Below are 54,633 nucleotides of genomic sequence, written 5' to 3' on the forward strand. Positions count from 1 at the left end.
GGCCCAGACCACTCGGGCCCCCAGAAAAACCCCGAGGCCCATGCCGACGATGCCCCACACCACCGTCATAATGGCGAATTGGCGGACCACCTTGTAGTTGTAGGCGGTACTGATAGAAGTGTTCATGGTTCCCCATCCACGGTTCAGCCGAAGAGCGCGCGCGTGCAGAAAAGCCGCGCGCCCTTCGCCTGGAGTTATAGGCAGACTAAAAGCGAGGCAAGCATGGACAAACAGCACAAGGCCAGTATTGACGGGGATCAATGGGCGCAGTGCGTGCGGGATCATGGATGGCTGTGGGACGCCGCCGCGGGCGAGGCTCACGCGATGTTGATCCTCGCTCATGGCGCCGGCGCGCCGATGGACAGCGACTGGATGACCGACATGGCCCGGCGCCTTGCCGCGCAAGGCGTGAACGTGCTGCGTTTTGAATTCCCCTACATGGCCCAGCGCCGCGTCGACGGCGGCAAACGCCCGCCGAACCCGACGGCGAAACTGCTGGAATGCTGGCGCGGGGTGTACGCCGACGTGCGGCGACATGTCGCCGGCCCGCTGGCCATCGGCGGCAAATCCATGGGCGGGCGCATGGCCAGCCTGCTGGCCGATGAGCTGGGCGCGGATGCGCTGGTGTGCCTGGGGTATCCGTTCTATGCGGCGGGCAAGCCGGAGAAACCGCGGGTCGAGCATCTGGCGGCTTTGAAGGTGCGGACGTTGATTGTGCAGGGTGAGCGGGATGCCCTGGGCAACCGCGAGACGGTCGAGGGGTATGCGTTATCGCCGAGTGTCGAGGTGTGTTGGCTGGCGGCGGGGGATCATGACCTGAAGCCGCTGAAGGTTTCCGGGTTTACGCATGAGCAGCATTTGGCCAGTACTGCGCAGAAGGTAGCTGACTATCTCAAGGATTCACGAAAACCCTGAACCGTATGGAGATTCGCTTTCCTCTCGATCCTTTGGGGAAGAGGGCATCGAGCAACATCGGCACAGTGCCTTAAAGTATCGTTTTTCAACGGAATTCATACACTTGGCGGTAGCATAAATTTAACAGGGAGTGGGTGTCCGGTTTTGTAGGGGGGCAGTAGAGGCAACACCGTACTGAAAGGGTAAGGTGTTGCACTCAGTTTTCACGGTCGCCCTCTTTTTTATCAAATGGTTAGCGTGAAATGTCAACAGGCTCCTTGGCATTAATCATTGCCCTGTCGTACACGTGATACTAAAAAAAGTGTGTCCGGAGTAGCCTTGCAAAGTGCTCGAGCTCGCAAAGACTCTAATTGTCTGAGTGGCGCTATTGTAAGTCACGGAGGATTCGAATCCCGAAGTAAGTCCATTCAAGGTGCACGTTGGGTCGCTGGTAAATGTTTTTTTGAGAGTGAGAATATAGCCGCCAGTAGAGGAATTTCCGTAGACGAAATTTACTGACCCTATCCAATCCGAGCCCGATTTTATTTCACCGTTTGGTGAGACAGAGCCGGTAAAGATTTCCGCGCCTTGGGCGTATGGCAGACTTGGTATGGCTATAGGAAGGGCTGCAACAATCATAAGAGCTGTGAGAAGTTTGTTTTTCATTGCAAAGTCTCCAGTTTGTTAAGGATAGCATCCACTTCGAATAGTGGATGTTACGAGAGAAATACAAGTGCGGCCGTGTTAGTCCGAACTCAGCTCGAGGTTATGAGTATAATTGTTTAGATAGCTAGGAAGGCCTGTAAGAAATGACAGGTTTTAAGGCTGTTTGGTTATATGAATGTCAGGTGTGGTGCAAAGCTCTTTGAAATTTCCTTTCTCGCGTAATCCGGTAAAAGGTAATCGCAATTGAAGTCGGAGTCGCCGTTTGCGATAAAGATAAGTGGTGGTAAGGGGCGTTGGTATTGGGAGTTTTTCTGAGGTAATAAGCAGTGGCATAAATTTTGGAATTTGCCAGGAGGCCCGCTTATTGTCCATTGCAGGGATTAAAGTTGCGTGCTGTATAAATGTTATGGGTATTGGGCTTGACTCGATCAAGGTTAAACTTTTAAGGTGATCTGCCGAAGGTCGAAAGGTGGCAGACTTATTATTTGTCTCAGTGGTCGCTGGTCATCACGAATAATGCCAAATCAAAAAATAAAAAGCCGAAGAGCGTTCGCTGTCTGGTTTTTTGTTTTTACTCACTTAATCAACGTTAATCCGCACCGTCAGCGAGCAATAAGCCTGGATAACTCAATAATGCTGAATTCTGCTGCTCCGTAACAGGCAACTTGCCGGACATCACAAACTCATCGAACGCTTTCTGCCCATCACTCGCGGCTTGCCGGACATCGAGAAAACTCAACTGATCGCAAACCGTCTTTTCGTCGTTCTTTCTGATGGTGGTCATTGGCGCCGCCCGATTTTGAGTTCTCGATGAGTGCGAACGATGGCGCCTGCTCCTTCGGCACGCAAGTCAGTCGATTCTGGTTTGGCTGTCGGGCGGGGAGGGCATAAACGCAACTTTGCGAGCGCGTTGAAAGTACACGAACCGTTACGCCATAAGGGCCACAACGCCTTGCGTCGTTGCCTACGCCTACGCCAGAATCCGCCGGCTTACGCGGCTTGGAGAGGGCTCTATCGTGTCCCTGTCACTGAGAAACAGTGATCGGGTTTGGTAGCCCGTCTGTAATAGCTGTGTGGCAACACTGTAGGCAGTCCCTTTTTGTATGGGGCTCGTTTTTATGGTGGTCATGCGTGGGGCTCATTCGTGAGCGCCGGGTTCCTATTGCAGCCGGTCTACCAACCCGCGTATGGCCGCCACCCATCGTTTGGTAGCGTGGGTGATGGCTCCTTGAAATCTGCGATAGGAGTTACATCCATGTTCAAAGCCACACCCAACCCTCCAGCTACAGATCCAACCTCCCACGACCCCAAGCTTGAGTCCCAAAAGACAAAAGAAGCCGTCGACCGCGCACTCGACTATTACCTGGGCCCTGAAATCCCCGAGTACTTCCCTCCGAAGGCCCGTCCCATCTACCTCGTCGACCCCACGCTGGATGACGAAACGCTGCTGGTCGAAGCCTGCGAATCGCTGTCGTCGGCCAACGCCATGGCCGGGAATATCGCCAACTCAGCGAGAGGCCCGGAGCGTAAGCCTCTGCTGGCGCTGCAACAGCTGATCATGTTGAACGAGCTGCTGGTGAATCGGCTGCTGGACAGGCTCCGTGTGCCGCGGTAGTCACCGATCACTGCGGACCCTGCCAAACAAGAAATAAAAAACCCCGGAAGCGTTCGCTGTCCGGGGTTTTCTTGTTGCCAGAACAATCAGCGGTTGAACCGCTCCACCAACGAGTATTGCGTGTTGGCCGTCTTGGTCAGCTCTTCGCTCAGCAGCGCCGAGTTGTGCGCCTGTTCCGAGGTCTGGTCCGCCAGTTCCGAGATGTTGCTGATGTTGCGGCTGATCTCTTCGGCCACCGCGCTCTGCTCTTCGGTCGCAGCGGCGATCTGGGTGGTCATGTCGGTGATGTTGGCCACCGCTTCGCTGATGCCCACCAAGGCCTGGTCCGCTTCAAGCACCCGCGCCACGCCTTCTTCGGCCTGGCGGTGCCCGGCTTCCATGGTCTGTACGGCGCTGGTGGCGGTCTGTTGCAGCTTGGCGATCAGGGCGTGGATCTGCCCGGTGGATTCGCTGGTGCGCTGCGCCAGTTGGCGGACCTCGTCGGCCACCACGGCGAAGCCGCGGCCCATCTCGCCGGCGCGGGCCGCTTCGATGGCGGCGTTGAGCGCCAGCAGGTTGGTCTGGTCGGCGATGCCTTTGATCACGTCCACCACGCCGCCGATCTCGTCGCTGTCCCGGGCCAGTTGGGTCACGGTCAGGCCGGTTTCGCCCACCACCACCGACAGGCGCTGGATGGCTTCGCGGGTTTCGCCGGCGATGTCGCGGCCGCGGCCGGTCAGGCGGTTGGCTTCCTGGGTGGCGTCGGCGGTGCGCTGCACGTGGCTGGCCACTTCCTGGGTGGTGGCGGCCATCTGGTTGACGGCGGTGGCGACCTGTTCGGTCTCCACGCGCTGGCGTTCCAGGCCGCTGGAGCTGTTGTGCGCCAGGGCATCGGACTGCTTGGCCTGATCGGTCAGGTGCTCGGCGGTGTCCTGCAGGCGGGTCAGGCAGGTCTTCAGGCGCGCTTCCTGGCTGAGGATCGACATCTCCAGGCGCGCCTGGGCGCCGCGGCTGTCGGTGTACATCTGCGCGATCAACGGGTCGGAGGTGGTCTGCTCGGCCAGGCGCAGCAGGCGCTTGAGGCCGCGTTGCTGCCATTGCAGGCCCATCAGGCCCAGCGGCACCGAGAGGCCGGCGGCGAGGGCGAAGCCCCACTGGGAGTTGAGCGTGGCGCCGATCATGAAGCTCAGCTGGCTGACCAGGATGAACGGCAGCCAGTCCTGGAGCACCGGCAGCCATTTGTCCGCTTTGGGAATCGCCGACTTGCCCTGGTTGATGCGTTGGTAGAGCGCTTCGGCACGGCGGATCTGCTCGGCGGTGGGCTTGACCCGCACCGACTCGTAGCCGACCACCTGACTGCCTTCGAACACCGGTGTCACATAGGCGTTGACCCAATAGTGGTCACCGGTCTTGCAGCGGTTCTTTACAATGCCCATCCATGGCAAGCCTTGTTTCAGTGTGCCCCACATGTGCGAAAACACCGCGGCCGGGACGTCGGGGTGACGGACCAGGTTGTGCGGCGCACGGATCAGTTCCTCGCGCGAGAACCCGCTGATTTCGACGAAAGCGTCGTTGCAGTAGGTGATCACGCCCTTGGCGTCGGTTGTGGAGATCAACCGTTGCTGAGCCGGGAAAGTCCGTTCGCGCTGTGTAATGGGCTGGTTATTACGCATGGTTTTTCAATCCGCAAGGCTTTGAAAGGTTGTCGGCGGGCTTGGCCGTTTATTGAAGTTTTTTTTCATTAATAAGTACGGCGTCGCAAAACGGGGCTTGCCTCACCCGGCGAGCATCGGGTAGGTGAACAGCCCGAAGTGCAGCAGGTTCAGCGCAAAGTGCGTGGAGATCGCCGCGCCAAGCCCGCCGAAACGGTAGGCCAGACCATAGCCGACGCCTGCCAGGCTCGCCAGCAGCACCCACGTCCAGCCGGCGCCGAGGTGCGCCAGGCCGAACAGCAGCGACGCCAGCAGCAGCGCCAGGTTGTCGCCGTAGGGCAGGGACTTGAAGCGCTGGCTCAGGCCGCCCTGTATATAGCCGCGAAACAGCGCTTCCTCCACCAGTGTCACCAGCAGCAGGTTGTTCAGCACCCACAGCCAGGCCTGATCCGGCCACTTCGGCGCCCAGGCGATGATGCCGAGCGCCAGCGCGCCGCCCAGGGCCAGCACCGCCGTCAGCACCAGGGCCAGCGTGGTGGCGTACACCTTGAGGCGCAACGGCCGGCGCGCGACGATCCACGGGCAAGCCAGCAACAGCCAGAAGCCGATCAGGGGTTTGTCCAGGTTCAGGTACATCGAGAACGGTACGGCGTCGTCGGTGAAGCGTTGCGGCTCGATGGCCCGGCCGTTGTGAAAGCCCGGCAGCCAGTGCAGGGCCAACGCCAGCGCCAGCACGACAAACAGCCCATGGCCGAGATAGCGGGCCACCGGCAGGCTCTGCTGGCGGACGGCGACACCGGCGGCCAGCAGCAGGCCCACGGAAATCAGCGCGAGCCAACCGAGGCTGCCGACGCTCAGCGCCCATCCGTAACCGAGGCCGAGAAGGCCGAGATAGAGCCATGGCAAGGCAGGCATGGAAAGTCCTTGTGCGCAGAATGTGGGGTTGCTTTCTACACGGCAAGGCGCGGGGGGACAAGTGAAGGTGCAGCGAAAGTCCGGGACACACGCAGTACCTGTGGGAGAGGGATTGCCTGCGATGGCGTCATGTCAGCCACCTGCGTTGGAGTCTGACAGACCGCATCGCGGGCAAGCCCGCTCCCACAGGGTTTTGCGGTGCCTCCTCACTTTGCATTCAACCGAGAACTCTGTGGGAGCTGGCTTGCCAGCGATGGCGGTGGGTCAGGCAGCAGAGATGTCGGCAGTGCCGGCCTCATCGCTTGCAGGCAAGCTCCCACAGGGTTTTGCGGTGACCGCAGATTTGTCGGCCAACCAGGATTCCTGTGGGAGCCAGCCTGCTGGCGATGGCGTCCGCCAAGGCGCCGCAGGAACCCGGCAAGACAGTTGCTCTGGGTTCAGCGCAAGCCGAGCTTCGCCGCAGCGCGTTCGGTGATCTGCCGGCGCTTGCTCAGAGACGGCACGGCGAGCCGCACGGCTTCTTCGACGATGTGGCCCGGCGCTCGCTCCGGGCTGCCCGAATCGAACGGCGGCGCCGGCGCGTACTCCAGTTGCAGTTGCACCAATTGCGCCGTGCCGGCACCCACCAGTTCCGCCGCCAGCACCAGCGCAAAGTCGATCCCGGCGGTGATGCCGCCTCCGGTGAACAGGTCGCCGTCGCGCACCACCCGGTCCTTCACCGGGATCGCCCCCAGGGTTTCCAGCAGGTCGTGATAGGCCCAGTGGGTGGTCGCCCGTTTGCCCTTGAGCAGCCCCGCCGCACCGAGCACCAGGGAGCCGGTGCACACCGAGGTCACGTACCGGGCCTGATCGGCCTGCCGCCTGAGGAAGTCCAGGGTCTGATCGTCCTCCATCAGCGGCCCGACGCCTGCGCCGCCGGGCACGCACAGCACATCGAGCGCCGGGCAGTCGTCGAAGGTCACGGTCGGCTTGAGCACCAGGCCCGTGCTGGCGGTGACCGGAATCAGATCCTTCCAGACCAGGTGCACCTGCACGCCCGGCAGCGAGGCCAGCACATCGTAGGGGCCGGTCAGGTCCAGTTGCTGCACCTGGGGAAACAACAGAAAGCCGATCTGCACAGTCATGCTTTTTACTCCTGTAGAGGGGGTGGACGGCTTCACTGTAGGCGCGTAGCGTTTGGCGCATACGCCAATCAACCCACGAATCTCGCCAAATGCCCAAATCCATCCATGTCCTCGCATTCGCCGATGTCCAGGTGCTCGATGTCACCGGCCCCTTGCAGGTGTTTGCCTCGGCCAACGACGTCGCCCGCCACCGCGGCCTGCCGGTGCCCTACGCGCCGTCGGTGGTCGCCAGCGGCGGCGGTGCGGTGCGGTCGTCGGCCGGCCTGGCGCTGCTGGCCGAACCGTTGCCGCAGGCCCCCAGCGACACGTTGATCATCGCCGGCGGCTGGGGCATCTATCCCGCCGCCGAGGACCTGCCGCTGGTCGAGTGGGTGCGCACGCATGCCGCCACGTGCCGGCGCGTGGCCTCGGTGTGCACCGGCGCATTTCTGTTGGCCGCCAGCGGCTGGCTGGACGGGCGCCGGGTGGTCACCCACTGGACGCGCTGCGAGCAACTGGCCCGCCAGCACCCCAAGCTTCGGGTCGAGGCCAATCCGATCTTCATCAACGACGGCCCGGTCTGGACTTCGGCGGGCGTCACCGCCGGCATCGACCTGGCGCTGGCCATGGTGGAGGAGGATCTGGGCCGCGACATCGCCCTGGAGGTCGCCCGCCATCTGGTGGTGTTCCTCAAGCGGCCGGGCGGGCAGTCGCAGTTCAGCGTGATGCTGTCGCTGCAGAACCAGTCGCTGCACCGGCAAGGCAACCGGTTCGACGACCTGCATGCGTGGATCACCGAAAACCTCACCTGCGACCTGGGCATCGCGGCCCTGGCCGAACAGGCCGGCATGAGCGAGCGCAGCTTCGTGCGCCACTACCGCGCCGACACCGGCCAGACCCCGGCCCGTGCCATCGAGCAGATCCGCGTCGAAACCGCCCGCCGGCTGCTGAGCGACACCGGACTGCCGGTCAAGCGGATCGCCGCCAACTGCGGCTTCGGCAGCGAAGAGACCCTGCGCCGCAGTTTCCTGCGGGCCATGGGGGTGACGCCGCAGGCGTACCGGGAGCGGTTTTCGGTGGGGTTGGCGGACGCGTGATGATCGGGGGCTGACCCTCAGGCGCGCAACAGATCCCGCAACGCCCTCAGCGTCTCCTGCGGCGCCTCTTCGGGAATGTTGTGCCCGACACCGGCCAGCACCCGGCGCTCGTAGGGGCCGGTGAAGCGGTCGGCGTCTTCGTCTTCTTCCTGTGCGGGGCCGACGCCGTCGTCGGCGCCGCACAGGGAAACGGTCGGCACGCTGATCGCCGGCTGTTGCTCCAGGGCTTTCTCCATCCATTCCAGCGCGGGGTCACCCGGTGCGTACATGAAGCGGTGACGGTAGGAGTGGATCACCACCTCGACGAAGTCCGGGTTGTCGAAGGCCGGGGCGGTCAGGGGATAGCGCTCGGCATTGCGGGCCCAGGTGGGCGACCACAGGCGCCAGAGCAGTTCGCACAGCGCCCGCCGGTTCTGCGTCAGGCCCTCGACGCCGCGGGGCGTGTGGAAATAGTACTGATACCAGTACAGGTGCTCGGTGGCGGGATCCAGCGGCCGGACGGAGGCCGGGATGTTCTGCAGGTTGTAGCCGTCGCCGGTGACCAGCCCGCGCACCCGCTCGGGAAACAGCGCCGCCACGACGCACGCGGCCCGGCCGCCCCAGTCGTAGCCGCACAGCGTGGCCCGGTCGATGCCCAGCGCATCCATCAGGTCCAGCAGGTCCTGGGCCAGCGCCGCCTGCTGACCGGAGCGCAACGTGTCCGCACGGTTGAACCGGGTCGGACCGTAACCGCGCAGGTACGGAACGATCACCCGGCAGCCCTCGGCGGCGAGGGCCGGGGCGATTTCGTCGTAGGCGCGGGGGGAGTAGGGGAAACCGTGGAGGAGGATGACCGCAGCGCCGTCGCCCGGGCCGTGCTGCTCATAGGCGATGGTCAGGCTGACGGTCTTGCAACGTTGCATCACGGCTTGGGTCATTTCACTCTCCCGTTATCCGAATAACACCTTCTGCCAATGGTCTTCGCTGATGATGGCAATCGGCACACCGCTGTCCCGAAGCTCGACGGCTTTCTTGATCTTGGTGCCATAGGTGCTGTGAAGCCATTGATCATTACCGATGCTGCCCACCACCAGAAAATGAATTTTTTTGCTAACTGAGCCGCCGATCACGCCACCTCGCTCCACAACCAGAGCTTCACATTCCTTGCGCGGGCCGTAGGCCATGACACCCGTGAACAGAAAGACACGATCCGCCCAGCTCAACGCCGGGGCGGGGTTGTCGAGAGGAAGAGAGGTCGAGGCAACGAAGGGCTGCTTGGCGGTGACAGGAAGACCTGCGAATTGGTGCAGCATTTCCAGCAGTTCGACTGACTCATCTGCGTCAAGAATGCCGTCACTCAGCATGTCGTCGAGACGCCTGTAAAGGATGTTGACGACCGGATCACTCAGATGGGTCAAGTGAGTTTCAATCCAGGTCTTGAGAAATTCTGCTTCCTGTTGATTGATCTTGCCGTCTGCGGCAAGCCCGGCAGCGATTCCTACCAGCGCGTCAACAGAGCGACGGTCGATTCGGGCCTGATGAAAGAACCTGCTGTTTTGAAACTCTTGATGCAGATCGACCATTGCGCTTCTCCTTAAGCTTCAGCTTCCGCCACCTGATTGAAATACTTGCTCCGATCCGGCGTGAACGTCACCACCATGCGGGTGCGTGAGCAGGTCAGCGCGCGTTCCTCATCCAGATCGATGTCCAGATGCTCGCCGCGCAGGCCCTGCCATTCGGCCAGGTATTTGAGGGAACCGTACTTTTCGTTCTTTTTCAGGCTGCGGCTGACTCCGCCTTTCCAGCCCAGCACCGGCAGTTCGTCGGCCAGACAGCGCTTGGCCAGATCGGGAAAGCGCACGGCGCGCTGGCGGCCGATCTCCCAGCATTTGATCAGGCCTTTGTCGTGGGCTTCCCACAACTGGCTGCGGGTCAGGCCCGTGCGAAGGGGAACGTCGATCTGACGGTGGATGCGCTGGCTCATTCTGGTTCCTTGAAATCGGGTTTTATTGGACAGCTCCGCTGTGCCCGTTGCGGTGGATGGTAGGGGCGGGCGACACGGCTGGCAACAAGGTATTTCAGGGTGTAAGTGCAAGTTACGGGGGGAGGCATTGCGCGGCATTTGTTGAACATTTGTAGGCCTTCCGGACGCCCTCTGCGGCGAGGGCGATTGCTCCCGCTCGGCGGCATATCAGCCGCAAATCCGGGGCTTGAGCTGTTTCAGTCAAAGTTCGGTGGCACAAAGGAGGGAGCCGTTTCGCTCCCGATGGAAGCAAGTTCCCTCGTCACCGAAGGATGCGAAACGTTTAATTGTTGTAGGAATTATTTCCGCGAATGGGGATTGATGCGGGATATGTCTGACAGCCTCTGGCGAAAAATGATGACGTCCCATGGCTGCCAACAGTGCTGCGCTCCCGTTCGGCCTCAGACCCGGTAGCGGCCGCTGTGGCGATGCCACTCCAGGCTGCCCGCCACCCAGCTCTTCACACCTTTCAGGTAGCGGGCGAGCAACGGGTCGGCGTCGGCCAGCAACGTCCGTTCGGCGTCTTCATACAGACGCATCACCTGATCGTGGATGGCCGCGCTGCGGGTCATGGCTTCCTGCGGGGAGCAGTTCAGGTCCCGGATCAGCAACCCCGGCAGATTGAAGTCGCCGATGGCCGCCAGGCTTTCCTTGGGCGCCGAGAACAGGTCGTTGGCGATGATCGTGGCGCTGGCGGCCAGGGTCGTGACCCGCCGCACCGCCGGATGGCTGTAGACGTTGGCCGGCAGCTCATAGCCGCCGATCACGTCGATCAACGACATGCACGGCAGGAAGCTATTGGTCTGGCGCTGCGCCAGGTACTCCCACAGCGCCGGGTCGATGCCTTCGGTGCGCCACGCCGCTTCGGCCGTCATGGTGACGAACATGGCGATGATTTCATGGCGCACCCGGGCGGTCTGGGCCGGGGTGGCGAACGCTTCGACCCGGGTCATGTAGGCCTGCAGCGCCAGCAGCACCGGGTCGCGCTCCAGGGCGTGGACGAGGTCGGCGTGGAACGGCGCGGTCAGGTGCACCGGCTCCAGCGCGGCGAGGGCCACCGACAGGCGCGGGCCGACCCGCCGGGGCTGCGAGCCGGTGCGCTCGTCGTCGCAGTAGTGATCGTCCACGGCGAACAGGGCGGCGATGCATTGCGCCGAGAGCAGCAGGCGGTCGGGGTCGTCGGTGTCGGTGTGGCACAGCGTGGCGAAGCGGCCGAAGCCCGATGCGCGGATCTTGTCGAGTTGGCCGTCGAAGATGCCGATCTGGGCGACCCACGGCAGCAGCAGGTCATCGACGGTGTCCGCCAGCGCGTCGTCGAGGCGAAACGGGGCAGGGCAATGCAGGGGCGGCACGTGCCAGGCCGAGGAAGGCGCAGGCGTTGCACCGGCAAAGCGCTGGCGGGCGGTCTCGGCCCAGCGCCCGACGGTGTCGGCGCCGAACGTCTCGAAGATGCGCCGCAGCCACACGGTGAACCGCTCCGGGCTCGTGAGCAGTTGCTGCGTCAGCGCCTCCAGCGTCAGCCATTGCCAGTCCTGGGCCTCTTCGGGATTGGCCTGCGGGTCGGCCGCGCTGAACCCGGTCAGGATGTGGTCGTATTCATGCTCGATGAGCTGGTCGGTCACCTGTTCGCGGTAGAGCATCGCGGTGACTTCGAGCAGTTCGCAGTCGAGGCCCATCTCTTCCCGGAGGCGACGTCGGGCGGCCGCCGGGGTGCGCTCGCCCGGCCGGGGATGCCCGCAGCAGGTGTTGGTCCACAGGCCGGCGGAATGGTACTTGCCGGCGGCGCGCCGCTGCAGCAGCAAGCGCCCGTGCAGGTCGAAGATGAAGATGGAAAAGGCGCGGTGGCGCAGGCCCTGGCGGTGCACCTGCATCTTGGGCGCGCAGCCCGTGGGGCGGTCTTGGGGGGAGACCAGGATCAGCATCTCTTCCATGGCTTTGGCTCGTTTGAAGGCCTTCGCGGCTGGGCGTGACGGCTGACCCGACTGGCTGGTGAACAACAGGCGTGGGTGATCGGTAACGTTGAAAAAATAGTCCGGCGCGGCAGGTTTCGCCAAACGGCCCGACGGACGCGGGCTTCACACTCCACCAACAATTCGGCGCTTTTGCGCCCACCGGCCTTTGTGGCAAGTTGCAGGCCCCTGACGAGACCGCAACCGATGGCCAACCCTTACCGCGAACTGTTCAACGCCCCCGGCGCCCGCAACTTTGTGATCGCCGGGATGATCGCGCGCATGCCGATTTCCATGACCGGCATCGGCGTGATCACCATGCTGTCCCAACTCAAGGGCGGCTACAGCCTGGCCGGCGGGGTGGCGGCGACGTTCGCGCTGGCCACGGCGTTCTGCGCGCCGCAGGTGTCGCGGCTGGTGGACCGGTTCGGCCAGGGCCGGGTGCTGCCGGTGTCGGCGCTGATCGGCGGCGGGGCGCTGCTGATGTTGCTGCTGTGCACCCGCTTGCAGGCGCCGTACTGGACGCTGTTCGTCTTCGCCGCATTGGCCGGCTGCATGCCGAGCATGTCGGCGATGGTGCGGGCGCGCTGGACCGAGATCTACCGCGGCCAGCCGCAGTTGCAGACCGCCTACGCGCTGGAGTCGGTGCTCGACGAAGTCTGCTTCATCGTCGGCCCGCCGCTGTCGGTGGGCCTGTGCGTGGCGGTGTTCCCCGAGGCCGGTCCGCTGGCGGCGCTGCTGATGCTGGCGGTGGGCGTCACCGCGTTCGTGGCCCAGCGCAGCACCGAGCCGCCGGTGCATCCTCACGAAGAACACCATCAGGGTTCGATCATCCGCTCGCCGGACATCCGCCTGCTGTTACTGCTGATGGTCGCCATGGGTGTCATCGTCGGCGTGGTGGACGTGGTCAGCGTGGCCTTCGCCCAGCAGCAGGGGCAGCCGGCGGCGGCGAGCATCGTGCTGTCGGTGTACGCCATCGGTTCGTGCCTGGCCGGCATCGCGTTCGGGGCGATGCGTTCGCGGCTGCCGCTGCCGCAGCTGTTCATGTACGGCGGGACGGCGACGGCGGTGACCACGCTGCCGCTGTTGCTGGCGGGCAACATCTTCGGGCTGTCGGTGGCGGTGTTCATCGCCGGGCTGTTTTTCTCGCCGACCCTGATCGTCGCGATGGCGCTGGTCGAGCGCATCGTGCCGCCGGCCAAGCTCACCGAAGGGCTGACCTGGCTGGTCACTGGCCTGAGCATCGGCGTGGCGGTGGGCGCGGCCGGTTCCGGCGCGCTGGTGGATGCCTTCGGCGCCCGCAGCGGTTTCTGGCTGGCGATCGCGGCGGGGGCGGTGGTGCTGGGTTCTGCGATCCAGAGCTACCGCCACCTCAAATAGCGGTGGGAGCCCCTGTGGCGAGGGAGCTTGCTCCCGCTGGGGCGCGAAGCGGCCCTTTTGTCCAACCATGTGAAGGGGCCTGCTGCGCAGGCCAGCGGGAGCAAGCTCCCTCGCCACAGGTCACAGGCCACAGGCCACAGGCCACAGGTCACAGGTCACAGACCATAGGCCACCAGCCCCCTCATCACACGTCACCAGCCCCGGCCGGAGTTCACCCAGAAGTTCACCGACAGCGAAGTCGAGACCGACTCCACCTGATGGAACCAGCCCTCAGGCAGGAACAGCAGGTCCCCGGCCTCCAGCACCACCCGCATGAACGTCACGTCGCGGGCGGTGGGGAAACGTTCGTAGTCCGGCGCGTCCGGGTTGAAGTCGCAGCCGTCCAGGCCGCCTTCCGGCGCGGTGGACCAGGTGCCCAGCGCTTCGCGGTGATGGGGCGCGGCGAGGGTGAACCGCTTCTGGCCCCAGACCTGGGCGAACAGGTTGTCGGTGTCGTCGCGGTGCAGCGGGGTGAGGGTGCCTTTGGGGCCGATCCAGATCCTGGGCGGGATGAACAGGGCGGCGTCGAAGTAGGCCGGCAGGCGGATCTGCTCCATCAGCTTGGCCGGCAGGATGTTGTTGCCCATGTAGGCCGGCGGCTCGCCGTTTTCGCCCTTGACCGCCGGGCTGTCGAGGGAGGCGATGAAGTCGGCCATGGACGTGGAGCGAAAGTCCCGCTCCGTGGAGAAGGTCTTCTTCACGTAATCGCCGTGGCGGGTGATGCCTTGCAGCTCGGCGAAATGCTCAAGCGATTCTTCGCGGCTTAGGTTGAACAGCGGCCAGTCGTGCAGCGCATTGCTGATCACCACGGGGATGCCCTGGGGCAGGTAGCGGCGCCTGAATTCGTCCACCGGCAATTCGCTGCGCGGGCGCCGTTCGACCTGGGTCTGCACCGGAAGCCCGGCGGTGAGCCGCTCGCTGACGCGCGCCGGCGTCGGGTAGCGCTTGTTCATGTCGACCTTTTCGGTCGGGGCGCCGCCGTGCATGGCCTGGTCGATGATCTGCGGGAGCAGCGTGGCCAGGCCCATGTTGCCGCCGATCTTCAGGCGACCGCTGGCGAACAGTTCTTCGACGTTGGCCGTGCCGCCCATGATCCCGAGGAAATCCTGCTCCGCCACCTCGATGGTCACATCGGGGCTGGCGTGGCGCCCGGGCCCGGTGCGGCTGGCGGTTCCGACCTCGGCCCAGTACGCCGCCTGCGGGCCGAACACGAATTGGAACACGCCTTCGATGCCGACGGCGCCGGCATTGGCGAACAGTTTGCCCAGAATGCTGTGCAGATCCACGGTGATTCCCCGCTGTGACGTTGTTGTTTTGGTCTGAACGGTTAACGAGCGCCCCATGGCGGAATTTACCGGGCGCCGACTAATTTGCCGGGCGGGTCATCCGTACCCCCTCTATAGAGACGTTCATGAGAGGGATGCGTGGTGACCAAGTTGACCCTGCTGTGCCTGCCGTATTCCGGCGCCAGTGCCATGGTCTACAGCCGCTGGCGGCCCAAGCTGCCGCAATGGCTGCAATTGCAGCCGGTGGAACTGCCGGGGCGCGGCGCCCGGTTCGACGAGCCGCTGCACACCGACATGCGGGTGCTGGCGATGCAGCTGGCCAAAGAACTGCGCCCGGCGCTGAAGACCCCTTACGCACTGTTCGGCCACAGCCTCGGTGCGCTGCTGGCCTGCGAGCTGGCCCATGCCCTGCGCGCGCTGGGCTGCCCGGAGCCGGTAGCGCTGTTCGCCTCGGGCACGGCGGCGCCGACCCTGCGGGCCGACTACGACCGCGGCTTCGCCGACCCCAAGACCGATGCCGAACTGATCGAGCAGTTGCGCACGCTCAACGGCACCAGCGAAGAGGTGCTGGCCAATAAAGAGTTGATGGGGCTGACCCTGCCGATCCTGCGCGCCGACTTCCTGCTCTGCGGCACGTTCGAGCCGTTGCAGCGGCCCTTGCTCAACTGCCCGGTGCACGTGCTCGGCGGCAAGGCCGACCGCGCCACCACCGAACAGCTGATCGGCTGGAGCAAGGAAACCCGCGGCAGCTTCTCGGTGGACATGCTGGCCGGCGGGCATTTCTTCATCCATGAGCACGAGGCCAAGGTGCTGAAGGTGATCAAGGACCAACTGGAGATCCATCACCGGCGGCATGCGCTGGCCGTGAGCGCCTGACTTCCCCCTCCAGTCCTGCAGGCGGTGCCCTCACTGACGCCATCGCCAGCAGGCTGGCTCCCACAGAGTGCCGGGTGAATGCAAAATCTGCGGCCACCGCAAACCCGGTGGGCGCCAGCCCAGGCAGCGCAGGGCAAGGGCAAGACAGCCGCTCCCACCTCGAAGAATTCACTCCTGCGCCCCCGCTTTGCCTCCCCTCTGATAGTTGTTCTCAATCGCTAATTTTTCAGGTCTGGATTCGTTTTATAGGGACGACGTGCCTTTGTGCTTCTTGCCTACTGAATCCGGATGCTAAGAAATGAATGCTGATGACTCCTTGAAACTCGCTCGCCGGTTTATCGGGTTGCCCCTGGAAAAGCGCCAGATGTTCCTCGCCGCCCTGCAACGCGAAGGCGTGGACTTTTCCAGGTTCCCGATTCCGGCCGGGGTCGAGGCCGAGGATCGCCAGGCGCTGTCCTACGCCCAGCAGCGCATGTGGTTTCTCTGGCATCTGGATCCGCAGAGCGGCGCCTACAACCTGCCGGCGGCGGTGCGCCTGAGCGGCCGCTTGAACCGGCAGGCGCTGGAGCAGGCCTTCGCCAGCCTCATCGAACGTCACGAGACCCTGCGCACGGTGTTCCGCCAGCAGGCCGACGACAGCCTGCTGCAAGTGCCTTTGCAGCAGCCCCTGGACATCCGGCGCATCGACCTGTCGGCCTTGCCGGCCGACGAGCGCGAGGCGCGGGTTGCCGCTGCCGCCCAGGCGCAATCGCTGGAGCCGTTCGACCTGGCCAATGGCCCGCTGCTGCGGGTGGTGCTGCTGCAACTGGGCGAGCAGGAACACGTGCTGCTGCTGACCCTGCACCACATCGTGTCCGACGGTTGGTCGATGAACGTGCTGATCGACGAGTTCTGCCGCTTCTACGACGCCCACGACCAGGGCATCGCCGCCGAACTGCCGCCGTTGCCGGTGCAGTACAGCGACTACGCGCTGTGGCAGCGACGCTGGCTGGAGGCCGGCGAACAGCAGCGCCAGCTCGACTACTGGCTGGCGCAGATGGGCGACGAGCACCCGGTGCTGGAGCTGCCGCTGGACCGTCCGCGCCCGGTGCTGCCGAGCAACCTGGGCCGGCGCCTGGAGCACGTCGTCGAGGCCGGGCTGGTCGAGCGGTTGCGCGGCGTGGCCCGCCAGCACGGCGTCACCCTGTTCATGCTGTTGCTGGGCACCTTCAATGTGCTGCTGCACCGCTACACCGGCCAGACCGACCTGCGCGTCGGCGTGCCCATCGCCAACCGCAACCGCCGCGAGATCGAGGGGCTGATCGGCTTCTTCGTCAACACCCAGGTGCTGCGTGCGCAACTGGACGGCCAGACCCGTTTCGCCGACCTGCTGCGCGACCTCAAGGAAACCGCCCTCGGCGCCCAGGCCCATCAGGACCTGCCGTTCGAGCGCCTGGTCGAGGCGCTGAAGCTGGAGCGCAGCCTGAGCTACAACCCGCTGTTCCAGGTGATGTACAACCACCAGCCGGAAGTCGCCGACGTCACCGCGCTCAAGGTCGGCAGCGGCCTGGAGCTGGGCGTCATCGAGTGGGAAAGCCGCAGCACCCAATTCGACCTGAGCCTGGACACCTACGAAAAGGGCGGCCAGCTGCACGCGGCGTTCACCTACGCCAGCGACCTGTTCGATGCGCAAACCATCGAGCGCATGGCGCGGCACTGGAACGAGCTGCTGCACAGCGTGGCCGCCGATCCGCAGCAGCGGGTCGGCGACATCGGCCTGATGCAGGCGCAGGAACACGAGCAGTTGATCCGCCAGTGGGGCCGCCATGACGCCGCATGGCCGAGCGAGCGCCCGGTGCATGAGCTGTTCGAGGCCGAAGCGGCGAAGACGCCGGACGCGGTTGCCTTGATCTTCGACGGCGAGCAACTGACCTATGCCCAGCTCAACGCCCGGGCCAACCGCCTGGCCCGCACGCTGCTGGCCCAAGGCGTCGGCCCGGAGGTGCTGGTGGGCATCGCGGTCGACCGGGGGCTGGAGCTGATCGTCGCCATCCTCGCCGTGCTCAAGGCCGGCGGCGCCTATGTGCCGCTGGACCCGCAATACCCGCGCGACCGCCTGCTGTGCATGATCGAAGACAGCGGCAGCCGCCTGCTGCTGACCCAAAGCCATCTGCTCGACCGTCTGCCGGTGCCCGAGAACGTCCAGAGCCTGTGCCTGGACCGGGCCGACGCTTGGGCGCACGACGATGACAGCAACCCGCAACGCGCCGTGTGGGCCGACAACCTGGCCTACGTGATGTTCACCTCCGGCTCCACCGGTCGCCCGAAAGGCGTCGGCATCAGCCATGGCGCCCTGAGCAAGCACGCCTTCGCTTCGCAGCACTACTACGGCTTGAGCGCCGCCGATTGCGCGCTGCAATTCGCCACGTTCAACTTCGATGCGTTCGGCGAGCAACTGTTCGGCCCGCTGACCTGCGGCGCCCGCGTGGTGCTGCGCGGCAACGAGGTGTGGGACAGCGAAACCCTGTACCGCCAGATCGTCGGGCAGGGCATCACGGTGATGGACCTGACCACCGCCTACTGGAACATGATCGCCAAGGAGTTCGCCGCTGCCGGTCCGCGCGACTACGCCGCGCTGCGCCAGGTGCACAGCGGCGGCGAGGCGATGCCGCCGGAAGGCGTGCAGGCCTGGCGCGAGGCGGGCCTGGGGCACGTGAGGCTGCTCAACACCTACGGCCCGACCGAGGCCACCGTCACCGCGACCACCCTCGATTGCAGCGACTACGTCAGCGGGCAGCGGGCGCTGCCGCTGACGATGCCCATCGGCCAACCGCTGCCGGGCCGCCATGCCTACCTGCTGGACGCCGAGGGCCAGCCGACCCCGGTCGGCGTGGTCGGCGAACTGATGCTCGGCGGCGAGCTGCTGGCGCGGGGTTACTTCCGGCGCGCCGACCTGACCGCCGAACGCTTCATCCCCGATCCGTTCTCCGCCGACGGCGCGCGCCTGTACCGCACCGGCGACCTGGCGCGCTACAACGCCCTCGGCCAGATCGAATACGTTGGCCGGGTCGACCATCAAGTGAAGATCCGCGGCTTCCGGATCGAGCTGGGCGAGGTGGAAGCGCGCCTGCTGGCGCTGGACGCGGTCAGCGAGACCGTGGTGCTGGCGGTGCAGGGCGGCAGCAGCCTGCAGCTGGTCGCCTATGTGGTGCCGGCGGACGCCGCCGTGGTCGATGCTTCGGCGGACGACCAGGGCGCAGCCCGCGAAGCGATCAAGGCGCAGCTCAAGGACAGCCTGCCGGACTACATGGTGCCGACCCAGATGGTGTTCCTGGCGGCGCTGCCCCTGAGCCCCAACGGCAAGCTCGACCGCAAGGCGCTGCCGGCGCCGGACGCCAGCCAGATGCAGCAGGCGTTCGTCGCGCCGCGCAGCGAGCTGGAACAGAAGATCGCGGCGATCTGGCAGGACGTGCTCAAGCTCGACCAGGTCGGCCTGACCGACAACTTCTTCGAACTGGGCGGCGACTCGATCATTTCCATTCAGGTGGTCAGCCGTTCGCGTCAGGCCGGCATCCACTTCAGCCCGCGCGACCTGTTCCAGCACCAGACCGTGCAGGCGCTGGCGAGCGTGGCGCAGCAGGGCAGCGGCGGGGTGAGCATCGATCAGGGACCGGTGACCGGCGAACTGCCGTTGCTGCCGATCCAGCAGACCTTCTTCGAAGACGCCATTCCCCAGCGTCACCACTGGAACCAGGCGGTGCTGCTGCGCAGCCATCAGGCCCTGGATGCCGACGCACTGCTGCAAGCGCTCAACGGGCTGGCGGCGCACCACGACGGCCTGCGCTCGCGTTTCGTCGAGGGCGCCGACGGCTGGCGCGCCGACGTGGCGCCGGTGGCGGCCGACCCTGAACTGCTGTGGACGGCGGCCGGCCTGGCCGATGCCGACCTGCAAGCGCTGTACGGCAAGGCCCAGCAGAGCCTGAGCCTGCAAGGGGGGCCGTTGCTGCGCGCCGTGCTGGCCACCGTCGCCGACGGCAGCCAGCGCCTGTTGCTGGCGGTGCATCACCTGGCGGTGGACGGCGTGTCGTGGCGGATCCTGCTGGAAGACCTGCAACAGGCCTATCAGCAAGCATCGCAAGGCACGGGCATCCAGCTGCCGGCCAAGACCAGCCCGTACAAGGCCTGGGGCGAACGCCTGCAAGCCTACGCCGCGACCGAAGCGGTGCAGGCCGAACTGGGCTTCTGGCAACGTCAGCTCGACGGCGCCGAGCTGGCGCTGCCGTGCGACAACCCGCAGGGCAGCCGCCAGAGCCGCCACGCCGAGGTCGTGCACAGCCGTCTCGACAAGAGCCTCACCCAACAGCTGCTGCAACAGGCCCCGGCGGCCTACCGCACCCAGGTCAACGACCTGCTGCTGACCGCCCTGGCGCGGGTGATCTGCCGCTGGACCGGCCACGCCGACACCCTGATCCAACTGGAAGGCCACGGCCGCGAAGACCTGTTCGACGACATCGACCTGACCCGCACCGTGGGCTGGTTCACCAGCCTGTTCCCGGTGCGCCTGACCCCGGCGGAGTCCGTCGCGGCGGCGATCAAGCAGGTCAAGGAACAGCTGCGCGCGATCCCCAACAAAGGCATCGGCTTCGGCGTGCTGCGCCACCTGGGCGAAGCTTCTGTGCAGGCCAGCCTGAAAGCGCTGCCGACGCCGCGCATCACCTTCAACTACCTCGGCCAGTTCGACGGCAGTTTCGATGCCGAGGAGGGCGCGCTGTTCAGCCCGGCCGGCGAGGGCGCCGGCGGCGAGCAGAGCCTGGATGCGCCGCTGGACAACTGGCTGGGCGTCGAGGGCCAGGTCTATGACGGCGAGCTCGACCTGCGCTGGACCTTCAGCCGCGAGCAGTTCAACGAGGCGACCATCGCCCGTCTGGCCGCCGAATACGAAACCGAACTCCAGGCGCTGATCCGCCACTGCTGCCTGCCGGAATCGATGGGCGTGACGCCGTCGGACTTCCCGCTGGCGCACATCGCCCAGGCGCAACTGGATGCGATCCCGGTGCCGGCCGCCGCCATCGAAGACCTCTATCCGCTGTCGCCGATGCAGCAGGGCATGCTGTTCCACACCCTGTACGAGCAAGGCACCGGCACCTATATCAACCAGCTGTGCGTCGACGTCGACGGCCTCGACCCCGAGCGCTTCCGCGCCGCGTGGCAGGCGACCATGGACGCCCATGACATCCTGCGCAGCGGCTTCATCTGGCAGGGCGAACTGCAGGAGCAACTGCAGATCATTCATCGCCGCCTCGAATTGCCGTACACGTTGCTCGACTGGCGCGACCGCGACGACATCGCCCAGGCGCTCAAGGACTTCACCGCCGCCGACCTGACCCAGGGCTTCGACCTGACCCGGGCCGGACTGCTGCGCGTGACCCTGATCCGCGTCGCCGAGCACCGCCATCACCTGATCTTCACCAACCACCACATCCTGATGGACGGCTGGAGCAGCGCGCAGATGCTCGGCGAGGTGCTGCAGCGTTACGCGGGGCTTGAGCCGCCGCGTCCGGTGAGCCGCTACGCCGATTACATCCAGTGGCTGCAACGTCAGGACGCCGCCGTCAGCGAAGCGTTCTGGCTGACGCAACTGGCGGACTTCCAGGAGCCGACCGTGCTGGCGCAGGCCGCAGCGGCCGGCGGCGAGGTGCGCACCGAAAGCGGTCATGCCCTCACGCATTACGCTCTCGACGCGGCGGGCACCCGGCGCCTGAATGCGTTCGCCCGCGAACAGAAGGTCACCGTCAACACGCTGGTGCAGGCCGCCTGGCTGCTGCTGTTGCAGCGCTACACCGGCAGCGCCTGCGTGGCGTTCGGCACCACTGTGGCCGGGCGCCCGGCGGAGATCGCCGGCATCGAGCAACAGGTGGGCCTGTTCATCAACACCTTGCCGGTGATCGCCGCCAGCCGTCCGGACCAGACCGTGGCCGCGTGGCTGGCCGCCGTGCAGGCGCAGAACCTGGCGCTGCGCGAGTTCGAGCACACGCCGCTGGCGAACATCCAGCGCTGGGCCGGGCAGGGCGGCGAGTCGCTGTTCGACTCCTTGCTGGTGTTCGAGAACTTCCCGATCTCCGAAGCGCTGCAGCACGGCACCGCCGAAGGCGTGGTGTTCGGTGCTGTGGCCAACCAGGATCAGACCCACTATCCGCTGACTCTCGGCGTGACGCTGGGCGATACCCTGGCGCTGCACATGAGTGTCGACCGGGCGCATTTCAGCGCCGCCACCGTCGAGCGCCTCAGCGCGCAACTGCTGCACCTGCTGGAGCGGTTCGCCGAATCCGGCGAGCGCCGCCTCGGCGAGATCGCCCTGGCCACCGTCGAGGAACACGCCCGGCAACAGGCCGAGAACCGGCCGCAGGCCTACCCGACGGACATCGCCGTGCATCAGCGCTACGCCCGGCTGGCGGCGCAGCAGCCTGAACGCACCGCCGTGATCTTCGACGGCCAGCACTACAGCTACGGCGAGCTCGATGCCCGGGCCAACCGCCTGGCCCATGAGCTGGTGGCCCGTGGCGTGGGCGCCGAAGTGCGGGTCGGCGTGGCCATGCCGCGCAGCGAAGGCCTGATCGTCGCGCTGCTGGCGGTGCTCAAGGCCGGCGGCGCCTATGTGCCGCTGGACACCAGCTACCCGCGCGAGCGCCTGGCGTACCTGATGCAGGACGCCGGGCTGGCGCTGCTGCTGACCGATTCGCGGGTGTCGGCGCAGTTGCCGGTCGGCGAATCGTTGAGCGTGCTGGAACTGGACCGTCTCGACCTCAGCGACCGTCCGGCCCAGGCGCCGGACGTGGCGCTGGATCCGGACAACCTGGCCTACGTGATCTACACCTCCGGCTCCACCGGCAACCCCAAAGGCGTGAGCGTCACCCACGGCCCGCTGGCGATGCATTGCCTGGCCATCGGCGAGCGCTACGAGATGCGCGACACCGACTGCGAATTCCACTTCATGTCGTTCGCCTTCGACGGCGCCCACGAACGCTGGCTGACCAGCCTGACCCACGGCGGCTCGCTGCTGATCCGCGACGACAGCCTGTGGACGCCGGAGCAGACCTACAACGCCATGCTCGAACACGGCGTGACCGTGGTCGCGTTCCCGCCGGTGTACCTGCAACAGCTAGCCGAACACGCCGAGCGCGTGGGCAACCCGCCGAAGGTGCGCATCTACTGCTTCGGCGGCGACGCGGTGCCGAACGCCAGTTTCGAACGGGTCAAGCGAGCGCTGAACCCGGAGTACATCATCAACGGCTACGGCCCGACCGAGACCGTGGTCACCCCGCTGATCTGGAAGGCCGGCCGCGATGAGCCGTGCGGTGCCGCCTATGCGCCGATCGGCAGCCGCATCGGCGACCGCAGCGCCTACGTGCTCGACGCCGACCTGAACCTGTTGCCCCAAGGCATGGCCGGCGAGCTGTACCTGGGCGGCAGCGGCGTGGCCCGCGGCTACCTGAACCGGGCGGCGATGACCGCCGAGCGTTTCGTCGCCGACCCGTTCGGCCAGGCCGGCGGCGTGCTGTACCGCACCGGCGACCTGGTGCGCCAGCGCGCCGACGGCACCTTCGACTACCTGCAACGCATCGACAACCAGGTGAAGATCCGCGGCTTCCGCATCGAGCTGGGGGAAATCGAGGCGCGCCTGCAAGCCCTGGAGGGCGTGCGCGAAGCGGTGGTGGTGGCCCAGGAAAGCGGCGGCAGCAAGCGCCTGGTGGCCTACGTGGTCGGCGACGCGCAGCGGGCGGATTTCGCCGAGGGCCTGCGCGAGCAGCTCAAGGCCACGATGCCGGCGCACATGGTGCCGGCCTACGTGCTGACGCTCGAACGCATGCCGCTGACGCCCAACGGCAAGCTCGACCGCAAGAACCTGCCCAAGCCCGACGTCAGCCAATTGCAGCAGGCCTACGTGGCCCCGCAGACCGCGCTGGAGCAGCAACTGGCGACGATCTGGCAGGACGTGCTCAAGCTTGAGCGGGTCGGCCTCGGCGACAACTTCTTCGAACTGGGCGGCGACTCGATCATCTCGATCCAGGTGGTCAGCCGCGCCCGCCAGGCCGGGCTGCGCTTCACGCCCAAAGACCTGTTCCAGCACCAGACCGTCCAGGCACTGGCGACCGTGGTGCAGACCGGCGAGCCGTTGCAGGCGATCGACCAGCGGCCGGCCAGCGGTGAGACCGCGCTGCTGCCGATCCATCAGTGGTTCTTCGCCCAGCCGATCCCGGACCGTCACCACTGGAACCAGTCGGTGATGCTCAAGGCCCGCCAACCGTTGGACGGGCAGGTGCTGGAGCAAGCGTTGCAGGCCTTGGTGGCGCACCACGACAGCCTGCGCCTGGCATTCGCCGAGCAGGCCGACGCCTGGTCGGCGCAGTACCGCAGCGCGGAGGCGCTGGCGGGCGAAACTGTCCTCATCCAGGCCGAGGTCGCCGACCTGGCGGCGCTGGAGGCCTTGGGCAACCAGGCCCAACGCAGCCTGAAACTGAACGGCGGTTCGCTGATCCGCGCCGTGCTGGCGGACCTGGCCGACGGCAGCCAGCGCCTGTTGCTGATCGTCCATCACTTGGTGGTCGACGGTGTGTCGTGGCGGATCCTGTTCGAAGACCTGCAAAGCGCTTACCGGCAGATTCTGGCCGGCGCCGCCGTGCAGTTGCCGGCCAGGACCAGTTCGGTCAAGGCCTGGGCCGAAGCCTTGCAGGGCTATGCCGCCAGCCAGCCGTTGCAGGCTGAGCTGGGCTTCTGGCAGCAGCAACTGCAAGGCGCCTCGGTGGCGCTGCCGTGCGACAACCCCGAGGGCGGCCAGCAGCACTGCCAGGCGCAGGCGATCCGCACGCCGCTGAACAAGGAGCTGACTCGCCAACTGCTGCAGGAGGCCCCGGCGGCCTACCGCACCCAGGTCAACGACCTGCTGCTGACCGCGCTGGCGCGGGTGATGGTGCGCTGGACCGGCGACGACAGCGTGCTGGTGCAACTGGAAGGGCATGGCCGCGAAGACCTGTTCGACACGGTCGATCTGACCCGCACCGTCGGCTGGTTCACCAGCCTGTTCCCGGCGCGCCTGACGCCGGCCGCGGACCTGGGGGCCTCGCTCAAGCAGATCAAGGAACAGCTGCGGGCGATCCCGAACAAGGGCATCGGCTTCGGCGCCCTCGCGCACCTGGGCGACGACCACGCGCGCCAGACCCTGCAAGCTTTGCCGACGCCGCGCCTGACCTTCAACTACCTGGGCCAGTTCGACGGCGGCTTCGAGGCCGAAGGCGATGCGCTGTTCGCGCCGACCGCCGAATCCGGCGGCGAAGAGGTGAACATGCAGGGCCCGCTGGGCAGCCCGTTGGCCCTGGACGGCAAAGTGTTCGGCGGCGAGCTGGATCTGAGCTGGACGTTCAGCCGCGAGATGTTCGACCCGGCGACCATCCAGCGCCTGGCCGACGACTACCTGCAAGAACTGACCGCGCTCATCGTCCATTGCTGCGACAGCGCCAACCGCGGCGTGACGCCGTCGGACTTCCCGCTGGCCACGCTGACCCAGGCCCAGCTCGACGTGCTGGCGCCGCAGCCGCAGGCCATCGACGACATCTACCCGCTGTCGCCGATGCAGCAGGGCATGCTGTTCCACACCCTGCTCGAACACGGCAACGGCGACTACATCAACCAGATGCGCCTGGACGTCGACGGCGTCGATCCCGAGCGTTTCCGCAGCGCGTGGCAGGCGGCGATGGACGCCCACGACATCCTGCGCACCGGTTTCATCTGGCAGGGCGACCTGGAGCAGCCGGTGCAGGTGGTGCAGCGCCAGGTCGCGGTGCCGTTCCGCGTGCTCGACTGGAGCGGCCGGGACGATCTGGAGACGGCCCTGCAATTCCTCGCCGATGAGGAACGGGCGCAAGGCCTGGACCTGACGTGCGCGCCGCTGCTGCGTCTGGTGCTGGTGCGCACCGGGGCCGGGCGCCATCACCTGATCTACACCAACCATCACATCCTGATGGACGGCTGGAGCAGTGCGCAGTTGCTCGGCGAAGTGCTGCAGCACTACAGCGGCGAAGCGGTGCCGCGTCCGGTGGGCCGCTACCGCGACTACATCGGCTGGCTGCAGCGCCAGGACGCGGCGGCCGCCGAGGCCTGGTGGCGGGCGGCGCTGGGCGACCTGCAAGAGCCGACCCGCCTGGCCGATGCCATGGCGCGTCCGGCGTCGGGCGTGCCGGCCACCGGTTACGGCGATCACTACCAAGTGCTGGACGCCGGGCTCACCCAGCGTCTGGGCGAGTTCGCCCGTGCCTCGAAAGTCACCGTCAACACCGTGGTGCAGGCGGCGTGGCTGCTGCTGTTGCAGCGCTACACCGGCAAGGACTGCGTGGCGTTCGGCGCCACGGTCGCCGGGCGTCCGGCGGATCTGCCGGGGGCTGAGCAGCAGATCGGCCTGTTCATCAACAGCCTGCCGGTGATCGCCGCGCCGCGTGCGCAGCAGAGCCTGGCCGATTGGCTGGCCGCCGTGCAGGCGCAGAACCTGGCGCTGCGCGAGTTCGAGCACACGCCGCTGGCCCAGGTCCAGCGCTGGGCCGGGCAGGGCGGCGAGGCCCTGTTCGACAGCCTGATGGTGTTCGAGAACTACCCGATCGCCGAGGCGCTGGAGCAGGGCGCGCCGCAGGGGTTGCGGTTCGGCCCGGTGGTCAACCATGAGCAGACCAACTACCCGTTGACCTTGCTGGTGCACCTGGGCAGCGAACTGTCGGTGCATTTCAGCTACCAGAATGACCGCTTCGCCAGCGCCGGTGTGGCGCAGCTGGGCGCGCACCTGCAGCGCCTGCTCAGCCAGATGACCGAAGCCGGCGAGCGTTCGCTGAGCGAGCTGACGCTGTGCGATGCCGAGCCTGCGGACAACCGCTTCGTCACCGACCGGTGCATTCATCAGGCCATTGCCCGTCAGGTGGCCGCCACACCGGATGCGCTGGCCGTGACCTTCGCCGAACAGCAGCTGAGCTACGGCGAGCTGGATGCCCAAGCCAACCGCCTGGCGCACAAGCTGATCGAACTGGGCGTCGGCCCGGAAGTGCGGGTGGGCGTGGCGATGCCGCGTTCCGAACAGCTGCTGGTCGCATTGCTGGCGGTGTTCAAGGCCGGCGGCGCCTACGTGCCGCTGGATCCGGACTACCCGGCCGACCGCGTGGCCTACATGCTCGAAGACAGCCGCGCGCGGGTGCTGCTGACCGAGCGGGACATCGCCGCCACCCTGACCCTGGCCGCCGGCACCGACGTGGTGCTGATGGACGAGGTTTCGCTGGACGGTTATCCGCACGGGGCGCCGTACACACACGTGACGCCGGACAACCTGGCCTACGTGATCTACACCTCCGGCTCCACCGGCAAACCGAAAGGCGTGGCGATCGCTCACCGCAACGTCATGGCGCTGATCGACTGGTCGGCGAAGGTGTACCGCCGCGAGGACATCCAGGGCGTGCTGGCGTCGACGTCGGTGTGCTTCGACCTGTCGGTGTGGGAGCTGTTCGTGACCCTGGCCAACGGTGGCTCGCTGATCATCGCCCGCAATGCCCTGGAGCTGCCGCACCTGCCGGCGCGGGACAGCGTGCGCCTGATCAACACCGTGCCGTCGGCCATCGCCGCGCTGCAGCGGGCCGGGCAGATCCCGCCGGGCGTGCGGATCATCAACCTGGCCGGCGAGCCGCTGAAGCAGGTGCTGGTGGAGGCGCTGTACCAAACGCCGGGCATCGAGCACGTCTACGACCTCTACGGGCCGTCGGAAGACACCACCTATTCGACCTGGACCCGCCGCAGCGCCGGCGGCCAGGCGCGCATCGGCCGGGCGCTCGACCATTCCGCCAGCCTCTTGCTGGACGCCGATCTGCAAGCGGTGCCGCAGGGCGTGTCGGCGGAGCTGTACCTGTCCGGCGCCGGCGTCACCCGGGGTTACCTGGGCCGGGCGGCGATGACCGCCGAGAAGTTCGTGCCCAACCCGTTCGGCGGCGACGGCGAGCGCCTGTACCGCACCGGCGACCTGATCCGCCTGCGCGAAGACGGCGAACTGGAGTACATGGGCCGGATCGACCATCAGGTGAAGATCCGCGGCTACCGCATCGAGCTGGGCGAAATCGAGGCGCGCCTGTTGGCCCAGCCGGGCGTGCGCGAAGCGGCGGTGCTGGCGGTGGACGGCGAGGGCGGCGCGCAACTGGCGGCGTATGTGGCCGCCGCGCAACTGGACCTGGCCGACGGCGAGGCGCAACGCCGACTGCGCGAGGGACTAAAGACTGGCCTCAAGTCTTCGTTACCTGACTACATGATTCCCGCGCACCTGTTGTTCCTCGAGCAGTTGCCCCTGACCCCCAACGGCAAGCTCGACCGCAAGGCGCTGCCGGCGGTGGACGCCAGCCAGATGCAGGCCGCGTATGTCGCGCCGCAGTCGGAGCTTGAGCAGCAGGTCGCGGCGATCTGGCAGCAGGTGCTGTCCGTCGGACGGATCGGTCTGAACGATCACTTCTTCGAACTGGGCGGGCACTCGCTGCTGGCGGTGAATGTCGTGTCGCGAATGGCCCTTGAACTGGGGCTGAGCCTGACTCCGCAACTGCTATTCCAGCACCCCGTCCTGGGCGACTTCGTCGCTCACCTCAATACAGGAGGCGGGGCTATCAATGAACAGAAACTGAGCAAGCTGGAAGCCCTGCTTGACGATATGGAGGAGGTCTGATGGACACGAGTGTTGCTTTGAGGATTGCCAAGCGCTTTATCACTCTGCCGCTGGACAAACGTAAGCTGTACCTGGAAAAGATGCTCGAAGAGGGCGTCTCGCCGGCCAACCTGCCGATTCCGGAAACCCGTACAGGCTTCGAGGCGATCCCGCTGTCCTACGCCCAGGAACGCCAGTTGTTCCTGTGGCAGATGGATCCGCACAGCACCGCGTACCACATCCCCAGCGCCCTGCGCCTGAAGGGCGCGCTGGACGTCGCGGCGCTGGAGCGCAGCTTCAACGCCCTGGTGGCGCGCCACGAGAGCCTGCGCACCACCTTCGTCGAGCACGATGAAAAGACCTGCCAGGTGATCCACCCGCACATGCCGTTGAGCGTGTCGGTGGAGCCGCTGGCGCCGGGGCTGGACGCGGCGGCGGTGGACGCCGCCGTCAAGGCCTTCGTCGAAGGCGAGACCGCGCGCCCGTTCAACCTGCAGCAGGGCCCGCTGCTGCGGGTCGCGCTGCTCAAGGTGGCGGACGACGATCACGTCATGGCGCTGATCCAGCATCACATCATTTCCGATGGCTGGTCGATGCAGGTGCTGGTCGGCGAGCTGATCAAGCTGTACGCCGCCGACACCGCCGGCCAACCGCTGACCCTGCCGCCGCTGGCGGTGCAGTACGCCGACTACGCGATCTGGCAACGGCACTGGCTGGAGGCCGGCGAGCGCGAACGGCAACTGGCGTACTGGGTCAAGACCCTGGGCGGCGAGCAGCCGGTGCTGGAACTGCCGATCGACCATCCGCGCCCGGCGGTGCAGAGCTTCCGTGGCGCCCGCCTGGACCTGAACCTGCCGGCGGACTTGGCCGACGCGCTCAAGCACCTGGCGCAGCGCGAAGGCGCCAGCCTGTTCATGGTGCTGCTGGCCTCGTTCCAGGCCTTGCTGCACCTCTACAGCGGCCAGCCGCAGATCCGCGTCGGCGTGCCGACCGCCAACCGCAACCGGGTCGAGACCGAAGGCCTGATCGGCTTCTTCGTCAACACCCAGGTGCTCAGCGCCGAAGTGCACGGGCAACTGCCGTTCAACCGTCTGCTGGCCGAGGTCAAGCAAGCGGCGATGGCGGCCCAGGCCCATCAGGACCTGCCGTTCGAGCAACTGATCGAAGCCCTGCAACCGGAGCGCAGCCTCAGCCACAGCCCGGTGTTCCAGGTGATGTACAACCACCAGGCGGTCAACGACCGGGCCCAGCGCCAGAGCCAGGTGCAACTGCCGCACCTGAGCGTCGAGGACATCGTCTGGGAGGGCCGCACCGCGCAGTTCGACCTGACCCTGGGCACCTACGAATCCAGCGAAGGCGTGGCGGCGGAACTGACCTACGCCACCGACCTGTTCAAGCCCGAAACCATCGAGCGCCTGGCCCGTCACTGGCTCAACCTGTTGCGCGGCATCGTCGCCGCGCCGGACCAACGCATCGGCGAACTGCCGCTGCTGGACGACACCGAACACCAGGTGCTGCTGCAGGACTGGAACCGCGTGGTCGACCACGCCGCGCCGGCGCCGTGCGTGCACCAGCGCATCGCCTTGCAGGCCCGGCAGACACCTGACGCCATCGCCCTGATCGTCGGCGACGCGCAACTGACCTATGCCGAACTGGACGCCCGCGCCAACCGCCTCGCGCACAAGCTGATCGAACTGGGCGTCGGCCCGGACCGGCTGGTGGGCATTGCGGTCGAGCGCAGCGTCGAAATGATCGTCGGCCTGCTGGCGATCCTCAAGGCCGGCGGCGCTTACGTGCCGCTGGACCCGGCCTACCCGGAGGATCGCCTGGCCTACATGATCGAGGACAGCGGCCTGCAACTGCTGCTGACCCAATCGCACCTGCAGACGCTGCTGCCGATCCCGGCCGGCCTGGCCACTGTGCTGCTGGACGGGGCGCAGGACTGGCTGGCGGACTACCCGACATCGGCCCCCGGCGTGGCGCCGGACGCCGAACACCTGGCCTACACGATCTACACCTCCGGCTCCACCGGCAAACCGAAGGGCGTCATGGTGCGCCACGGCGCCTTGAGCAATTTCGTCGCCAGCATGGTCGGGCAACCGGGGATCGCCGCCGCTGACCGCATGCTGTCGCTGACCACATTCTCGTTCGACATCTTCGGCCTTGAGATCTATGGCCCGCTGCTGGCCGGCGCCGCCGTGGTGCTGACCGGCAAGGACGTGCACCAGGATCCGCAGGCGGTGCTGGAATTGATCGCCCGCCACGGCGTGAGCATGCTGCAAGCCACGCCGTCCACCTGGCGCATGCTGCTGGACAACGAACACGCCGCCATCCTCGACGGCCGCACCTTCCTCTGCGGCGGCGAGGCGCTGCCTCAGGAGCTGGCGCAGCGCATGCTGGCGCGCTCGCCGAAGGTCTGGAACCTGTACGGCCCGACCGAAACCACCATCTGGTCGGCGCTGCATCCGCTGAACCCGGACAGCAGCCGTCCGTTCCTCGGCAAGCCCATCGACAACACCGCGCTGTACATCCTGGGCAGCGACCTGGAACTGAACCCGCTCGGCGCGCCGGGCGAACTGCTGATCGGCGGCGACGGCCTGGCCCGCGGCTACTTCCAGCGCCCGGCCCTGACCGCCGAACGCTTCGTGCCGGATCCGTTCTCCAGCACCGGCGAGCGGCTGTACCGCACCGGCGACCTGACCCGCTACCGCGCCGAAGGCGTGATCGAGTACATCGGGCGGATCGACCATCAGGTGAAGATCCGCGGCTTCCGCATCGAACTGGGGGAAATCGAAGCGCGCCTGCTGGCCCTGGACAGCGTGCGCGAAACCGTGGTCGTCGCCCAGGACGGCCCGACCGGCCCGCAACTGGTGGGCTACGTGGTGCCGGCCGACGGCGCCAGCCTCGACGCCGACGGCGAGGCGGCGTTGCGCGCCGCGCTCAAGGCCAGCCTCAAGGCCGAACTGCCGGAGTACATGGTGCCGGCGCATCTGCTGTTCCTTGCGCAACTGCCGCTGACGCCCAACGGCAAGGTCGACCGCAAGGCACTGCCGGCGCCGGACGCCAGCCAACTGCAATCGGCCTACATCGCGCCACAGACCGCCACCCAGCACACCGTCGCCGGCATCTGGCAGGCGGTGCTGAAGCTGGAGCAGGTGGGCCTCGGCGACAACTTCTTCGAACTGGGCGGGCACTCGCTGCTGGTGACCCAGGTGGTGTCGCGGGTGCGTCAGGCGCTGAACGTGCAGGTGCCGCTGCGCACCCTGTTCGAACACAGCACCCTGGCGGACTTCGTCGCCGCGCTCGGGGTCGATCAGGCCCATCAGGAGCCGCCGATCGTGGCGTTGCCGCGCCTGCAACCGCTGGCGCTGTCCTACGCCCAGGAACGTCAGTGGTTCCTCTGGCAACTGGAGCCGACCAGCACCGCCTACCACGTGCCGGCGGCGCTGCGCCTGCGCGGCGAGCTGGACCTGGCGGCGTTGCGGCGCAGCTTCGATGCGCTGATCGCCCGCCACGAATCCCTGCGCACCTGCTTTGTGGAGGAGCAGGGCCAGACCCTGCAAGTGATCCAGGCGCAAATGGCGCTGGAGCTGCCGGTCGACGTGATCGAGGGCGGTCTGGACGCCGCCGCGCTGCAAGCGTTGGTCGCCGCCGAGACCCTGCACCTGTTCGACCTGCAGAAGGGCCCGCTGCTGCGGGTCAAACTGCTGCGCCTGGCCGCCGATGACCATGCGCTGATCATCACCTTGCACCACATCGTCTCCGACGGCTGGTCGATGGGCATCATGGTCGATGAGCTGGTGGCGCTGTACGCCGCCTACAGCCAGGGCCAAAGCATCGAGTTGCCGGCGTTGCCGGTGCAGTACGCCGACTACGCCGTTTGGCAGCGCCAGTGGATGGACGCCGGTGAGCGCGAGCGCCAACTGGGTTACTGGACCGCGCAACTGGGCGACGGCGAACAGCCGCTGCTGGAGCTGCCGACCGACCGTCCGCGTCCGCCGGAGCAAAGCCACCGCGGCGCGCGCCAGGACATCCCGCTCAGCGCGGAACTGGCCGCCGGCCTCAAGCAGGTGGCGCAACGGGAGAGCGTCACCCTGTTCGCGCTGCTGCTGGCCTCGTTCCAGACCCTGCTGCACCGCTACAGCGGCCAGGCCGACATCCGCGTCGGCGTGCCGGTGGCCAACCGCAACCGGGTCGAGACCGAAGGCCTGATCGGCTTCTTCGTCAACACCCAGGTGCTCAAGGCCGAGTTCGACAGCCAGCAGACCTTCCGCAGCCTGCTGCAGCAGGTCAAGAACACCGTGCTCGGCGCCCAGGCCCATCAGGACCTGCCGTTCGAGCAACTGGTGGACGCCCTGCAACCGGAGCGCAGCCTCAGCCACAGCCCGCTGTTCCAGGTGCTGCACAACCACCAGAGCCAGGCCCGCCGCGCCTCGGGCGCGACGCGTCTGCCGAAGGTCGAGATCGAAGGCCTGGGCTGGGCGTCGCACACCGCCCAGTTCGACCTGACCCTGGACACCTTCGAGTCGGCCGACAACGTCTGGGCCGAACTGACCTACGCCACCGACCTGTTCGATGCCGAAACCATGGTGCGTTTCGCGCAGCACTGGACGACGCTGCTGCACGGCATCGTCGCCGACTGCGGCCAGCGCATCGCCGACCTGCCTGTGCAGGACGCCGCCGAGCGCCAGGCCACGCTGGCGCAATGGAACCCGGCGCTGACCGCGTTTGCGGGCGAACGTTGCCTGCACCGGCTGATCGAAGAGCAGGCCGAGCGGGCACCGCACGCGGTGGCCGTGACCTGCGCCGGGCAGACCCTGACCTACGGCGAGCTCAATGCCCGCGCCAACCCGCTGGCGCACAAGCTGATCGCCAGCGGCGTCGGGCCTGACGTGCGCGTCGGCCTGGCGGTGGAGCGCAGCCTGGAGATGCTGGTGGGCCTGTTGGCGATCCTCAAGGCCGGCGGCGCCTACGTGCCGCTCGACCCGACGTATCCGCAGGACCGCCTGGCCTACATGATCGGCGACAGCGGCATCGGCCTGCTGCTGACCCAAAGCCACCTGCTCGGCCAGCTGCCGGTGCCGGAATCGGTGCGCAGCCTGATCCTCGACCAGGAGCGCGACGGCCTGGAAGGCTACAGCGACGCCAACCCGAACGTGGACATGAGCCCGGACAACCTGGCCTACGTGATCTACACCTCCGGCTCCACCGGCCAGCCGAAGGGCACCTTGCTCGCGCACCGCAACGTGCTGCGCCTGTTCGAGGCCACCGACGCCTGGTTCGGCTTCGGTGCCCAGGACGCCTGGAGCCTGTTCCATTCCTACGCCTTCGACTTCTCCGTGTGGGAGATCTTCGGCGCGCTGCTGTACGGCGGCAAACTGGTGGTGGTGCCTTACGAGGTCAGCCGTTCGCCGGAAGACTTCTACGCCTTGCTGTGCCGCGAAGGCGTCACCGTGCTCAACCAGACCCCGTCGGCGTTCAAGCAACTGATGCAAGTGGCGTGCGCCCCGGAACACGCGGCGCTGCAACCGTCGCTGCGCTACGTGGTGTTCGGCGGCGAGGCGCTGGAGGTCAAGAGCCTGCGGCCGTGGTTCGACCGTTTCGGCGACCGCGCCCCGCAGCTGATCAACATGTACGGCATCACCGAAACCACGGTGCACGTGACCTACCGGCCGATCTCGCTGGCGGACCTTTCGCGTGACGCCAGCAGTCCGATCGGCGAGCCGATCCCGGACCTGTCGTGGTACTTGCTCGACGGCGACCTCAACCCGGTCGCCAAGGGCTGCATCGGCGAACTCTACGTGGGCCGTGCGGGCCTGGCCCGGGGCTACCTGAACCGGCCGGACCTGACCACGCTGCGCTTCATTCCCGACCCGTTCGCCACCGACGGCGGTCGCCTGTACCGCACCGGCGACCTGGCGCGCTACCGCGCCGACGGCGTGATCGAATACATCGGGCGGATCGACCATCAGGTGAAGATCCGCGGCTTCCGCATCGAGCTGGGCGAAATCGAAGCGCAACTGCTGGAGCAGGCGGCCATCGCCCAGGCCGTGGTGCTGGCGCAGCCGGGCCCGAGCGGCCAGCAACTGGTGGCGTACCTGGTGCCGGCCGACGCTGCGCTGCTCGACGCCGACGCGGCGGAGCAAGCCCACTGGCGCGACGAGGTGCGCGCCGCGCTCAAGGAAAACCTGCCGGACCACATGATCCCGGCGCACCTGTTGCTGCTGGCGCAACTACCGCTGACCGCCAACGGCAAGCTCAACCGCAGCGGCCTGCCGTCGCCGGACGCGAGCCAGGCGCAGCAGGCCTACCAGGCCCCGCAAAGCGAGCTGGAGCGGCGTCTGGCCGACATCTGGCAGGACGTGCTCAAGCTTGAGCAAGTGGGCCTGAACGACAACTTCTTCGAACTGGGCGGCGATTCGATCATCTCGATCCAGGTGGTCAGCCGCGCCCGTCAGGCCGGCATCCGCCTCAACCCCAAAGACCTGTTCCAGCACCAGACCGTGCAGCGTCTGGCCCTGGTGGCGCAGATCGGCGAGGACGCCTCCGGCATCGACCAGCAAGCGGTCACCGGTGCTGCGTCGCTGCTGCCGATCCAGCAGCAGTTCTTCGAGGATGACATCCCCGAGCGTCACCACTGGAACCAGTCGGTGCTGCTCAAGCCGCGTCAGCCGCTTGAGGCCGACAAGGTCGAGCAGGCGCTGCGGGCCCTGGCGGTGCACCACGACGCCCTGCGCCTGAGCTTCCGCCGGGAGGGCGAAGCCTGGCAGGCCGAGCACCTGGCGGTGGAGGACCTGCCGCAGGCCTTGCTCTGGCAGGAAGACATCGCCGACATCGCGGCGCTCGAAGCCCTGGGCAACCGTGCCCAGCGCAGCCTCGACCTGCAGGACGGCCCGTTGCTGCGTGCGGTGCTGGCCACGCTGGCCGACGGCAGCCAGCGTCTGTTGCTGGTGATCCATCACCTGGCGGTGGACGGCGTGTCGTGGCGGATTCTGCTGGAAGACCTGCAGAACGCCTATCAGCACGCCGTCAGCGGCCAGGCTCCGAACCTGCCGGCCAAGACCACCGCGTTCAAGGACTGGAGCGCGCACTTGCAGGGCTATGCCAACAGCCCGGCATTGCAGCAGGAGCTGGCGTACTGGCAGGCCTGCCTGGACGGCGCCGCCACCGACCTGCCGTGCAAGCGTCTCGACGCCGGCCAGCAGAACCGTCTGGCGCAGACCGTGCAGACCCGCCTCAGCGCCGAGCTGACCCGGCAATTGCTGCAAGAAGCCCCGGCGGCCTACCGCACCCAAGTCAACGACCTGCTGCTGACGGCGCTGGCGCGGGTGATCGGACGCTGGAGCGGCCAGCCGTCGACGTTGATCCAGCTGGAAGGCCACGGCCGTGAAGAGCTGTTCGACGGCGTCGACCTGACCCGCACTGTGGGCTGGTTCACCAGCCTGTTCCCGGTGCGCCTGACCCCGGCCGAAGGGGCGGGCGAGTCGATCAAGCGGATCAAGGAGCAACTGCGCGCGATCCCGAACAAGGGCATCGGCTTCGGCGCCCTGCGTCACCTGGGCGATGCCCGGGCGCGGGCCAGCCTGGGGGCGTTGCCGAGCCCGCGCATCACCTTCAACTACCTGGGCCAGTTCGACGGCAGCTTCGAGGCCGACGACGGCGCGCTGTTCGCGCCGGCCCCGGACAACGCCGGCCTGGAGCAGAGCCCCGAGGCGCCGATGGGCAACTGGCTGACCCTCAACGGTCAGGTGTACGGCGGCGAACTGAGCGTCGGCTGGACCTTCAGCGGCGAGCGCTTCGACAGCGCCACGATCGAGCAACTGGCCCAGGAGTACGCCGACGAACTCGCCGCACTGATCGCCCACTGCGTGACGCCGGGCGCCGAAGGCCTGACGCCGTCGGACTTCCCGCTGGCCGGGCTGACCCAGGCGCAGCTCGACAGCCTGCCGTGGCCGGCCCAGCAGATCGCCGACATCTACCCGCTGTCGGCGATGCAGCAAGGCATGCTGTTCCACAGCCTCTACGAGCAAGCGTCCGGCGACTACATCAACCAGGTGCGCCTGGACGTCGAAGGCCTCGACCCGCAACGCTTCCGCCAGGCCTGGCAGGCGGCGGTGGACAGCCACGACATCCTGCGCACCGGGTTTGTCTGGCAGGGCGACCTGGCGCGGCCGGTGCAGGTGGTGCACAAGCAGCTGCCGATGCCGTTCCGCGTGCTCGACTGGCGCGGTCGCGACGACGCCCAAGCCGCGCTCGACGCGCTGGCGGCCGACGAGCAGGCCGAGGGCTTCGACCTCGGCCAAGGGCCGCTGCTGCGCATGGCGGTGGTGCGTCTGGATGACCGGCGCTGCCACCTGATCTACACCAACCACCACATCCTGATGGACGGCTGGAGCAACTCGCAGCTGCTGGGCGAAGTGCTTCAGCGCTACGCCGGCGAAACGCTGCCGGCACCGGCCGGACGCTACCGCGATTACATCGAATGGCTGCAGCGTCAGGACGCCACGGTCAGCGAACGGTTCTGGACGGCGCAACTGGCCCACCTGCAAGAGCCGACGCGCCTGGCCCAGGCGATCACCGCTGCGCATGGCGACGAGCCGCGCGACGGTCACGGCGAACGCTACGTGTTCATCGACGCCGCGCAGACCCGCCGTCTGGGCGAGTTCGCCCGGCAGCAGAAGGTCACCCTCAACACCCTGATCCAGGCGGCGTGGCTGTTGCTGCTGCAACGCCTGACCGGGCAGGAGAGCGTGGCGTTCGGCGCCACCGTGGCCGGCCGTCCGACCGAGCTCAAGGGCGTCGAGCAGCAGATCGGCCTGTTCATCAACACCTTGCCGGTGATCGCCAGCCCGCGTTCCGAGCACAGCGTCGGCCAGTGGCTGCAGAGCGTGCAGGCGCAGAACATCGCCCTGCGCGAGCACGAGCACACGCCGCTGTTCGACATCCAGCGTTGGGCCGGACAGAGCGGCGAGGCGCTGTTCGACAACATTCTGGTGTTCGAGAACTACCCGGTGTCCCAGGCGCTGGAGGAGGGCGCACCGCAGGAGCTGCGCTTCGGCGGCGTCGACAACCACGAACAGACCAACTACCCGCTGACCCTGGCGGTGAACGTCAGCGATGAGCTGTCGCTGCACTACAGCTACCGGCGCGGCTCGTTCACCGATTCGGTGATCGAACGCCTGAGCGCGCAACTGAACAACCTGCTGTCGCAGATGGTGCAGTCGGGGGACGCCCGCCTGGGCGCCCTGGACCTGCTGGACGCCGCCGACCGCCGCTTGATGGTCGAGCAGTGGAACGCCACCGGCATCGACTATCCGCTGGAGCAGGGCGTGCACAGCCTGATCGAGGCCCAGGCCCTGCGCACCCCGGACGCCCCGGCGCTGGTGTTCGCCGGCCGGACCCTGAGCTACGCCCAGCTCAACGCCCGGGCCAACCAGTTGGCCCACGGGCTGATCGCCCGCGGCGTCGGCCCGGACGGGCTGGTGGGCATCGCGGTCGAGCGCAGCCTGGAAATGGTCGTCGGCCTGCTGGCGATCCTCAAGGCCGGCGGCGCCTACGTGCCGCTGGATCCGGAATACCCGCGCGACCGCCTCAGCCACATGATCGGCGACAGCGGCATCGGCCTGTTGCTGACCCAGCCGCACCTGCTGGCCAGCCTGCCGATCCCCGAGGGCGTGCAGACCGTATGCCTGGAGCCGACGGGCGCGGACTTCGCCGGCCTGTCGGCCCAAGACCCGCAGGTGCCGTACGACGCCGCCAACCTGGCCTATGTGATCTACACCTCCGGTTCCACCGGGTTGCCGAAAGGCGCCGGCAACTCGCACCGGGCCCTGACCAACCGCCTGATGTGGATGCAGCAGGCCTATGGCCTGGACGCCGCCGACACCGTGCTGCAAAAGACCCCGTTCAGCTTCGACGTGTCGGTGTGGGAGTTCTTCTGGCCGCTGATGACCGGTGCGCGGCTGGTCGTCGCCGCGCCGGGCGACCACCGCGATCCGGCGAAGCTGATCGCGCTGATCAACGCCGAGCGCGTCACCACGCTGCACTTCGTGCCGTCGATGCTCCAGGCCTTCCTGCAGGACGCCGGGGTGTCGAGCTGCACCGGCCTGACCCGCATCGTGTGCAGCGGTGAAGCGCTGCCGGTGGATGCGCAGGTGCAGGTGTTCGCCAAGCTGCCGCAGGCTGGCCTGTACAATCTGTACGGCCCGACCGAGGCGGCCATCGACGTGACCCACTGGACGTGCCGCGACGAGGGCCGCGACGGTGTGCCGATCGGTCAGCCGATCGCCAACCTGTCGACCTTCATCCTCGACAGCGGGCTCAATCCGCTGCCGGCGGGCGTGGCCGGCGAGCTGTACCTGGGCGGCGTCGGCCTGGCCCGCGGCTACCACCGCCGGCCGGGGCTGAGCGCCGAGCGTTTCGTCGCCAGCCCGTTCGGCGCCGGCGAGCGCCTGTACCGCACCGGCGACCTGGCGCGCTACCGCGCCGACGGCGTGATCGAGTACGTCGGCCGGATCGACCATCAGGTCAAGCTGCGCGGCCTGCGCATCGAGCTGGGCGAAATCGAGGCGCGGCTGGTGGAACACGCCGCCGTGCGCGAAGCCGTTGTGGTCGCCCGTGACGTGCTGGGCAGCCAGCAACTGGTGGCTTACCTGGTGCCGAGCGATCCGGCGACCGTGGACGCCGCCGAGGCCGAGCGCAACGCGCTGCACGACAGCCTGTCGGCCTGGCTGGGCGCAAGCCTGCCGGACTACATGGTGCCGGCGCACCGGGTCTGGCTGGCGCAGATGCCGCTGAGCCCCAACGGCAAGCTGGACCGCAAGCGCCTGCCGGCCCTGGAGTTCTCGGCGGCGCAGCACCATGTCGAGCCGTCCGGTGCGGTGGAGCAGGCGCTGGTGGACATCTGGAAAGAGGTGCTGGGCCTTGAGCGGGTCAGCACCACCGACAGTTTCTTCGCCCTGGGCGGCGATTCGATCGTCTCGATCCAGGTGGTCAGCCGCGCCCGTCAGCAGGGCATCGAACTGAGCCCGAAAGACCTGTTCCAGCAGCCGACCATCCAGCAACTGGCCCTGCGTGCCCAGGCCGCCGAAGGCGCACCTGCGCCGCAGACCGCGCTGGTGGACATGCCGCTGCATGGCCTGAGCGAGGCTCAGGTTGCCGCGCTGCCGTTGCCGCCAGGCCGGCTCGACGGCCTGTACCGGTTGTCGCCGATGCAGCAGGGCATGCTGTTCCTGGGCCTGAACTCGCCGGAAGCCGACCTGTACATCAACCAGGTGAGCATTCCGGTGCAGGGGCTTGAGCCTGCGCGGTTCAAGGCCGCGTGGGAGGCGGTGAGCCGCCGCCACGACATCCTGCGCACCGGTTTCCTCTGGCAGGACATGGCCGAGCCGCTGCAGTTCGTGCTGGCCGATCCGCAGTTGCCGGTCAGCCTGCTCGACTGGCGCGACCAGGACCATTCGCAAGCGGCCCTGCAGGCGCTGGCCGCCGACGAACGGGCCAAGGGCTTCGACCTCGACCGTCCGCCGCTGCAACGCCTGACGCTGGTGCAGGTGGGCGAGGACAGCCATCAGTTGATCTGGACCTATCACCACATCCTGATCGACGGCTGGAGCAGTTCGCAGCTGATCGGCGAGGTGCTGAGCCAGTACTCCGGCCAGCCGCTGGCCGAGGCGGTGCCTTACCGTCGCTACATCAACTGGCTGCAACAGCAGGACGCCAACGCCAGCGAAGGCTTCTGGCGCGGGCACCTGAGCCTGCTCGACGAGCCGACGTACCTGGCCGACACCGTGGCGCGCACCGGCGAGGGACGCGGTCACGAGGCGCTGTACAGCCGTCTGGGCGAAGCCCGCACCGACCGGCTCAAGGCGTTCGCCCAGGCCCAGCAGGTCACCCTCAACACCCTGGTGCAGGGCGCGTGGCTGATGCTGCTCAGCCGCTACAGCGGCCAGCGCACCGTGACGTTCGGCGCCACCGTGGCCGGACGGCCGGCGAGCCTGCCGGCGTCGGAGTCGATCCTGGGCCTGTTCATCAACACCTTGCCGGTGATCAAGGACGTGCCGGCCGAACAGGCGGTGGGCCCGTGGCTGCGCGACCTGCAGGACTTCAACCTGGAGATGCGCGAACGCGAGTACACGCCGCTGTCCGACGTCCAGCGTTGGGCCGGGCGCACCGGGCAGTCGCTGTTCGACAGCATCATCGTGTTCGAGAACCATCCGATCGACCAGGCGCTGCGCGAATGGCGCGACGATTCGCTGAAGTTCGGCGAGAGCGACAGCGCCGGCCTGACCAACTTCCCGATGGACCTGATGGTCACGCTCGAAGACGGTCTGGTGATCGAGTACATGTTCCTGCGCGAGCACTTCGACCGGGCGACCGTGGAAGGCATCCGCAGCGACATGGAAGGGCTGCTGGAAGCGCTGGCGCAAGACGCCGCGCAACCGCTGGGCCGCATCGGCCTGCCGACCGCCCAGGCTGTGGCGCCGGCCGAGGCCGCGCCGCAGCCGCCGGCGCCGGCGGTGCACGAGCGCATCGCGCAGTGGGCGCTCCAGCGCAGCGAACAGACCGCCGTGGTGTTCAATGACCAGGCCTTCAGCTACGGCCAGATCGAGGCCCGGGCCAACCGCCTGGCCCATGCGCTGATCGCCGAAGGCGTCGGACCGGAAGTGAGGGTCGGCGTGGCGCTGCCGCGCAGCGAAAACATGATCGTCGCCCTGCTGGCGGTGCTCAAGGCCGGCGGCGCCTATGTGCCGCTGGACGCGACGTACCCTCGTGAGCGCCTGAGCTACCTGATGCGCGATTCGGGCATCGCGTTGCTGCTCAGCGATTCGGGCCTGCGTCAGGTGATGCCGGTGCAGGACGGCCTGCGGGTGCTGGAGCTGGACCGCCTGGCGCTGGGCGACCGACCGGACCGCGCGCCGGAGGTCGCGGTGCAGCCGGGCAACCTGGCCTACGTGATCTACACCTCCGGCTCCACCGGCCTGCCCAAGGGCGTCGGTGTCGCCCACGGGCCGCTGGCGATGCATTGCCGGGCCATCGGCGAGCGCTACGAAATGAGCGAAGCCGACTGCGAGCTGCACTTCATGTCGTTCGCCTTCGACGGCGCCCATGAGCGCTGGCTGACCACGCTGACCCACGGTGCGCGCCTGCTGATCCGCGACGACAGCCTGTGGACCGCCGAGCAGACCTACAACGCGATGCACCGGCACGGCGTGACCGTGGCGGCGTTCCCGCCGGTCTACCTGCAGCAATTGGCCGAACACGCCGAGCAGGACGGCAACCCGCCGCCGGTGCGCATCTACTGCTTCGGCGGCGACGCGGTGCCGGTGGCGAGTTTCGAACTGGCCAAGCGTGCGCTCAAGCCGCAGTACATCATCAACGGCTACGGCCCGACCGAAACCGTGGTCACGCCGCTGATCTGGAAGGCCGGCGCGCAGGATGCGTGCGGGGCGGCGTACGCGCCGATCGGCAGTGTGGTCGGTGAGCGCAGCGGGTATGTGCTCGACAGCGACCTCAACCGCTTGCCGGTCGGGGTGGCGGGCGAACTGTACCTGGGCGGCGCGTTGGCCCGGGGTTACCTGGGGCGCGCCGGCGGCACCGCCGAGCGCTTCGTGGCCAACCCGTTCAGCGCCGACGGCAGCCGCCTGTACCGCACCGGCGACCTGGTGCGCCAGCGTGCGGACGGCACCGTCGACTACCTGGGCCGGATCGACCATCAGGTGAAGATCCGCGGATTCCGCATCGAGCTGGGTGAAGTCGAGGCGCGGCTCAAGCAACTGCCGGGCGTGCGCGACGCCGCCGTGGTGGCCCGCGAGGGCGCCGGCGGCAAGCAATTGCTCGGCTATGTGCTGGCCGCCGCCGATGCACCGGCGCAAGGCTTGTGCGAACGCCTGCGCGAACAGCTCAAGGCCAGCCTGCCGGACTACATGGTGCCTGCGCACCTGATGCTGCTCGAACGCATGCCGCTCACCCCGAACGGCAAGCTCGACCGCAAGGCGTTGCCGGATCCTGGCGCCGAACAGCGTCAGGACTACGTGGCGCCGCGCACCGAGCTGGAGAAGGCCTTGGCGGGCATCTGGCAGGACGTGCTGAGGATCGAACGCGTCGGCCTGACCGACAACTTCTTCGAACTGGGCGGCGATTCGATCCTGAGCCTGCAAGTGGTGGCGCGCAGCCGCGTGCTGAAGGCCCAGGGCCTGAGCCTGAAGCTGCGCGACCTGATGCAGAAGCCGAGCATCGCGGAACTGGTGGCCAGCGTTCAGGGCAGCGCCGAAAAGGCCTCCGGGCTGCTGGCGATGAACGCCGAGGTCAAGGGCCGGGCGCCGCTGTTCTGCATTCACGCAGGCTTCGGCACGGTGTTCGACTACGAGCCGTTGGCCCGTCGTCTGGGCGGCCGGCGCCAGGTACTGGCGATCCAGTCGCGGATGCTGCTGGATCCGGCCTTCAGCGATGTGTCGCTGGAGCGCATGGCCAGCGACTACGTGGCGCAGATCCGCGCGAAGCAGCCGCAGGGGCCGTACCACCTGTTGGGCTGGTCGTTGGGCGGGACGCTGGCGATGCTGATGGCCGCGCAGTTGGAGCAGGCCGGCCAGCAGGTCGAGTTCGTCGGCCTGGTGGACAGCTTCGTGCCGTCGGCGGCGGTGAACGCCGGGGCGGTGGACGACTGGCAGGCCGACTTGCGCGACTTCCTGCGGGTGACCCTGCCGCAGGCGGCCGAGGGCGCGGCCATCGACGGCGAGGAGTCGGCGCAGGCCGTGCGGGCCGTGTTCGAGGCCGCCCTGGGGGCCGAGCGTGGGGCGTCGACCTACGTGGCCCTGGGCGCCGATGAACTGGCCCATGTGTTCAGCGTCGCGCGCCGGCTCAAGCGCTTGTCGCTGGAGCTGGAGCGCTGCCCGCCGCTGGCCGTCTCGCCGGCGTGCTGGTGGACGCTGGGCCGGGAAGAGGAGGCCATGGAACTGGCGGCTCAACTGGAGCAGCCGGGCATGGGCGGGGAATGGCTCGATTGCGGGCACTTCGAGATCCCGCGCCATGAAACTTTCCTGTCGGAGGCTGAAGAAATGCTCGGCGAGATCGTTGAACCTGTAGTCATGTCCTGAAACCTGTCCTGAAACCGGAAACACCGAACGGGCGCCCATGGCGCCCGTTCGGTTTGGAGAATTGAATGTCGTTGAATCCTGATATCGCCGCGTTCCTGCAACTGGTCGGCAACGGCCGGGCCAGCGGCAAGCGCGTGGGCATGCATGAGCTGACCCCGGAGCAGGCCCGTGAGCAGTTCGATCAATCGTCGCTGCTGATGGACGCTGGAGGCGAAGACCTCGCGGTCGTCGACGAGCTGCGCTTGCCGGTGCGTGACGGCACGCTGCTGGACGCGCGGATCTACAGCGATAAACCGCTGCAGCCTGGGGCGAAGCGCCCGGCGTTGCTGTACTTCCATGGCGGCGGCTACGTGGTCGGCAGTCTCGATTCCCATGATTCGCTGTGCCGGGCGTTGGCGTCGATGGCCGACTGCGTGGTGCTGTCGGTGGCTTACCGGTTGGCGCCGGCGTTCCGTTTCCCGACCGCCGCCGACGATGCCCGGGACGCCTGGGACTGGCTGGTGGGCAGCGCCCAGGACCTGGGCATCGACACCGCCCGCCTGGCGATCGCCGGCGACAGCGTCGGCGGCAGCCTGGCGACGGTGCTGGCCGCGCAACTGACCCAGGCGCCGGTGCGGCCCCTGTTGCAGGTGCTGATCTATCCGGTCACCGACGCCAGCCGCAGCACGCCGACCATCGAGCGTTACGCTGAAGGCTATCTGCTGGAGAAGGCGTCCCTGGAGTGGTTCTACAGCCATTACCAGCGCAGCGCCGAGGACCGCCTCGACCCGCGCTTCTCGCCGCTTTTGGGCGAGCCGTCGGCGCAAGTGGCGCCGGTGCTGCTGGTGTTGGCCGAATGCGATCCGCTGCACGACGAGGGCGTGGCGTATGCCCGTCATCTGCAGGCGGCGGGGGTGGCGGTGGAGCTGAAGGTCTACGAGGGCATGACCCACGACTTCATGCGCATGGGCGCGATCGTCGATGAGGCCGAAGAGGCGCAGCAGCACATCGCCGAGCGGTTGAGGGCGGTGTTCGGCCTGTAGGCTGCACGTCGAGGGAAGGAGAAGGCCGCTGACAGCGGCCTTTTTTGTGGGCGGGGCTGTTGTGGCCAGCGGACATGCCTGTGGGCTGGGCTTTTGTGGTCAGTGGGCATCTCTGTGGGCTGGGCTTTTGTGGTCAGTGGGCATGTCTGTGGCGAGGGAGCTTGCTCCCGCTGGGTTGCGCAGCGACCCCCATGGCCGGCGATTGCTGCGCAATCGAGCGGGAGCAAGCTCCCTCGCCACAGGGGCGCATTGGACATGGCGGCGCATTGGTCATAGCGGCTGGCCGATGGAATCGCAGACAGCAAAACGCCGGCAGTTGCCGGCGTTTTGCGTGACGCGGGGCGTGTTACCAGTTGTAGGTCACGTCGGCGGTCATGGTGCGGCCTTCGCCGTAGTAGCAGTCCAGGGTGCTGTTGCAGCTGGCGACGTATTTCTCGTCGGTGAGGTTTTCCAGGTTCATCTTCACTTTCACGCCTTTGATGTGCAGCGGCGATTTTTCCAGGTCGTAGGAGACCATGGCGTCATACACGGTGTACGACGGGATCTGGAAGGAATCCTCTTCGTAGTCCGAGCCGTAGCTGCTGCGCACGTAGCGGGTGCCCAGGCCCATGCCCAGGCCGGCCAGCGAGGTGGAGAGGTCGAAGTCGTAGTTGATCCAGGCCGACGCGGTCAGCGGCGGGCTCATGGCCAGGGTGCGGCCTTCGCGGCCGTCGTTCACGCTGCGCCACTTGATCTGGTTGCGCGACACGGACGCCAGCACGCGCACGTTCTGGGTCACGTTGACCTTGCCTTCCAGCTCAACGCCGCGCGAACGCACCGAACCGCTCTGGATGCTGAAGCCAGGGTTGAGCAGGTCGTTGGTGAGCATGTTGTTCTGGTCGATCTGGTACGCCGACAGTTGGATGAAGCCGTCGATGGACTTCGGCTCGTACTTGATGCCGACTTCGTACTGCTTGCCCTCGGTCGGTTCGAACCCGCGGCCGTTGAGGTCGGCGCCGGTCTGCGGCAGGAACGATTCGGCGTAGCTCACGTACGGCGTCATGCCGTTCTCGAACTCGTAGCCGAAGCCGGCGCGGCCGGTGAACTTCTCGTCCTTGATGTTGGAACGGTTGCCGCCCAGCGGTTCCTTGTTGATGGTCTCGGCCCAGTCGTAGCGGCCGCCCAGGGTCAGGAACCACTGGTTCCAGCGCATCTGATCCTGGGTGTACAGGCCGGTCTGCTTGACGGTGTTGTCCCACTTGTACGGCTGGCGGAAGTTGAACTGGCTGCCGTAGACCGGGTTGTACAGGTCGATGGCGGGGCCGGTGCGGTCGTAGCGGCCAAGGAACTTGGAGTTGAAGTGGTAGTAGTCCACGCCCAGCAGCAGGGTGTGGTCCACGTCGCCGGTCTTGAACTTGGCCTGGGCGATGTTATCGATGCCGTAGACCGTGTTGTGCTGGGCCCAGTCCACGCCGAAGCGGGTCTGGTAGCTGCCGTCGTCGATGCCGGTGTTGGGGTTGGGTTGGAACGAGTAGCCGTGCAGCGGCGCGACGTAGCGGTCGTTGAGGTCGGCGTAGCGGGCGTTCTGCTTGAGGGTCCAGACGTCGTTGAGTTCGTGGGCCAGCTCGTAGCCGACCACGAACTGCTCGCGGTCGTACTTGTTCACGCCCGGCTCGCCGAGGAACAGGCTGCGGCTGATGCGGCCGTTCGCGCTGCGGTGCACGGTGCCGTCGGCCGGCAGGCCTTGCGCCTCGGGGGTGTCGCGGTCTTTCTGGTACTGGCCGTAGACGGTGAGGCTGGTGCTGTCGTTCGGCAGCCAGGTCAGGCTCGGCGCGAGCAGCATGCGGTTCTGGTCGGCGTAGTCGATCTGCGAGTTGCTGTCGTTGATCACGCCGGTGAGGCGGTAGAGGAACTCGCCCTGGTCGTCGATCGGGCCGCCGAGGTCGAAGGCACCGTATTTGCGGTCGTAGCTGCCGCCGCCGATGATCACTTCGTGCAGCGGCGTGGCGGTCGGGCGCTTGCCGACCATGTTGACGATGCCGCCTGGCTGGTTCTGGCCGTACAGCACCGACGCCGGGCCCTTGAGCACTTCGATGCGCTCCAGGGTGTACGGGTCGATCTGCAGCGAGCCGCCGGTGCTGCCGCCGCCGTAGGGCAGGTGCAGGCCGTCGAGGTACAGCGGGGTCGGCGAGAAGCCGCGGGAGGTCGGTTCGTCGAAGATCTTCACCCGGTCGGAGAAGCCGCCGCCGGTCATGCCGGCGGTGTAGCGCAGGGCCTCGGTGACCGACTGCGAGCCGCGCATCTTGATTTCGTCCTGGGTGACGACGTTGATGGTCTGCGGGATCTCGTTGAGCGGAGTGTCGGTCTTGGTGCCGGTGGCGCTGCGCTTGGCCACGATCCCGTCGACCGGGCCCCAGGCCGATTCCTGTGCGGCGGTGATGCTGGTCGGCGCCAGGTCCAGGCTGGCGCCGCTGCTGCGCACGCGCAACGCGACGCTATTGTCCTGGACGCTGTAGGCGATGTCCGTGCCTTGCAGCAGTTGCGCCATGGCGGCGGTCGGTTCCAGGTTGCCGCTGACGGCGGTGCTGCGCAGGCCGCTGACTTCGTCCGGGCTGTAGAGCACTTGCAGGTTGGTCTGGCGGCCGAATTCCTGCAAGGCGCTCCCCAGCGACTGGGCAGGAATGTCGATCGCCACGGCGGCGGCCTGGGCCATGCCGGCCATCGGCAGGGTCATGGCCAGCGCGCAAAGGGCCGGAAGCGTTGGGCGGAAGGAGCGGCGGATCAGCAGAGCCTTGGCGAGCGGGTGGAGTCCGTGCGGTGCGGGCATTGTTCTTCTACTCTTCAAAGTGTTGACTGAGAACTATTTCTATTAACTGTAAGTAAGACGTTGAGCCTCCGGAAAACCGGAAAGGCCCAACGCACTTTTTTTACGAATTTTTCACAGTCAGGCGGGTTGCGGCTCGGTGACCACTTTGCCGGCGTTCATGCGCACCAGTTGGTCGGCGATGTCGAAGTAACGGTCGTCGTGGGAGATGACGATGATGGTCTTGCCCAGGCGCTTCAGGTCCGGCAGCAGTTCCGTGTAGAAGATCCGGCGGAAGGTCGGGTCCTGGTCGGCGGCCCACTCGTCGAACACCAGCACCGGACGCTCTTCGAGCCAGGCGTTGATCAGCGCCAGGCGCTTGCGCTGGCCGGTGGACAGGTCGGTGGTGGTGAAGGAGCCGTCGCGCACGCTGACCTTGTGGGCGATCTCCAGGCGCTGCAGGTATTTGTTGGCGTCGTCGGGAATGTGCGTGTCGCCCTGCACCACATCGTCGAACAGGTAGTAGTCGGCGAAGATGGTGGTGAACAGCTGGCGGTAGTCGTCGCGGGTGAGGGCGGTGACCGGCTGGCCGTTGAGGCGGATCTCGCCTTGCTGCGGCGCGTACAGGCCCAGCAGCAGCTTGATCAGCGTGGTCTTGCCGCAGCCGTTCTCGCCGACGATGAAGATGATGTCGCCCTGTTCGATCTTCAGGTTCACGGGGCCCAGGCGGAACGGCGCGGCGCCCTCGACGGTGGGGAAGCTGTACGACACGTCGGACAGTTCCAGGCTGTGCACCGGCGTCTTGCGGTTGCCTTGGTCGCTGAGCAGCAGGTGCGGCTCGGGCGAGGAGAACTGCTCGGACAGTTCGGCGATGCGGCGGAACGCGATCTGCGCGCGGCTGACGATCGGCAAGGTGCCGATGATGTGCTCCAGCGGGCCTTTCATGTACAGCAGCACCAGCACGAAGCCGCTCATCACCGCCTTGTCGGCGCTCGGCCACAGCGATTGCAGGGCCAGCGCCAGGCCGATCACCACGAAGAACAGCATCGAGCCCAGGGTCTTGGCGACCACGAAGATGTTCACCGAGCGCACCTGGGTGTCGCAGATGCGGTCGGCGGTGGCCTCGATGCCGGAAACGAACATGCGGTGCCGGCGCGGGCGGTGGATGCGCAGTTCCTTGGCGCCTTCGGCGACGGCGTTGTAGTGCTTCTGCAGTTCGTCCTCGTGGTCGCGGGCCTTCATGAAGCCCTGCATGCCGCGCCCGCGGGCGATGTACTGGATGACGGTGCCGATCAGGATCGCCGCCGCCATCAACAGGAACATCGGCCACGACAGCATCGCCAGGTAGCCCATGCAGCCGAGGGTGACGGTCAGGGAGATGGCCAGCGGCGCGAAGGCGAAGGCGAAGTCGCTGATGGTGTCGACGTCGTGGGTCAGCACCGGGATCAGGCGGTGGCTGCGGTAGCGTTCGATCTGTTCGATGGGCGCCGACAGCACCTTTTCGCCCAGCTCTTTGCGCAGCTTGGCGATGATGTGCTGGCCGACGAAGTTGGTGCCGATGTCGGAGAAGATCGAACTGGCCAGCGCCAGCAGGCACAGGCCGGCGAAGGCGGCGACCACGGTGCTGGTCAGGCCGCCTTCGTCGTGCAGGGCGCCGTTGATCGTCGCCAGCAGGGCGGTGACGCTCAGGCCGCCGACCATGCCGAGCAGGATCGAGCCGGCGACGATCAGCCGAAAGGGTTTGAGCAGGGCGAACAATTCATTGATCACCCCGCGTGTTGGTTTGCTCATGGAGGTTCCCTGCTTGAAAAAGCGGCGAAGGCCGACAGCGGTGGCGGCTTAGCCTGGGTGACGTAGAAGAGGGCGGGGGCGCGTCGCAACGGATCGCGCCCACCTGTAGAACGACTGGAGGGAGGGTTAATTTAGCGGTGCGGCAGGCTCACAGGTCCCGGGCCACGCGGAAGCCGATCCAGTCGCCGCGCTCGGTCGGCACCAGCGCGTTGCGGTTGCCGGAGCGGGAGAACACCGGCGCTTCGCCCCAGTCGTTGCCGCGGATGCGCTTGAATTCGCACTTGCCGGTCTGCCAGGCGCTGCCGTCGTTCGGCGCGCCGACGTAGTTCTCGTTGTAGCAGTCGGCGGTCCACTCGTAGACGTTGCCGTGCATGTCGTACACGCCGAAGGCGTTGGCCGGGAAGCTGCCGGCCGGGGCGGTGAAGTTGTAGCCGTCCGCCGCGCCGTAGGTGTTGGCGTGCTTGGCGATGCTGTATTCCTTGCCTTCATCGAACGGGAACGGGAACGGCCCTGCGGTGCCGCCGCGGGCGGCGTATTCGCGCAGGGACTCGCTGACCAGGCGGTACTGTTTGCCGGTCTTCTTCGACAGCCACGCCACGTAGGCGTTGGCCTCGGCGAAGTCCATGCACACCGCCGGGTGGCGGTCGGTGTACTGCTTGCGCGGGTCGCTGCCGGCGTAGTCCGGGATCCCGGCCTTGCACGCGCGGCCCGGGCGGTCGTCGCCGTCGGGCATGCGGTAGCCGGTCTCTTGGAGGTAGGCGAACCATTCGCCCTTGAGCACCTGGAAGCGGCTGATGGCCAGCGGCTTGGCGAACGTCACCTCGTGCATCGGGCCTTCGTCGGGCTCGCGGCCGACTTCATCTTCCGGCGTGCCCATGGTGAAGGTGCCGGTGGGCAGCACGACCATCTCCGGGCAGTCCTTGCAGTCCTTGAACACCTTGCCCGGCGCCGGCGGGGTGGCGGCCTGGGCAGCGCCCGGCAACAGGGCGGCGGCCAGGGCGGTCAGCGCCAGGGCCGGCAGGGCCTTCAGGGAAAAACGTCGCGGTTCTCGGTTCATTTCATGCCTCTCAAAAAAGGAAATCGCCAAAAGGAAGCGGGAAGGGCGGGGTCACAGGGCCCGGTCGAGCACGGCCAGCAGACGGTCGATCTGCGCCTCGTCGTTGAGCAGCCCCGGGGCGGTGCGGATCACCGGGCCCACGTCACGGTGCACGGCGTCGGCCACCACCCGGTTGGCCATCAGGTGCGCGGCGACCTTGTCGCTGTCCTTGCCCTTGACCCGGAAGAAGGTGAAGCCGGCGGAGAACGCCGGGCTCAGCGGCGTGACCAGTTCGATCTGCGGCCGTTGCAGCAGGCGTTGCTTGAGGTAGCTGTTGAGGGCGTGGATGCGCGCCTGCACGTCGGCCTTGCCCAGCTGCAGGTGCAGCTTGAACGCCTCGCTCAAGGCCCAGCGGTGCTCGAAGGCGTGGAAGCCGCCGGGGGTCATGGTGGTGGAGAAGTGCTCGGCTTCGGAAAAGGTCGGAATGATCGGGGTGACGTACTTCACCTCCGGCGTGCGGCTGACCACGATCCCGGTGCCGCGCGGGCCGAACATCCACTTGTGGGTGCCGGCGATGAAGAAGTCGCAGTTCATCGCCGGGAAGCTTAGGTCTTCCACGCCGAAGCCGTGCACGCCGTCCACCACATAGATGATCCGGTCGGCCTCGCTGCGGCCCTGGTTGTGCTTGTCGACGAGGGCGCCGATGTCGGCGAGCGGCAGCTTCACGCCGCTGCCCGAGTGCACCCAGCACATGCCCAGCACGCGGGTTTCGGGGCGGATGCTGCGGTCGATGGTGGCCAGCAGTTCTGCCTTGTCGATCTGCTGCGGATCCTTGAACAAACGGATCTTGCGCACCCGGGTGCCTTCGCGCTCGGTGCGCAGCTCAAGGATGGTGTGGGTGGCGTAGTGCTCGTGTTCGGTGGTGAGGATCTCCTGGTCGGCGCGCACCCGCACGCCGCCGTAGATCATCGCCAACCCCTGGGTGGTGCTGCCGGTCAGGGCGATCTGCCGGGCGTCGGCCTGCACGTACTTGCCGGCCCAGGCACGGACCTCTTCCTCGCGCTGCTCGGTGACGCCCAGGTCCCAGTCCATCGACAGGCCGGGGTTCTTGTCGATCGCCGCCCGGTGCAGGGCGATGGCATCGCGCACCGGGCGCGGGTGGGTGGTCACCAGAAAGTTGGAGAAGTGCAGGTAATCCGGATCCTGGTCGAACAGCTGCCGCAACTGCGTCCACTTGTCGCCCGGTGTCGATGCCGATGCCGGCGACTGGGCGGCGGCGAGTTCCGGCAGGCCGGCGCCCAGCGGCAGTGCGGCGGCCAGAAGTCCAGCCTGTTTCAGGAATTCGCGACGGTTGCTCATGGCTTGGCGGCTTCCCGGTTCTGGGCCAGCGCAGGCTTGGCGGATTTCTCGACCTGGTCCCAGACCCGCAGGAAGTTGCCGCCCCACAGTTTGGCGATGTCGGCCTCGGAGTAGCCGCGCGACAGCAGTTCGGCGGTCACGTTGCGGATTTCGCCGACGTTCTCCCAACCTTTGACGCCGCCGCCTTCGTTGAAGTCGGAACTGATGCCGACGTGGTCGATGCCGATCTTGCGCACGGTGTAGTCGATGGCGTCGCCCAGGTCCTTGAGGCTGGCCTTGGGCTCCTCTTCGAGGATCGCGTAGAGCTGGCCGGCGTACTCGCCGAAGCGTTGCTCGGGCCACGCGGCGATGATCGGGTCGCCCGGCATCAGGGCCACGGCCAGGTTCGGCAGCGGCGGCAGGTCGAAGCGCTTGCGCAGCTCGTTGAGCTTGTCCTGGGTCTGCTGGGTCAGCGGGCGCAGGTACTGCGAGAAGCCGACGATCTGCACCACGCCGCCGCTGTTCTTGATCAGTTGCAGTTCCTTGTCGCTGAGGTTGCGCGGAATGTCGACCATGGCCCGCGGCGCCGAGTGCGACGCCACCAGCGGGGTGCGGCTCAGTTGGGCGACCTGCTCCAGGGCCTTGGTGGACATCTGCGAGACGTCGATGATCACGCCCAGGTCGTTGAGGCGCTTGACCGCCTGCTTGCCCAGGTCCGAGAGGCCGTCGAGGGCGTCGGGCGAGTCGTTGAAGAACGGCAGCGGCCGCGAGGAGTCGGCCCAGTCGTTGTTGCCGATGTAGCTGAAGCCGAACATGCGCATGCCGCGGGCGGTCCACAGGTCCAGCTGGTTCAGGTCGTGGCCCAGCGGGTAGGCGTTGAGCATGCTGATGAAGATCGCGAACTTGCCTTCGCCGTGCAGGCGGCGGAAATCGTTGGCGGTGTAGGCGATGCCGACCTGGTTGGGGAAGTCGCGCACCATGCCGGAAATGATCTTGTAGCGGATTTCCTGCTGGTTGCGCGCCTCGTCGACGAAACCGGCGGTGGGGCGGTGCGGGGCGTTGGCGCCGTTCCAGATCTCCGGCCAGCCGAAGATGGTCAGCGCCGCGCCCGACAGTCGCCCGCGGTTGGCCTTGACCAGGTCGAACTGCTCGCTGCCGTCCTTGTCGATCTCGTTGCCGGTGGTGCCGAAGCCCTGGGTGATGGTGATGTGGCTGTCGAACGACAGCATGTGCTCGTGCAGCGCCTCGGCCTGTTGCATCACTTTGTGCGGGTAGCCGGGATTGTCCTTGAAGAAAGTGTCCCAGACCGCGAAGCCGGCGCCGGCGGCAACCGCCAGGGCCAGCGGCAGGCCGATGAAAAGAGCCTTTTTCGAACGTGGTTTTGTCATTGCCGTCTCAGTCAGGTTCGCTGTCGGGATGCAGGCGCAGAGGCCTTCGCTATCTGGGAAGAACGAGCGGTCGGCGACGGAATTTAGGCCGGCCGGCGAAGTGTCCGGCGTGGTGGCCTTTGTGGGCGCGAGCTTGCTCGCGATGAGGGTGTGTCAGGCGACATCGAGGTGGCTGATGCATCGCCATCGCGAGCAGGCTCGCTCCCACAGGGGTGCAAGGGCGGCAGCCCATTCGCGCGCGCACCGTAAATTTGTCCGCGCAGCAAACGTTCTTGCTGGGATAAGGCCTGCTTCAAGGCTGACACAGGTAGGGCAATGAGAATTTCTCGACGATGGTTCATGGCAGGCCTGGCGCTGACCGGCGCTGCCGTACCGGCGGCCTATTTCGGGCATCGCGAATGGACGAAGCCGGATCCGACGGTCACCCCCGGCGAGGCGTCGTTCGACGTGGCCGACGTGGCCGGGCAGCGTCTGGCCAACGCGCTGCGCGGGGTCTGGAAGATCCGTTTCACGGGGGCTGACGCCGGCCTCGAAGGGCTGCCACCCAAGGGGCTCGAAGTGTTTTTGGACATCGGCCAGAAAGGCCGGGGCGTGTGCGGCTTTCTCGATACGCCGGAGCGCCTGCGCTCGGACGAAACACCCCGTTACCGAATTCTCGGCGACCTGGCCGGGGCCGACGCCTCGACGCTCAGCTGGCGCCTGATCGGCGCCGGCGGGCGGGTCGACTATGAACTGAACATGGTGCTCGATGAGGTCTGGGCCGATTTCGGCAACGCCGGCAGCGGCAGCCTCAGCGGCAAGGTGCAGCGCCTGGACCGTTCGCTGGCGCTGCCGGCCCAGGACCACCGCTTCATCGCGGTCAAATGCCTGTTCCCGGAGGCGCGCCAACGCACGCCGCTGAACCCGACACTGCTGGCCTGGTTGGTGTCGCCCGAGCATCGCCTGTTCCATCAGGTCTGGCATGCGACCCGGGACAAGTGGCACACCTTGTCCGAGGACAAGCGCAACGCCCTGCGCGGCCTCGGCTGGCAGCCCGGCCCGCGCGACCGCGAGCGTGACGCCCGCGGAACCCGCAAGGACCGCAACGGCTCGGGGATCGACTTCTTTTTCATGCACCGGCACATGCTCGGCACGGCCCGCTCCATGCAGGACCTGCCGTCATGGGAATTCTTCCCGTTGCCGCAGCCGGAGCTGGTGCGTGACCGCCAGGGCTTCGCCCGCTACTTCGACAACCACGACGGCACCGCGCTGCCGCCGACCTGGCTGGCCGAAGGCGACGACGAATACAGCCAGTGGGTCAGCGACATCAAGACGGCCGAGACGTACCAGAGCAATTTCGAGGTCTGGGAATCGCAGTACCGCGATCCGCAGTACCTGTCGAAGCTGACCCTGGGCCAGTTGGGCTCGGAGATGGAACTGGGCCTGCACGACTGGCTGCACATGCGCTGGGCGTCGGTGCCGCGGGATCCGTCCAACGGTCAGCCGGTGCCGCTGGCCCGGGATCTGGACGACTTCGCCGCCCGCTGGTTCGCGCCGGAGAACGACTTCCTCGGCGATCCGTTTTCCTCCCATGTGAACCCGGTGTTCTGGCATTTCCACGGCTGGATCGACGACCGCGTCGAGGACTGGTTCCGCGCCCACGAGCGCTTCCATCCGGGCCAGGTCGAGCGGCTTGAGGTCAACGGTGTGCAGTGGTTTGCGCAAGGGCGTTGGGTCGAGGTGGCCGATCCGTGGCTGGGGCCGACCACCCATGGCTGCAGCACCACGCCGGGGCTGCAGGTGGGCAAGTCGGTGGAGATGGATCCGGAGACCATGAAACTGGCGCTGCGCATCACCTTCGGCGAAGACGAAAAGAAACTCGCCGAACTGTTCCGGCGCGTGCCGCAGCGGCCGTGGTATGCGCGCAACCTGAAGGCCAAGCAGAGCCAGGCCTGACCTGCGCGTCACCGTTCATTCGCGCACTGCCGGCATCACAGATGTCGGCAGTGCCGGCCTCATCGCCAGCAGGCTGGCTCCCACAGGGTTTTGTGGTGTGCAGGGCAT

At 66.9% G+C, this 54,633-nt stretch carries 24 protein-coding genes; 9 read left to right on the forward strand and 15 right to left on the reverse strand.

From position 1 onward, the window contains the following. Positions 1-126 (reverse strand): hypothetical protein (locus ACIP0B_RS13955; protein ID WP_400832771.1); only part of this gene is annotated, 126 nt, incomplete at its 3' end. 96 nt (positions 127-222) lie between these two features. Here ACIP0B_RS13955 and ACIP0B_RS13960 point away from each other — a divergent pair. Continuing rightward, positions 223-915, forward strand: a complete 693-nt coding sequence (locus tag ACIP0B_RS13960; protein WP_400832715.1) for an alpha/beta family hydrolase — start codon at positions 223-225, stop codon at positions 913-915. A 1,234-nt stretch (positions 916-2,149) separates the two neighbouring features. On the opposite strand, the gene ACIP0B_RS13965 is transcribed toward ACIP0B_RS13960, so the two are convergent. Continuing rightward, a complete protein-coding gene (locus ACIP0B_RS13965; protein ID WP_400832718.1) occupies positions 2,150-2,344 on the reverse strand; it encodes a hypothetical protein in 195 nt (64 codons plus the stop codon). 471 nt (positions 2,345-2,815) lie between these two features. Here ACIP0B_RS13965 and ACIP0B_RS13970 point away from each other — a divergent pair, with 471 nt between their 5' ends. Continuing rightward, positions 2,816-3,175, forward strand: coding sequence for a DUF6124 family protein (locus ACIP0B_RS13970; protein ID WP_400832721.1), 360 nt, complete (start codon positions 2,816-2,818; stop codon positions 3,173-3,175). 86 nt (positions 3,176-3,261) lie between these two features. Here ACIP0B_RS13970 and ACIP0B_RS13975 read toward each other — a convergent pair whose 3' ends face one another. The 3 genes from ACIP0B_RS13975 to inhA form a co-directional block, all read right to left on the reverse strand. Then, the gene (locus ACIP0B_RS13975) at positions 3,262-4,827 is read right to left on the reverse strand and encodes a PAS domain-containing methyl-accepting chemotaxis protein (RefSeq protein WP_085577551.1); all 1,566 of its coding nucleotides are present in this window, start codon (positions 4,825-4,827) and stop codon (positions 3,262-3,264) included. Positions 4,828-4,929: 102 nt separating this feature from the next. Beyond that, on the reverse strand, positions 4,930-5,721 hold the full coding sequence (locus ACIP0B_RS13980; protein ID WP_400832725.1) for a type II CAAX prenyl endopeptidase Rce1 family protein: 792 nt from the start codon (positions 5,719-5,721) through the stop codon (positions 4,930-4,932). Positions 5,722-6,158: 437 nt separating this feature from the next. Continuing rightward, positions 6,159-6,845: an isonitrile hydratase gene (inhA, locus tag ACIP0B_RS13985; RefSeq protein WP_400832728.1), complete on the reverse strand. Its 687-nt coding sequence runs from the start codon at positions 6,843-6,845 to the stop codon at positions 6,159-6,161. Between the two features lie 89 nt (positions 6,846-6,934). Here inhA and ACIP0B_RS13990 point away from each other — a divergent pair, with 89 nt between their 5' ends. Beyond that, entirely contained in the window at positions 6,935-7,921 is a 987-nt protein-coding gene (locus tag ACIP0B_RS13990) for a GlxA family transcriptional regulator (protein ID WP_400832731.1), read from the forward strand. Positions 7,922-7,938: 17 nt separating this feature from the next. On the opposite strand, the gene ACIP0B_RS13995 is transcribed toward ACIP0B_RS13990, so the two are convergent. The 4 genes from ACIP0B_RS13995 to ACIP0B_RS14010 form a co-directional block, all read right to left on the reverse strand. Beyond that, complete coding sequence (locus ACIP0B_RS13995) at positions 7,939-8,838, reverse strand: alpha/beta fold hydrolase (protein ID WP_400832733.1); 900 nt, start codon at positions 8,836-8,838, stop codon at positions 7,939-7,941. A gap of 12 nt (positions 8,839-8,850) precedes the next feature. Further along, positions 8,851-9,483, reverse strand: a complete 633-nt coding sequence (locus ACIP0B_RS14000; RefSeq protein ID WP_400832736.1) for a BRCT domain-containing protein — start codon at positions 9,481-9,483, stop codon at positions 8,851-8,853. An 11-nt stretch (positions 9,484-9,494) separates the two neighbouring features. Continuing rightward, on the reverse strand, positions 9,495-9,884 hold the full coding sequence (locus ACIP0B_RS14005; protein ID WP_400832739.1) for a hypothetical protein: 390 nt from the start codon (positions 9,882-9,884) through the stop codon (positions 9,495-9,497). A 440-nt stretch (positions 9,885-10,324) separates the two neighbouring features. Beyond that, positions 10,325-11,854: a family 2 encapsulin nanocompartment cargo protein terpene cyclase gene (locus ACIP0B_RS14010; RefSeq protein ID WP_400832742.1), complete on the reverse strand. Its 1,530-nt coding sequence runs from the start codon at positions 11,852-11,854 to the stop codon at positions 10,325-10,327. A 225-nt stretch (positions 11,855-12,079) separates the two neighbouring features. On the opposite strand from ACIP0B_RS14010, the gene ACIP0B_RS14015 reads away from it, so the two are divergent. Further along, positions 12,080-13,252, forward strand: coding sequence for an MFS transporter (locus ACIP0B_RS14015; RefSeq protein WP_400832744.1), 1,173 nt, complete (start codon positions 12,080-12,082; stop codon positions 13,250-13,252). 191 nt (positions 13,253-13,443) lie between these two features. On the opposite strand, the gene ACIP0B_RS14020 is transcribed toward ACIP0B_RS14015, so the two are convergent. Then, positions 13,444-14,577: a cupin-like domain-containing protein gene (locus tag ACIP0B_RS14020; protein WP_400832747.1), complete on the reverse strand. Its 1,134-nt coding sequence runs from the start codon at positions 14,575-14,577 to the stop codon at positions 13,444-13,446. A gap of 138 nt (positions 14,578-14,715) precedes the next feature. Here ACIP0B_RS14020 and ACIP0B_RS14025 point away from each other — a divergent pair, with 138 nt between their 5' ends. The 4 genes from ACIP0B_RS14025 to ACIP0B_RS14040 all read left to right on the forward strand — a co-directional run bounded on the left by ACIP0B_RS14025 (position 14,716) and on the right by ACIP0B_RS14040 (position 44,255). After that, complete coding sequence (locus ACIP0B_RS14025) at positions 14,716-15,453, forward strand: thioesterase II family protein (protein ID WP_400832749.1); 738 nt, start codon at positions 14,716-14,718, stop codon at positions 15,451-15,453. 298 nt (positions 15,454-15,751) lie between these two features. Then, positions 15,752-28,162 (forward strand): non-ribosomal peptide synthase/polyketide synthase, encoded by a 12,411-nt coding sequence (locus tag ACIP0B_RS14030; protein ID WP_400832751.1) that lies wholly within the window; start codon positions 15,752-15,754, stop codon positions 28,160-28,162. Continuing rightward, a complete protein-coding gene (locus ACIP0B_RS14035) occupies positions 28,162-43,233 on the forward strand; it encodes a non-ribosomal peptide synthase/polyketide synthase (RefSeq protein ID WP_400832754.1) in 15,072 nt (5,023 codons plus the stop codon). Before ACIP0B_RS14030 ends, ACIP0B_RS14035 begins: the two co-directional genes overlap by 1 nt. A gap of 65 nt (positions 43,234-43,298) precedes the next feature. Further along, positions 43,299-44,255 carry an alpha/beta hydrolase gene (locus tag ACIP0B_RS14040; protein WP_400832756.1) on the forward strand — a complete coding sequence of 319 codons (957 nt, stop codon included), beginning with the start codon at positions 43,299-43,301 and terminating at the stop codon, positions 44,253-44,255. 346 nt (positions 44,256-44,601) lie between these two features. On the opposite strand, the gene ACIP0B_RS14045 is transcribed toward ACIP0B_RS14040, so the two are convergent. The 5 genes from ACIP0B_RS14045 to pvdM form a co-directional block, all read right to left on the reverse strand. Next, positions 44,602-47,061 (reverse strand): TonB-dependent siderophore receptor, encoded by a 2,460-nt coding sequence (locus ACIP0B_RS14045; protein ID WP_400832759.1) that lies wholly within the window; start codon positions 47,059-47,061, stop codon positions 44,602-44,604. 117 nt (positions 47,062-47,178) lie between these two features. Then, a complete protein-coding gene (locus ACIP0B_RS14050) occupies positions 47,179-48,828 on the reverse strand; it encodes a cyclic peptide export ABC transporter (RefSeq protein ID WP_400832761.1) in 1,650 nt (549 codons plus the stop codon). 148 nt (positions 48,829-48,976) lie between these two features. Then, a complete protein-coding gene (locus tag ACIP0B_RS14055) occupies positions 48,977-49,885 on the reverse strand; it encodes a formylglycine-generating enzyme family protein (RefSeq protein ID WP_400832763.1) in 909 nt (302 codons plus the stop codon). Positions 49,886-49,936: 51 nt separating this feature from the next. Further along, positions 49,937-51,223 (reverse strand): aminotransferase class V-fold PLP-dependent enzyme, encoded by a 1,287-nt coding sequence (locus ACIP0B_RS14060; protein ID WP_400832765.1) that lies wholly within the window; start codon positions 51,221-51,223, stop codon positions 49,937-49,939. After that, positions 51,220-52,590, reverse strand: coding sequence for a pyoverdine-tailoring dipeptidase-like protein PvdM (pvdM, locus tag ACIP0B_RS14065; RefSeq protein ID WP_400832768.1), 1,371 nt, complete (start codon positions 52,588-52,590; stop codon positions 51,220-51,222). Before pvdM ends, ACIP0B_RS14060 begins: the two co-directional genes overlap by 4 nt. 315 nt (positions 52,591-52,905) lie before the next feature. Here pvdM and ACIP0B_RS14070 point away from each other — a divergent pair, with 315 nt between their 5' ends. Then, positions 52,906-54,525 carry a PvdJ/PvdD/PvdP-like protein gene (locus tag ACIP0B_RS14070; RefSeq protein ID WP_400832770.1) on the forward strand — a complete coding sequence of 540 codons (1,620 nt, stop codon included), beginning with the start codon at positions 52,906-52,908 and terminating at the stop codon, positions 54,523-54,525. The last annotated feature ends 108 nt before the right edge of the window (positions 54,526-54,633 follow it).

The sequence above is a fragment of the Pseudomonas sp. NPDC089534 genome (genome assembly GCF_044749305.1).
Taxonomy (GTDB): Bacteria; Pseudomonadota; Gammaproteobacteria; order Pseudomonadales; family Pseudomonadaceae; genus Aquipseudomonas; species Aquipseudomonas ekonensis.

What these genes read in the sequence shown, in the direction of transcription:
- ACIP0B_RS14030 (WP_400832751.1), top strand. Translation starts at nt 15,752, where the DNA reads ATGAATGCTGATGACTCCTTGAAACTCGCTCGCCGGTTTATCGGGTTG.
- ACIP0B_RS14070 (WP_400832770.1), top strand. Translation starts at nt 52,906, where the DNA reads ATGAGAATTTCTCGACGATGGTTCATGGCAGGCCTGGCGCTGACCGGC.
- ACIP0B_RS14055 (WP_400832763.1), bottom strand. Translation starts at nt 49,885, where the DNA reads ATGAACCGAGAACCGCGACGTTTTTCCCTGAAGGCCCTGCCGGCCCTG.
- pvdM (WP_400832768.1), bottom strand. Translation starts at nt 52,590, where the DNA reads ATGACAAAACCACGTTCGAAAAAGGCTCTTTTCATCGGCCTGCCGCTG.
- ACIP0B_RS14045 (WP_400832759.1), bottom strand. Translation starts at nt 47,061, where the DNA reads ATGCCCGCACCGCACGGACTCCACCCGCTCGCCAAGGCTCTGCTGATC.
- ACIP0B_RS14050 (WP_400832761.1), bottom strand. Translation starts at nt 48,828, where the DNA reads ATGAGCAAACCAACACGCGGGGTGATCAATGAATTGTTCGCCCTGCTC.
- ACIP0B_RS13975 (WP_085577551.1), bottom strand. Translation starts at nt 4,827, where the DNA reads ATGCGTAATAACCAGCCCATTACACAGCGCGAACGGACTTTCCCGGCT.
- ACIP0B_RS13970 (WP_400832721.1), top strand. Translation starts at nt 2,816, where the DNA reads ATGTTCAAAGCCACACCCAACCCTCCAGCTACAGATCCAACCTCCCAC.
- ACIP0B_RS14000 (WP_400832736.1), bottom strand. Translation starts at nt 9,483, where the DNA reads ATGGTCGATCTGCATCAAGAGTTTCAAAACAGCAGGTTCTTTCATCAG.
- ACIP0B_RS13995 (WP_400832733.1), bottom strand. Translation starts at nt 8,838, where the DNA reads ATGACCCAAGCCGTGATGCAACGTTGCAAGACCGTCAGCCTGACCATC.
- ACIP0B_RS13980 (WP_400832725.1), bottom strand. Translation starts at nt 5,721, where the DNA reads ATGCCTGCCTTGCCATGGCTCTATCTCGGCCTTCTCGGCCTCGGTTAC.
- ACIP0B_RS14035 (WP_400832754.1), top strand. Translation starts at nt 28,162, where the DNA reads ATGGACACGAGTGTTGCTTTGAGGATTGCCAAGCGCTTTATCACTCTG.
- ACIP0B_RS13965 (WP_400832718.1), bottom strand. Translation starts at nt 2,344, where the DNA reads ATGACCACCATCAGAAAGAACGACGAAAAGACGGTTTGCGATCAGTTG.
- ACIP0B_RS14040 (WP_400832756.1), top strand. Translation starts at nt 43,299, where the DNA reads ATGTCGTTGAATCCTGATATCGCCGCGTTCCTGCAACTGGTCGGCAAC.
- ACIP0B_RS14005 (WP_400832739.1), bottom strand. Translation starts at nt 9,884, where the DNA reads ATGAGCCAGCGCATCCACCGTCAGATCGACGTTCCCCTTCGCACGGGC.
- ACIP0B_RS14015 (WP_400832744.1), top strand. Translation starts at nt 12,080, where the DNA reads ATGGCCAACCCTTACCGCGAACTGTTCAACGCCCCCGGCGCCCGCAAC.
- ACIP0B_RS13960 (WP_400832715.1), top strand. Translation starts at nt 223, where the DNA reads ATGGACAAACAGCACAAGGCCAGTATTGACGGGGATCAATGGGCGCAG.
- ACIP0B_RS13990 (WP_400832731.1), top strand. Translation starts at nt 6,935, where the DNA reads ATGCCCAAATCCATCCATGTCCTCGCATTCGCCGATGTCCAGGTGCTC.
- inhA (WP_400832728.1), bottom strand. Translation starts at nt 6,845, where the DNA reads ATGACTGTGCAGATCGGCTTTCTGTTGTTTCCCCAGGTGCAGCAACTG.
- ACIP0B_RS14010 (WP_400832742.1), bottom strand. Translation starts at nt 11,854, where the DNA reads ATGGAAGAGATGCTGATCCTGGTCTCCCCCCAAGACCGCCCCACGGGC.
- ACIP0B_RS14060 (WP_400832765.1), bottom strand. Translation starts at nt 51,223, where the DNA reads ATGAGCAACCGTCGCGAATTCCTGAAACAGGCTGGACTTCTGGCCGCC.